Annotated in this window: 30 protein-coding genes and 5 tRNA genes; 20 read left to right on the top strand and 15 right to left on the bottom strand. The window is 61.5% G+C overall.

The window, feature by feature from the left end:
* Positions 1 to 148 precede the first annotated feature (148 nt).
* From ACVOLV_RS13415 to ACVOLV_RS13375, 9 genes are all read left to right on the top strand, one after another.
* Positions 149 to 655 (top strand): DUF1249 domain-containing protein, encoded by a 507-nt coding sequence (locus ACVOLV_RS13415; protein ID WP_481554832.1) that lies wholly within the window; start codon positions 149 to 151, stop codon positions 653 to 655.
* Between the two features lie 55 nt (positions 656 to 710).
* Positions 711 to 1,199, top strand: a complete 489-nt coding sequence (locus ACVOLV_RS13410) for an NUDIX hydrolase (protein ID WP_303746534.1) — start codon at positions 711 to 713, stop codon at positions 1,197 to 1,199.
* Positions 1,200 to 1,396: 197 nt separating this feature from the next.
* Entirely contained in the window at positions 1,397 to 2,011 is a 615-nt protein-coding gene (locus ACVOLV_RS13405; RefSeq protein WP_303746532.1) for a CDP-alcohol phosphatidyltransferase family protein, read from the top strand.
* 54 nt (positions 2,012 to 2,065) lie between these two features.
* Positions 2,066 to 3,208 (top strand): class III poly(R)-hydroxyalkanoic acid synthase subunit PhaE, encoded by a 1,143-nt coding sequence (gene phaE, locus ACVOLV_RS13400; protein WP_481554831.1) that lies wholly within the window; start codon positions 2,066 to 2,068, stop codon positions 3,206 to 3,208.
* Entirely contained in the window at positions 3,205 to 4,272 is a 1,068-nt protein-coding gene (phaC, locus tag ACVOLV_RS13395; protein ID WP_481554830.1) for a class III poly(R)-hydroxyalkanoic acid synthase subunit PhaC, read from the top strand. The genes phaE and phaC overlap by 4 nt, the downstream gene beginning before the upstream one ends.
* Complete coding sequence (locus ACVOLV_RS13390; RefSeq protein ID WP_481554829.1) at positions 4,269 to 4,643, top strand: YfeK family protein; 375 nt, start codon at positions 4,269 to 4,271, stop codon at positions 4,641 to 4,643. Before phaC ends, ACVOLV_RS13390 begins: the two co-directional genes overlap by 4 nt.
* A 45-nt stretch (positions 4,644 to 4,688) precedes the next feature.
* Positions 4,689 to 5,135 (top strand): hypothetical protein, encoded by a 447-nt coding sequence (locus tag ACVOLV_RS13385; RefSeq protein ID WP_481554828.1) that lies wholly within the window; start codon positions 4,689 to 4,691, stop codon positions 5,133 to 5,135.
* A gap of 127 nt (positions 5,136 to 5,262) precedes the next feature.
* On the top strand, positions 5,263 to 5,478 hold the full coding sequence (locus ACVOLV_RS13380; protein ID WP_303746527.1) for a hypothetical protein: 216 nt from the start codon (positions 5,263 to 5,265) through the stop codon (positions 5,476 to 5,478).
* Positions 5,479 to 5,592: 114 nt separating this feature from the next.
* On the top strand, positions 5,593 to 7,968 hold the full coding sequence (locus tag ACVOLV_RS13375; RefSeq protein ID WP_481554833.1) for a Tex family protein: 2,376 nt from the start codon (positions 5,593 to 5,595) through the stop codon (positions 7,966 to 7,968).
* 279 nt (positions 7,969 to 8,247) lie between these two features.
* On the opposite strand, the gene ACVOLV_RS13370 is transcribed toward ACVOLV_RS13375, so the two are convergent.
* Positions 8,248 to 8,334: transfer RNA gene (locus tag ACVOLV_RS13370), tRNA-Leu, on the bottom strand.
* A 122-nt stretch (positions 8,335 to 8,456) separates the two neighbouring features.
* Here ACVOLV_RS13370 and ACVOLV_RS13365 point away from each other — a divergent pair.
* Positions 8,457 to 8,825, top strand: coding sequence for a response regulator (locus ACVOLV_RS13365; RefSeq protein WP_481554827.1), 369 nt, complete (start codon positions 8,457 to 8,459; stop codon positions 8,823 to 8,825).
* A gap of 205 nt (positions 8,826 to 9,030) precedes the next feature.
* Here ACVOLV_RS13365 and ACVOLV_RS13360 read toward each other — a convergent pair whose 3' ends face one another.
* The 5 genes from ACVOLV_RS13360 to ACVOLV_RS13340 all read right to left on the bottom strand — a co-directional run bounded on the left by ACVOLV_RS13360 (position 9,031) and on the right by ACVOLV_RS13340 (position 10,026).
* Positions 9,031 to 9,306, bottom strand: a complete 276-nt coding sequence (locus ACVOLV_RS13360; protein ID WP_481554826.1) for a hypothetical protein — start codon at positions 9,304 to 9,306, stop codon at positions 9,031 to 9,033.
* Positions 9,307 to 9,486: 180 nt separating this feature from the next.
* Positions 9,487 to 9,562: transfer RNA gene (locus ACVOLV_RS13355), tRNA-Glu, on the bottom strand.
* A gap of 51 nt (positions 9,563 to 9,613) precedes the next feature.
* Positions 9,614 to 9,689 (bottom strand) — tRNA-Ala (locus ACVOLV_RS13350).
* A gap of 134 nt (positions 9,690 to 9,823) precedes the next feature.
* Positions 9,824 to 9,899: transfer RNA gene (locus ACVOLV_RS13345), tRNA-Glu, on the bottom strand.
* Positions 9,900 to 9,950: 51 nt separating this feature from the next.
* Positions 9,951 to 10,026 (bottom strand) — tRNA-Ala (locus ACVOLV_RS13340).
* 1,035 nt (positions 10,027 to 11,061) lie between these two features.
* Here ACVOLV_RS13340 and ACVOLV_RS13335 point away from each other — a divergent pair.
* Positions 11,062 to 11,943 carry a hypothetical protein gene (locus tag ACVOLV_RS13335; RefSeq protein WP_481554825.1) on the top strand — a complete coding sequence of 294 codons (882 nt, stop codon included), beginning with the start codon at positions 11,062 to 11,064 and terminating at the stop codon, positions 11,941 to 11,943.
* Between the two features lie 226 nt (positions 11,944 to 12,169).
* On the opposite strand, the gene ACVOLV_RS13330 is transcribed toward ACVOLV_RS13335, so the two are convergent.
* Positions 12,170 to 15,223: an ATP-binding protein gene (locus tag ACVOLV_RS13330; RefSeq protein WP_481554824.1), complete on the bottom strand. Its 3,054-nt coding sequence runs from the start codon at positions 15,221 to 15,223 to the stop codon at positions 12,170 to 12,172.
* Positions 15,224 to 15,415: 192 nt separating this feature from the next.
* Between ACVOLV_RS13330 and ACVOLV_RS13325 the strand changes: the two genes are divergently transcribed.
* From ACVOLV_RS13325 to ACVOLV_RS13315, 3 genes are all read left to right on the top strand, one after another.
* Positions 15,416 to 16,639 carry an EAL domain-containing response regulator gene (locus ACVOLV_RS13325; protein ID WP_481554823.1) on the top strand — a complete coding sequence of 408 codons (1,224 nt, stop codon included), beginning with the start codon at positions 15,416 to 15,418 and terminating at the stop codon, positions 16,637 to 16,639.
* A 795-nt stretch (positions 16,640 to 17,434) separates the two neighbouring features.
* Positions 17,435 to 17,830, top strand: a complete 396-nt coding sequence (locus ACVOLV_RS13320; RefSeq protein WP_481554822.1) for a fimbria/pilus outer membrane usher protein — start codon at positions 17,435 to 17,437, stop codon at positions 17,828 to 17,830.
* A 335-nt stretch (positions 17,831 to 18,165) separates the two neighbouring features.
* Complete coding sequence (locus ACVOLV_RS13315) at positions 18,166 to 18,855, top strand: response regulator (RefSeq protein WP_481554821.1); 690 nt, start codon at positions 18,166 to 18,168, stop codon at positions 18,853 to 18,855.
* Between the two features lie 492 nt (positions 18,856 to 19,347).
* Here the strand turns inward: ACVOLV_RS13315 and ACVOLV_RS13310 are convergent, their stop codons facing one another.
* Complete coding sequence (locus ACVOLV_RS13310; protein WP_481554820.1) at positions 19,348 to 20,025, bottom strand: response regulator; 678 nt, start codon at positions 20,023 to 20,025, stop codon at positions 19,348 to 19,350.
* Positions 20,026 to 20,538: 513 nt separating this feature from the next.
* Between ACVOLV_RS13310 and ACVOLV_RS13305 the strand changes: the two genes are divergently transcribed.
* Positions 20,539 to 20,835 carry a hypothetical protein gene (locus ACVOLV_RS13305; RefSeq protein ID WP_481554819.1) on the top strand — a complete coding sequence of 99 codons (297 nt, stop codon included), beginning with the start codon at positions 20,539 to 20,541 and terminating at the stop codon, positions 20,833 to 20,835.
* Between the two features lie 103 nt (positions 20,836 to 20,938).
* On the opposite strand, the gene ACVOLV_RS13300 is transcribed toward ACVOLV_RS13305, so the two are convergent.
* Positions 20,939 to 21,826: a LysR family transcriptional regulator gene (locus tag ACVOLV_RS13300; protein ID WP_481554818.1), complete on the bottom strand. Its 888-nt coding sequence runs from the start codon at positions 21,824 to 21,826 to the stop codon at positions 20,939 to 20,941.
* Positions 21,827 to 21,950: 124 nt separating this feature from the next.
* Here ACVOLV_RS13300 and ACVOLV_RS13295 point away from each other — a divergent pair, with 124 nt between their 5' ends.
* From ACVOLV_RS13295 to ACVOLV_RS13275, 5 genes are all read left to right on the top strand, one after another.
* On the top strand, positions 21,951 to 23,000 hold the full coding sequence (locus tag ACVOLV_RS13295) for an NAD(P)-dependent alcohol dehydrogenase (protein ID WP_481554817.1): 1,050 nt from the start codon (positions 21,951 to 21,953) through the stop codon (positions 22,998 to 23,000).
* A 246-nt stretch (positions 23,001 to 23,246) separates the two neighbouring features.
* Positions 23,247 to 23,741 carry a (R)-mandelonitrile lyase gene (locus ACVOLV_RS13290; RefSeq protein ID WP_481554816.1) on the top strand — a complete coding sequence of 165 codons (495 nt, stop codon included), beginning with the start codon at positions 23,247 to 23,249 and terminating at the stop codon, positions 23,739 to 23,741.
* Positions 23,742 to 23,980: 239 nt separating this feature from the next.
* On the top strand, positions 23,981 to 25,192 hold the full coding sequence (locus ACVOLV_RS13285; RefSeq protein ID WP_481554815.1) for an MFS transporter: 1,212 nt from the start codon (positions 23,981 to 23,983) through the stop codon (positions 25,190 to 25,192).
* A gap of 903 nt (positions 25,193 to 26,095) precedes the next feature.
* Positions 26,096 to 29,401 (top strand): ESPR-type extended signal peptide-containing protein, encoded by a 3,306-nt coding sequence (locus ACVOLV_RS13280; protein ID WP_481554814.1) that lies wholly within the window; start codon positions 26,096 to 26,098, stop codon positions 29,399 to 29,401.
* 201 nt (positions 29,402 to 29,602) lie between these two features.
* Positions 29,603 to 32,836, top strand: a complete 3,234-nt coding sequence (locus ACVOLV_RS13275; protein WP_481554813.1) for an ESPR-type extended signal peptide-containing protein — start codon at positions 29,603 to 29,605, stop codon at positions 32,834 to 32,836.
* Positions 32,837 to 34,468: 1,632 nt separating this feature from the next.
* Here ACVOLV_RS13275 and ACVOLV_RS13270 read toward each other — a convergent pair.
* The 6 genes from ACVOLV_RS13270 to ACVOLV_RS13245 form a co-directional block, all read right to left on the bottom strand.
* Positions 34,469 to 34,987, bottom strand: a complete 519-nt coding sequence (locus ACVOLV_RS13270) for a fimbrial protein (RefSeq protein ID WP_481554812.1) — start codon at positions 34,985 to 34,987, stop codon at positions 34,469 to 34,471.
* Positions 34,988 to 34,996: 9 nt separating this feature from the next.
* Entirely contained in the window at positions 34,997 to 35,488 is a 492-nt protein-coding gene (locus ACVOLV_RS13265; RefSeq protein ID WP_481554811.1) for a fimbrial protein, read from the bottom strand.
* A 10-nt stretch (positions 35,489 to 35,498) separates the two neighbouring features.
* Complete coding sequence (locus tag ACVOLV_RS13260; protein WP_481554810.1) at positions 35,499 to 36,005, bottom strand: fimbrial protein; 507 nt, start codon at positions 36,003 to 36,005, stop codon at positions 35,499 to 35,501.
* A 14-nt stretch (positions 36,006 to 36,019) separates the two neighbouring features.
* Positions 36,020 to 37,105 (bottom strand): fimbrial protein, encoded by a 1,086-nt coding sequence (locus tag ACVOLV_RS13255; RefSeq protein ID WP_481554809.1) that lies wholly within the window; start codon positions 37,103 to 37,105, stop codon positions 36,020 to 36,022.
* Positions 37,102 to 39,789, bottom strand: coding sequence for a fimbria/pilus outer membrane usher protein (locus ACVOLV_RS13250; protein ID WP_481554808.1), 2,688 nt, complete (start codon positions 39,787 to 39,789; stop codon positions 37,102 to 37,104). Before ACVOLV_RS13250 ends, ACVOLV_RS13255 begins: the two co-directional genes overlap by 4 nt.
* Before the next feature lie 85 nt (positions 39,790 to 39,874).
* Complete coding sequence (locus ACVOLV_RS13245; protein WP_481554807.1) at positions 39,875 to 40,621, bottom strand: fimbrial biogenesis chaperone; 747 nt, start codon at positions 40,619 to 40,621, stop codon at positions 39,875 to 39,877.
* Between the last annotated feature and the right edge of the window lie 147 nt (positions 40,622 to 40,768).

Here is a 40,768-nt window from a genome sequence, read left to right as displayed (position 1 = left end):
AGCCATGCTCGGCAGCGGCGTTACCGGTAGAGCGCCTGCCGAGCATGGCTCGGCACTACAGGTGGGTTCCTGGGTAGAGCCTCTGCCGAGCATGGCTCGGCACTACCGGTGATGCCACTTGCACGCTGCGACGTGTAGGATCGGCTCCATGGCAGGCGCACTCTCCCGCATCGATCGCATTCCCAGGCTCAGCCGGCTCGGCTGGCTGATGGGTTTGTATGCGGAAAACCATGATCATCTGATGCGCCTGTTCGCGCCGGATAGGCTGCATGTTGGCAGTCACCTCTCCAGCATCGGCGATGGTCTGGATGTGCGTCTGGATGTGATCGAATGCCACCGCTATACGGTGGAGCTGCGCCTGACCTACGACCTGCGCGATCCGGTTACCGGCGAGCCGGATCCATCTGCGTTCGTGCGCCTGTACCGCGATGCGTGCCAGGCCGAAACCACGCATTGCTACGTTGGCCGGCGCTGGCAGGACGTCATGGGTATGTATCCGCCGCCGGAAGCGCTGATCAGCCACCGCATGCGCATGAATACCTTCCTTGGGAAATGGCTGGAATATTTGGCCGAACGTGGCCATAGCGTGGCCACGCTGCGCCGTATCGACGACACCGTCGTGCCGATGCGACGCATGGATGTGCTGCCGAGCTGAAGCGCGGCTTGCGCATCGGGCATACTGCACACCCTCTCTGGTTCCGGTTGTCGCTATGCCGTACACCCCGATCATGGCCACGCTCGGCTATGTGCTGTCTGCAGACGGCAGCAAGGCCTTGATGATCCATCGCAATACCCGTCCCGGAGACATGCACCTGGGCAAGTACAACGGGCTGGGCGGCAAGATGGAAGCCGACGAGGACATCCTCGCCTGCATGCACCGTGAGATCCGCGAAGAAGCCGGCATCGAGTGCGGCACGACGCGCTTGCGCGGCAGCATCAGCTGGCCGGGCTTCGGCAAGAACGGCGAGGACTGGTTCGCCTTCATTTTCGTCATCGATGATTTCACCGGCACGCCGATGGAGGTCAACCGCGAAGGCACCCTGGAATGGGTGGCGGTGGACCAACTGGAATCCCTGCCTTTGTGGGAAGGCGATCGCCATTTCCTGCCACTGGTTTTCGATGCGGACCCGCGCCCGTTCCACGGCGTGATGCCTTACCGCGATGGACGCATGCAGTCCTGGAGCTACACCCGCCTGTAATTGCTTGCTGGAGTGGTGTCATGTAGCCCGCTCCGGCGAGCAGCGGTGGCTTCGAGGCCGATGGAGTGATCCGGACGCGAAGGTGTCCGGGTCCAGTGGTGGTGTGTCGCACACCGGGCAAGCTGGCCAGGCGCGGGTACTGTCCACTGTTCAGCTGCTCGCGGTACCCTGTTGCCGTCCATGCACCGCGAGTTCCCATGAAACGCCATTTCTCGATGCTCCGTGAGTTCCAGCTTGCCGATTGGTTCACCCTCGGCAACGCCTTCTGCGGCACCGGTGCGGTGTTCGCGGCCATGCGCTTCCTGCAGGATGGCGAACGCGGCTTCCTGATGTTCGGCATGGCCTTGATCCCGTTGGCCTTCATCTTCGATGCGTTGGATGGGCGCGTTGCCCGTTGGCGGCAGTCCTCGTCCACCTTGGGGCGCGAGCTGGATTCGCTGGCCGACGTCATTTCCTTTGGTGTGGCGCCTGCGGCACTGGCCTATGCCTGCGGCATGCAGGGCGGCTGGGATTGGCTGATCCTGAGCTATTTCGTCTGCTGCGGCGTCAGCCGGCTGGCCCGTTACAACGTCACCGCCGAGGAGATCGCTGGTGAGTCGGACAAAGTGCCGTATTTCGAAGGCACGCCGATCCCCACCAGCCTGGCGCTGGTTATCGTCCTGGCCTTGGCTGCCCACTTCAGTGCGATCGGCCCGGCGCTGTGGGGCGGCAGCTGGCAGCTGGGTCCGTGGCAGCTGCATCCGCTGGTCCTGCTGTTCGCGCTGTCCGGCTCGCTGATGATCAGCAAGACGCTGCGTATTCCCAAGCCCTGACGCCGGTAGGCCGGTCGCGTTGCTATCATCCACGGGCATCCCGGGAGTAAGGCAATGGCGGCGGCAGGCAACAACGACAACACGGATTTCGAGGCCAGCATGCGCGGCTACTGGGACGCTTGGTCACAGGCCATGCAAGGTTCCGGCGCGGCGACGGGCGGCGATTTCCCCTGGCGTGAAAGCATCGCCCAATGGACTCGGTTGGTCAGCACTGACACGCCTCCAGAAGTTCAGGCGCTGGGCGCGCGGTTCCAGCATCAGGCCGGCGATTGGCTGGGCATGATGCAACAGGTGGCCGCGCGCTTCGCCGGCAAAGACACCTCGGCGGCCGAAGTGGCCGGCGCATGGCGCGACGCCGTGCAGGCAGGGCAGGGAGATGACTTGCTGCAGTGGATGCTGGGCGCCGCGCGCGGTGGCAATGCATTGAACGACCAGCCCTGGCTGCGCGAGTTCGCCAAGGCCGCACAAGCTGGCTTTGGCGGTGGCGATTGGTTGAACGCGCCGGCATTTGGCCCGGCCCGCGAGCACCAGGCGCGCTGGCAGGCCTTGTTGAAAATCCAGCAGGAATACCAGACGCGCGCCGAAGCTTACGTGGATACCATTCGCGCCGTTCTGGACGATGCATTCAAGCGTTTCGAGGCCAAGCTGGCCGAGCACGAAGTGCCGGGCAGCCAGCTGACCAGTGCCCGCGCGATGTTCGATCTGTGGATCGATGCCGCCGAGGAAGCCTATGCAAAGGTAGCGCTCTCCGAAGACTTCCAACGCATTTATGGGGAGTTGGCCAACGCCCAGATGCGGCTGCGTGCAGCCTCGCAGAGCGAGCTGGAGCGCGCCTGCGATGCGATGGGCGTGCCGACCCGCACCGAAATGGATGCCGCGCATCGGCGCATCGCCGAGCTTGAGCGGCAGGTACGGCGTTTGATCGCTGCTACTCAGCAGGCGGGCCCGGCAGCGCAGGGCGCAGTAGCGGGCAAGGCGGCAACGCCTTCGCAGTCCAAGCCCGCTGCCAAGCCGGTGAAACCTGAGCCAAAACAGGCAGCGACAAAGGCGTCGAAAGCAGTCGTCAAGAAGTCCGCCGGTTCATCCGCGCAGAAGCCTGCGGCCAAGAAGGTAGTAGCAAAGAAAGTGGTGGCGAAGAAAACCGCTGCCGCCGCCAAGCCGAAAGCAACACCGGCCCGCCGCAGGAGCAGCAAATGAAAGGCCCGCTGGGTTTTGGCAACGACGACCTGCTGCAGGAAACCCTGCAATGGCAGCGCAAGCTGGTCGATGGCTTGAAGCTGCTGCCCGGCGTTGAAGACGTCGACTATGGCGTCACCGAGCGTCAGGAAGTGTGGAGCGACGGCAAGGTCAAGTTGTATCGCTTCGTCAGCGATCAGGCCGATGCCAGCAAGCCACCCTTGTTGATCGTCTACGCCTTGGTCAACCGGCCTTACATGGTTGATCTGCAGGATGGCCGCTCGCTGGTGCAGAAGTTGTTGGCGCTGGGGCAGGACGTGTATGTGCTGGACTGGGGCTATCCGGATCGCTCAGAGCGCTTCCTCACCCTGGAAGACTACCTGCTGCGCTACATCGACGGCGCGGTCGATTACCTGCGTGCGCAGCGTGATGGTGCGCCGGTCAACCTGCTTGGCATCTGCCAGGGCGGTGTTTTTGCGCTGTGCTACAGCGCGTTGCGCCCGCACAAGGTGCAGAACCTGATCAGCATGGTGACGCCGGTGGACTTCCACACTGCAGACAACATGCTCTCGCATTGGGCGCGCCACGTGGACGTGGATCTGTTCGTCGATACCCTCGGCAACATCCCGGCTGACCTGATGAACGCCAGCTACCTGATGCTCAAGCCGTTCCGCTTGAACGTGCAGAAGTACGTGGGATTGATGGATATCCTCGACGACAAGCAAGCGCTCGAGGATTTCCTGCGGATGGAGAAGTGGATCTTCGACTCACCGGATCTGGCGGGCGAAACTTTCCGCGAGTTCGTCAAGCAGTTCTATCAAGGCAATGGCCTGATGAATGGCAGCATCCGCATCGGCGACGAGCTGGTGGATCTGACCAAGGTGCAGATGCCGATCTTGAACATCTATGCCGAGCAGGACCATCTGGTTCCGCCGTCCGCATCCAAGGCGATGCAGGCGCAGGTTGGCAGCACCGATTACACCGAGCTGGGTTTTCGCGGTGGCCACATCGGCATCTATGTGTCGGGGCGCGCCCAGCGCGAAGTACCTGGCGCCATCAATGATTGGTTGGGGGAGCGCGCATGAAGCTGGTTCGCAATTTCCTGATGGCTGCAAGCTTGGCGCTGGCCGCGCTACCAGCAAGTGCCGCTCCCAATGCGGCAACCCAGCGTGAGATCAGCGGGCTGATGCAGGCGCTGGAAACCTCCGGCTGCCGCTTTCAGCGCAATGGCACCTGGTACGACGCAGTGGCAGCGCGCGGCCACCTGCAGCGCAAATACGATTACCTGCTCAAACGCGACATGGTCGACAGCAGCGAGCAGTTCATCGATCGTGCCGCCAGCCGCAGCAGCATGAGTGGCAAGGCGTACAAGGTGTCCTGCAGTGGCGCGCAGGAGCAGGACGCCTCGGCGTGGTTCCTGCAGCAGCTGCGTCGCCTGCGTGCGCCGGCCGGCTGAGATGAGTCGGCCGGTCACCAGAACCAAGCAGCGGAGCTGAGCCTCATGCAGCTCGCGATGGCTCCGATGTGGCTGCGCATTCTGGGTGGAATCTGGACCTCGCCCAACACCTTGATCGGCCTGATCGGCGGCGCACTGGGTGCGCTTGCCGGTGCGCGTCCCTATTGGAGTCGCAAGGAATGCACACTGGTGTTCCGGCGTTGGCCTTGGGGGCCGGGCGGTGCGATCACCTTCGGCATGGTGATCCTGCACACCGGCGATGACCTGGACGGTTTGTGCCTGACCTACGAGCACCGCGCCGGGCGTTGCGTGCAGCCGCGCGTGCGCCTCGGCGATCACGAGCGCGCGCATGTTTTTCAGTACCTGGTATTGGGCCCGTTTTTCCTGCCGGTCTACCTGTTGTGCGGAGGCGTGAGCGTGCGTAACCCATTCGAGCGTGCGGCGGATTATTACGCCATGCACGGCCGTGGTTGGTGGCCTGCGCGGCACTGAAAGCGGCGGTCGTCGATGTTGTTGCAATGAACGCTGACATCAAACGACAACCTTTTATGTACATCTCTGTAACGTATCCCCGCGTATCGTTGCACCTGTTACAGATCCAACAGGAGCACGACCCACCATGGCAATTGTTCTTTATATCGGTGGCAGCAAGGATGGCGATAAGGGTGTGTTGCCCTACGGCTTCAGCAAAACCCGCGCAGATACCGAGCATGGCCCGGAAATTTACGTAGAACGGATGATGCCAGTGACCGGCAGGGGCTCGATGCGCGTAATGGTGCTGGAAGACCTGCGTGACGATGTCGCCAGCCAACGGCTGTACAAGCATCTGGCCTGAGTATTCAGCTACACGCGCCGGGCAACAGGTCCGGCGCGTGCTGTCAACGGCTTTCCCCAGCGCCCGCGCATTGCCAGAATGGCAGCTCCCGTCACCGTGGCTACCGCACCGGCAATGCAAGACATCAAGCTCGCGCAGCAGATCGCGCAGACAATCGCCGACGAGATCGGCGCACAGGCCAGTCAAACCAAGGCAGCCATCGCGCTGTTGGATGAGGGCGCCAGCGTTCCGTTCATTGCCCGCTACCGCAAGGAAGTGACCGGCGGCCTGGATGATACCCAGCTGCGTAATCTTGAAAGTCGGCTTACCTATCTGCGCGAGCTCGAGGATCGCCGCAAGGCCGTCCTGTCCAGCATCGACGAACAGGGCAAGCTCAGTGACGCCTTGCGCGAGCAGATCATGGGCGCGGATACCAAGTCGCGGCTGGAAGACCTGTACCTGCCATACAAGCAGAAGCGTCGTACGCGTGCGCAGATCGCCCGCGAAGCAGGACTGGAGCCGCTGGCCGATGGCCTGCTTGGCGATCCGATGTTGGACCCGCAGGTCTTCGCTGCAGGTTTCATCGACGCCGAAAAGGGCGTTGCAGACACCAAGGCTGCACTCGAGGGCGCGCGCGCCATCCTGATGGAGCGTTGGGGCGAAGACGCTGCGTTGGTTGGTGAGTTGCGCAGCTGGTTGGCTGGCAACGGCATCATCCGTGCGCGGGTAGCCGAAGGCAAGGAAGCCGAGGGCGCCAAGTACCGCGATTACTTCGAGCATGCCGAAGCGTTGGCAAAGATTCCCTCGCACCGCTTGCTGGCCTTGTTTCGCGCGCGTCGCGAGGAGTTCCTGTTCCTTGAGTTGGACCCGGGCAGCGATGCTGAAGCCGGGCACCAGTATGCGGAGGGCCGCGTTGCATTCAACGCAGGCATCGCCAACAAGGAGCGCCCGGCCGATCGTTGGCTGCTGGATGCCTGCCGCCTGACCTGGCGCGCCAAGCTGCATATGCACCTGCTGCTGGACCTGTTCAATCAGGCACGCGAGAAAGCCGAGGCCGAGGCGATCACGGTGTTCGGCGATAACCTGAAAGATCTGATGCTGGCAGCGCCGGCTGGGCCGAAGGCAGTGCTGGGGCTGGATCCGGGCATCCGTACCGGTTGCAAGATCGCCGTGGTCGATGCGACCGGCAAGTTGCTGGCCACCGATACGGTGTATCCGCACGAACCGCGGCGGCAATGGGAGCAGTCGCTGCAGACGATCAAGCAGTTGTGCATCAAGCACAACGTCGAGCTGATCGCGATTGGCAACGGTACCGCGAGCCGTGAGACCGACAAGCTGGCCGGTGAGGCAATCGCTGCCTGCGCCAATTCCAAGCTGCAGAAAGTGGTGGTCAGCGAAGCTGGCGCATCGGTGTATTCGGCGTCTGAGTTTGCTGCCAAGGAATTCCCGGATTTGGATGTGTCGCTGCGCGGGGCGGTCTCGATCGCACGGCGCCTGCAGGATCCCTTGGCCGAACTGGTCAAGATCGAGCCCAAAGCAATTGGCGTGGGCCAATACCAGCATGATGTCGACCAGTTCCGCCTGGCCAAGGCCCTGGATGCGCGCGTTGAAGACTGCGTCAACGCCGTTGGCGTCTTCGTCAACACGGCATCGGCCGCACTGCTGACCCGCGTTTCGGGTCTGTCGGCAACGGTGGCTGAAAACATTGTCCGTCACCGCGACGAGAACGGCCCGTTCAAGCGCCGCAAGGATCTGTTGAAGGTGTCGCGCCTGGGCGACAAGACCTTTGAGCAATGCGCGGGCTTCCTGCGGATTGCCGATGGCGACGAGCCGCTGGACGCCTCCGCGGTTCACCCGGAAGCGTATCCGGTGGTCGAGCGCATCGTCGCTGCTGCTGCAAAGCCGATCAAGGCGTTGTTGGGTGACGGCAGTTACCTGCGTAGTCTGAAGGCCGAGCAGTTCACCGACGACAAGTTCGGTGTGCCTACCGTGCGTGACATCCTCAAGGAAATGGAGAAGCCAGGCCGCGATCCACGCCCCGAGTTCAAGGCCGCGCGTTTTGCCGAGGGCGTTGAGGACATCAAGGATCTGCGCGAAGGCATGATTCTGGAAGGCGTAGTCAGCAACGTTGCCGCGTTTGGTGCCTTCGTCGATATCGGCGTGCACCAGGATGGCCTGATCCACATCTCCGCCTTGTCCGACACCTTCGTCAAAGACCCGCGTGATGTGGTCAAGGCGGGCGACATCGTCAAGGTCAAAGTGCTGGAAGTGGACGTGCCGCGCAAGCGCATCGCGCTGACCCGGCGTCTGGAAGATGCGCCCGCGCCCGCCAGGAAGCCCGAGCGCGATGAGCGCAATGCAGGGCAGGGGCGTGGTCCGGGTGCTGGACGAGATGGTGGTCAGCGCGGTCAGCGCAACCCGGGCAATGGTGGCGGCCGACCGACAGTATCTGCTGCACCGGCGAACAACGCACTGGCCGATGCGTTCGCACGGGCCAAGCGCGGCAGCTGAGTTCGCAGGCGAAGAATCCACTGATCTTGTGGGAGCGGCGTAAGCCGCGAAGCAGATGCATCGCCAGGCAGCCCGAAATCCCGATGCTTCGGCACTGTCAGCTTCGCGGCTTACGCTGCTCCCACAACAAATCGGTGCTATGCCGGGTATCCGGCATCGCTTTTCGGGCGGGTGATCTGTCTTTGTAGTTCAGTTCGCGCAGGGCTTGGAGCATCGCAAGCTGGAAGCATTGGCCAAATTTCAGGCAAAGAAAAAGGCACCTAAGGTGCCTGTTCTCTCTGGTGCCGAAGGGGGGACTCGAACCCCCACGCTTTTAAGGGCGGCGGATTTTGAATCCGCTGCGTCTACCGATTCCGCCACTTCGGCTGGCAGGAGCGGAATTATAGCGAAGCTTTCGCCACTTGGGCAGGCCCAGACCAAAAATATTTCTGTAATACCTGTTTCGGCGACTGGCTATACTTCACCCGATCCGGATACAGGGGCAGGCGATGGGCTCGCTCGAAGGTACGAGAGTGCTGGTCGTGGAGAACGACGAGTTGAATGCCATGCTGCTGCAGATGCAGTTGGAGATGGAAGGCATGCAGGTTGGTGGTGTCGCCGCCTCGGTCAGCGCTGCACTGCAGATGATCGATGAACTGCAGCCACAGCTGGTGTTCCTGGACTATTGGCTGGCATGCAATGAGAACAGCAGCCCGGTTGCCGAATGTCTGCGGCAGCGCGGCATTCCTTTTCTGGTCGCCACGGGAATGGATATCAATCAACTGCCCGAAGTGTTCGATACCGGGGTGAAGCTGTCCAAGCCATACACCGGAAGAGATCTCAGCCAAGCGCTGCAACGCGCGCTAGCGCCAGCCTAAGCTTGGGCAGTGCCAACCTGTAGTGCCGAGTCATGCTTGGCAGGGGCGTTTGCGGCAGTGCTTCGATCTGCGACATCGATGTTGGGGTGGCGTAAGTCGCGAGGCTGACAATATCGGGAACATCCAGGTGTGGCGCTGCCGCCTGCGGGATCTGTGGCTTGGCGGCTTACGCCGCTCCTGCAAAAGCCAGCAACCGCATACGGCTTCAATGCTGTCCGCGGCTTCGCTGCAGGGCGCCGCCCTTGGCGCCTAGCAGGAGCAATAGAATCCCGACGCCGAGAATCGACCAATGCTGCATGCGATCGCCGCTGGTGATGTACACCGTGCGATCCGATCCTTTTACCTTGAACTCAATGACCTCACCTTTGCCGGGGTCGGGTGCTTGCGAGCGTTCGGCAAAGAGATGGTTGGCATGCAGCGTCGTCCCCGCGAACGCTAGAAGTGCCCCGGCCAACAAGATGGCGAGTGCTTTCATGTTCATTGGATAGCTCTTGCCGTTACCAGCCCCAAGTAGCCCCTCAAGTATGCTGGCGCGGGATGCTGGCTGTCGATGAAGGCCTGGCTGGATGTTGGTTGCTTCGTTCGGCCCGGGTGAGCAGGGCGGCATCGCAATAAATCGCAGGCAAGAAAAAAGCCTCGATTGCTCGAAGCTTTTTAGAAGTGGCGTCCCCACGGGGATTCGAACCCCGGTCGCCACCGTGAAAGGGTGATGTCCTAGGCCTCTAGACGATGGGGACGCGTATTCTTCAAAACTCAAATTGTAGATTCAGGCGGCCTAAGGCCTGAATTGGTGGAGCCAAGCGGGATCGAACCGCTGACCTCCTGCATGCCATGCAGGCGCTCTCCCAGCTGAGCTATGGCCCCACGTTGTTGCTAGCCCGCCATTATAACGGGTTTTTATCGAATTGGAAGCTTTTTATTCTTCCGTGCAATCTCTTGGGAAGATTGCTTCGATAAAAAAAGACCCGATACGGCTGGGTCCGTTTGTACCTGATGAATGGCGTCCCCACGGGGATTCGAACCCCGGTCGCCACCGTGAAAGGGTGATGTCCTAGGCCTCTAGACGATGGGGACGCGTTATACTCATCAAATTGTCGACAATCCGAACGGCCTAATGTTCGGATTTGGTGGAGCCAAGCGGGATCGAACCGCTGACCTCCTGCATGCCATGCAGGCGCTCTCCCAGCTGAGCTATGGCCCCGGTGTTACGTTGTTACGTCGTTGCCGAGAACGAAATAATAGCGGGGCTTCATATTTCCCGCAAGCGATTTGTGAAGAAATTTCTTTATCCAATGAGACGGGCCTGAAAAGGCGCGATCTGTCGTCTTGGTGAGTGGGGGGGGGGGCTCGGACTGGTTGCGGCGCCTGATGCAGCACCTGCCCTGGAAGGGGGCTGCAGCATGCAGCGGCGAAGTCCGACGCCAACACGCTCTGATCGCGGACATCCTGCGCTTCAGGCCTTTGGCACCTTATAGGTCATGAAGGTACACAGGGACGCTGCCTTGAGAAGCTTGCTTCTGGTAATGCTGCTGGGGTTGATCAATGCAGACGCGGAGGCGCAGGAGTCGATGGTCTACAAGTGCCTGGAGGGCGAGCGGCATGCCTATCAATCCACACCATGCCTTGGCGTCGAGCTGAGGCACTGGGCCATGCCACCAGAAGTCGTTGATGGCGGATCGATGGATGACCGCGCGTCAATGCGGGCTCAATCACGACAGGGCGATCGATCGCAGAATCCAAAATCGTCGAGCACGCGGCAACGGAACAAAGGCGGTATGACAATCGATGCTTGCACTCAAGCCCGGGCGGGTCGAGATCGGGCATACGCCAAGGCTGGGTTGAAACGTGACTTTGCCATGTCGAGTTACTGGGACAACAAAGTTCACCAGGCATGCTGGTAGGTATCAGGATCCTTTCCTTTGCAACGCAAGCATCAACCGCCGATGTCGCGCGCAGTCTATTGGCGTAACGATGTGCACCTCGGGCTGGTGTCGTTTGAGTTGGTGATGTTGATCATGGGCGCTCACGTGAAAATGGTCTGTGTGCCGGACACCCATGCCGGATCCGGGTGCTGCGACCATCGTTTAGGACTGGGCCAATGGGCCGCAATGCAGCCCATTGGGTTCTCCTCGTAGAGAGACTTCTTTGGGGCTGCACAGGAATGAATTGTCGGCTTTGCTCGCGTGGCTCAGGTTGCGAGCACGCGTACTCAACGCCTGTCGCAGCTCGCAGTCTGATGCAGCTGCGCCACTTCGTAGCGGTATCTGGCAACGACGGCGCCGGCACACTGCTCGCCTTGCTGCAGGCGTGCTCCATCCACGTATTTGCTGCAACAAACCGCTTGAGGGATATCCTCATGAAAAAGACACTTGTCGTTCAGTACCTCACCGCCGGCTTGCTTGCGACGCTGGTGATGTCAGCAGATGCATGGGCTGCAATCATCTGCACAACGAATACAGGCAGTCCTGCGGTTCTGACGCTTGATTCAGTCGCGCCGATGGTCAAGGACGCAGATCTTGCGAATGGAGGTGCCCCTGCAACCTATGATGGGTGGGCGGTGCGCTCGGGCGCAACCAAGGTCAGCTGTGAAGGAGCACCGGTGGAAGGCGTCCTGGCTCATTGGGTGGGCACAACGGGGGCTGAGGTGGATGCCAGTGTCTATGCCACTGGTATCCAGGGAGATGGGCTGCGGATAGCTCTTTCTCAGGCCACGTACCTGCCTTGCGTAGCGGTGTCTCCCAGTAGCATTGCAACGGCCTCAAATGTGCCGCTCAAGCTGGAGATAAATACCGTTGCCATTACACAGCCCGGCACGCTTGATGGGGATATCTCGAAAGCCAGTTTTCCGACTGTGGACGACTTCAAGTGGGCGTTGATTGTACTTGACGGTTCGCTGGAGACCTCCTCGTTGACGCCAGCCTGCAAGGTCGCCACGGCCGTGTTGACAGCCAATCCTGGCAACGTGCAAGCCCGTGAGTTCAACGGCAGTGGCTCTTCGTCAACGCCACGCGAGTTTGATACGGATCTGGACTGCTCCGGGGGCGTGCGGCGGGGGTGGTTGCAGTGGCGGCGACGATTACCGATGCAGGTGACCCTCGAAATATCTCCGACAGGATGACGCAGACAGCTGCATCTCAAGCGATTGGCGTCACGATTCAGGTGCTCAGGGATGGTCAGGTGCTGAAAATCGGACCGGACTCATCGGCGACGGGCACAGCCAAACAGTGGTCGGCGGGTCAAGTGGCGAATGGGCTGTTCGGTAGTGCCGTGGCTGCGCGCTACCTGCAAACGGCGGGGACTGTAACGGCCGGCACTGCCAACGGGCGCGTGACATTTACCACCAGTTACCCCTGATTTTCTTGAGGAGCGGGTTGTCTTCGCCTGCGCTCCAATGCCTCAAGGGCTGCCTGATGGAACTCGGACAAGGCGACCTGCAATTCGTTCAGGTGTTGCTGTTGCAGCAAGTCCTCCATCGCAGCGCACCTCTGCGCAAGAGCTGCTTCGTGGATGAAGGCGAAGGCGCCTCGGAGAGAATGCAGGTGCTTGCCGATGACTTCACTGGTCATGGCAGATGAGTCACCCGGTTGGGCCGGATGCAAGACTCGATTGATGGCGAGCACCGAGTCATCCAGAGATTCCAACAGGGGGATATGCACCTCCGGTGGCAGGGCTCCGCTGGCAATATCCCACTGCTGCGGCACCGACGATGTGGGCGGGGGGTGATTCCCAAGTTGGGCTAGCGTCGTGCGCAGCGCCTTGAGGAGGACTGGTTTGATGAGGATGCTATCGATGCCGGCTTCTTTGCTGCGTGATCTGTCGCGGTCCGAGGCATGTGCGGTAACCGCGATGATGGGGGTGGTGACCCCGCGGTCGCGCAGGCAGCGCGAGAAGGTGAAGCCATCCATGCCCGGCATGTTCAGATCGGTCAGGATCAGCTCGTAATTCTGGCTTTTGAACGAAGCTATCGCAGAGCCGCAGTCTTCAAATGTATTCGCGCTGCATCCCAGTGCCTCCAGCTGCAACTGCAACAGTCTTCTGTTGGCGGGGTGATCGTCAACTACCAGTACGTGCAACGCGGGGCGTTGTTGTATTGCGGCTCGGGCAGCCAACGAGTCTTCTTCGACGGACGTAGCTCCGGCAAGCGGTGGTAGCGGCAAGGTAACGAGGAACGTGCTGCCCTGGCCGGGGCTGCTCTTCACTTCGATACTGCCTTGCATCAGTTCCGCCAGGCGTCTGCAAAGAGCAAGGCCCAGCCCGGTGCCGCCATAGCGTCGGGCGATGGTGGAGTCAGCTTGGGAAAAGGTGTTGAACAACGACGCCTGCTGTGCGGGGCTCATGCCGATGCCGGTGTCGCTCACGCCAAGCACAATGGCCGAGTCGCTGGCCTCGTCATCCTGCAGATAGACCTCGACCAGTACATCGCCTGCTTCGGTGAACTTGATCGCGTTGCTGATGAGGTTGAAGATGATCTGGCGAATACGCGTCGGGTCGCCCAGGTACCGAGAGTGCAGGCCATCATCAATGATGAGGTCAATTGCCAGCCCTTTGGCCTGCGCCATCGGCGAGAACATATCAATGCTTTGCTGTGCTATTTCCTTCAGGTCTACGGGTATCGCCTCAATCGTCATCTGTCCGGACTCGACCTTGGAAAAGTCAAGAATGTCATTGATGATATTCAGCAGGGCAGAGGATGACGAAGTGACCGCATGTAGTCGACTGCTCTGTTCTGCAGTCAACGTAGTGCGTTCCAGTAGCTCAAGATTGCCGAGGATTGCGTTGAGCGGCGTACGAATTTCGTGGCTCATGATTGCCAGGAAAGTCGACTTGGCTTCGTTTGCGGCTTCCGAGGCCATGCGTGCGCTTTCCAGCGCCTGCTCGACTTTCTTGCGCAGGGTGATGTCGGTGAAGTTGCATAGCAATACATCCATTCCCCGGTACTTGGTGGGGACAATGCTTACCAATAGAGCGCAGTCGGCACCTTCAGCTGTCTGGATGTTCAGTTCGACACCCGGCGATGCAATGGCGTCGGCCTGATGTGCGCGGAATGCATCGAGAAAGTCCATATGCAGGGGGTGCGTTGGATCCGCCTTGGCCTGCGCATATGACGCCATGACCGCGTTCTGCAACAGAACTTCGCCGGTAGCAGGCGAAACTAGCGCTTGGCCGAACGGTGCGCTTTCCACCATCGTGCGGTTGAGGTTCTCGCTCTCGACTATCCGCTCCGAGCGCACGTAGCCGGGGCGGAAAACCTTGTGTTCAATCAGCAATAGAACAGCCCAAACAAAACCTATTGCCAGCAACATTGCGCCAATATAGGCCAGCAGAGTTGGCCATAGCGCGGTGATGATAGTCCGCCAAGAGAAGGTGTGAATCAGCTGCCAGCCGGTGTTGGCAGCTGATACGGGGTCTGTGGCGACAAAGCGCCCATCCATCTTTTCGAACCTGCCGCGCTTGTCGGCAGGCGCCCCTGTGGCCCAGCGTTTGACCGGGAACCGCGCAATCTGGCGAGCGTCTGGCTGCTGTAAGCCGAGGAATAGGTCGCCTTGTGGATTGGCGATCATCCAGAACTCGTCGGTCTGCGTTGAGTTCAACGAGGCAGTCACCAGCTCTACGGGGTAGGAGGCGATGAATACCGCAAACGGTTGATCGTCGACGAAGCCATGCTGCCGCAGCAGCATCGAGGGCCGGCCTGTGAGTGGGTCGTTTGCAACGGCCAGCCACATGGGGCCCACGGGCGGAAGGGGACGCTCGCTGTTGGCGGTAGGTGGCTGCCAGTCGGGAGTAAGCCGCTGGATGAGGGCAGGGGTGGATTCGCTGCCATGTGTGGCGAGTAATTGGCTATCCGTTAGCGGGCCTGCTCCCAAGAAGGTGCGGTGTGGGTTGGAGAAGTAGATTGATGCCGTCAAGGCGCGAGCGAATGTCCCTGCCTGATGGCTGACTTCATCTGCCAGCTTGAGGTACGGGGCGAAGCTCTCCAGCGAATGACCCTGGTCGGTGTCGCCAAGAACCAGCACATGCGGCGAGTTGGCGGAGCGCTGGATCGTCATGCGCCCGTTGCTGTCGGCGAATCGCTTGACCAGCTCCGGGTCTGGTTTCTGTCTTGACTCCCATGCGTACTCTTCCTGCGCCGTGGTAATGCGCAAGGCACCTTCGCGCACTGCAAAGAAGGATTGCAGTGCGATGCGGCGACTGGTCTGGTCGGCGTATCTTTCTGCGATGTAGTCCTTGATCTGCGAATGGATGACGACCGCCGTCACTGCACCGAGGATCAGCGTCGTGAGGATGCCGCCCACATAGAGCAGCCGGCGTTGGTGCCTGCTCAGCAGCTTCAAGGCATTTCCACGGGCGGGTGTTTGAGGGCTGGCGGCATCTTCCCAGGGTGCTGTGCCGTAGGCCATTTGGGATTCCACTTGCGGCTGGCAGTTGCCCATTGTTGCAGCAAAAACCCAGGTTTCACGGCATTGTCCGAGCCGTGCAGGGGGAATATTCGGACTTGGCCGATGTAGGCCCGACGGCTGCGCTGGAACAATGACTTCATCGAAAGCCGTCCTTTCCCTGATACCGCCGCTCCTGGCGTGGAGACAGCACCCATGAACGCTCTTGCTCAATTTGTGTCGCCACGACCGGAAGCCCGGATGATCCAGAATGCGCTGCTGGTTGACGGCAATGAACTGCAACATCTTCCGATGGTCAAGATGCTGCGTCAATCAGGGGTGTCTGAAGTGATTTCAGCCCTGGACGGTTGCCGCGCGGTCGCCGCCTTGCGGGAGCGCAGCTGGGATCTGGTCATCCTGGATCTGGACATCACCGACCTGACCGGCTTGCAGGTGATCGACTTGCTGGCCGAGCGCTGCCGGTCGGCTCGGCTGGCGGTCGTCAGCAGCCAGCCGAGTCGTATCCTGAATGCAGCGTCGGCGTATGCAACCCATCGCGGTCTCAGTGTGGTTGCCGCGCTGCGCAAGCCACTGAGGCAGGAGCAGATCCGGGGCATCATCGCCTCGTCGATGGAGTTGGCCGTGCAGGGCGCGGAAGTCGTGAGCCAGCCAGTCGCACAGGAGTTCACCTGCGACGAGCTGCGCGGGGCGTTGCTGGATCAGCAGATCCAAGCCTACTTCCAGCCCCAACATTGCGCCATCACCGGGCAGCTGCGCGGTGCCGAGCTGTTGGCACGCTGGCATCGTGCGGACGGTTCGGTGCTGGCCCCAGCAGCTTTTCTCCCCGCGATCGAGCGCGCAGGTTTGCTGGAGGCATTTACCGATTACATGTTGTCGTGCGCCTTTGATTGCATCGCAGAGGAAGATTCGGCGTCGTCGCTTTTGATGGCGGTCAATGTTCCTGCGCAAGTGGCGACGGGCGTTCATTGGGCGCAGAGCGTTGCCGATCACGCCTATCATGCAGGCGTCGACCCGAGTCGGATGGTGATCGAGGTCACGGAAGATGGCGGCGAGCGGTGCAACCCCGCGTTGGCTGGGGCCGTCACTCAATTACGTTTGCGAGGCTTCAACTGCGCCATCGATGATTTCGGCAGCGGCGACTCGTCGTTGGACAGGCTGTTGCAGGTCCCGTTCAACGAATTGAAGATCAATCGCAACATGTTGGTGGAAGCACGCGATCATGCCCATGCCCGCTGCCTGCTCGCCAGCACGATTGCAATGGCTCGGCAGATGGTTGCCACGGTAGTTGTCGAGGGGGTGGAAACCTATATGGATCTGGACATGGTGCGCAGCTTGGGTTGCCACACGACCCAAGGCTATCTGCATGGGCGTGCAATGACCAAGACGGATTACGTGCACTACATAGCGCAGCTGAGCTGACCATAAGCTGGTCTGGAAGTCGCAGCACCTCATCCCAGGGTTGATGGATGGTCGTTATGCCGCAGGCGCACTGTGCCGTAGTGCGCCCGCGTGTTTCCACGAAGGCGATTAAACTGTGCTCCTCGGGTTGATTCTCAGGCAAGCCTGATAGTCATCGCATCGAAACCGGCAGCCACGACCGGAATGCAGGATTGCCAGACGGCGATCCGTGCCTCTTGATTCACCATCCGCCGGTGTCGCTGATGATGCAGCGACCAGCCCACGATACGTTGGCCAAGCAGGTCAAGGACAAGGCATAAATGCGGCTTGCTCTGCTGTGTCCGGATCTCCGTGATATCGGTGGCCTGCTTGGTCGCCAGTTCCAGCGCAGTGAAGTCAAGTTACAGACACATACGCATGCCGTGGTGTGGCTGCGCAGGTGGCCTGTGCTGGACTCAAGCAAGCGCTACGCAAACTGGAAGCGGTAGCCATCGACTGAGCTGTGCATGCGATCTGCCAGTGACAGCTACCAGTGTCGCGCTCTCAGCCTAGCGCTGCTCCACCTCGGGCTATGTGGGCTTGGATGAAGCCATGCTTGCGAGCGAAGTAGCAGGCCCAGGCGCAGTTGATCAAGTTCAGAGGCAACACAGCCGGGCGTCGCCGACCCTGGGTCTGCGGTTTGGCGGCAGCGGTGAGCGGTTGAGTGCTACTGCAATGGCCGGTAGTTTCGGTGCGCCTGCGGCAGGCTCCCGGGCATCGTTGAGCCCGCGCGGCGCCGTTGCCGGTCATGCCGGTGCTGCCACATTTCCGTAACTCGTGTCCGAAACATTTGGTCTGGTACGGGTGCCTGATGCGCATGGGGCACATGTGCTAAATGCCTCTGGTGTGTGGGTAGACCGGTCTAGCTACGCGGTGACTCCCTACCTGTCTCCGTGTAGGAGCAACAGTATTCGGATCGACCCCAGGGGGCTGTCTACCGGCACAGAACTGAGAGCCAGCAGTCAGCAGGTGATGCCGCGCGCAGGCCTGGTTCCGTTGGTTCGATGTGCCGCGACTTCTGGGCGTTCTGAGCTGCTGCAGTTTGAGATGCCTGGCGGGCGCAAGCTCCCGTTGGGCGCCGGGGGGGCAGGATCAGGCAGAGCTGGAGGCGGGAGAGGTGGGGGCCAGCCGGAAGGGTTCGCGCGCGCGGGCTACAGGAGCAGGGCGGGCTAAATGTGATCTGGGGCGATTACGCCAGCCCCGTCTGCAGGGTCGATTGCCGACTGCCGACTGCCAGTGCGAGGGAGCAATTCACATGTTCCGGCTATCCCCCGACCTGCGAAGAGGCTCCTGTGCGATAGGGCTGTGGTCCCGTGTGGCGTGGCGTGCGGGTGGAGCCGGCCGCCCTTGGGGAGGCCATAGTGGGGTCCGGCTCAAAATTTTCTCATTAATCTTTGTCTTTAAGCGCGATGTGACATAAATTCTGTCCTGACCTGCCTTGCCGGGTAGGGGATGCCTCCCCTGCCTGGACCGGCCAGCTGCCAGCGCATTTCAGGGAGAACCTAACCATGAGTGGTTTCAAGATCCGGGTGATCTTGGCTGACGATCACCCAGGCATGATTGCGGGCGTGAAGTACGAGCTTTCAACGGTATCTACCCTCGACCTTGTCGGGACAGCGGCTGATTCGACCGAATTGATGGCGCTGCTCGGCAGCGTGGCATGCGATGTCGTGGTATCAGACTACGCAATGCCTGCGGGTGACTTTGGCGATGGTATAGCGCTGTTCGGAATGATTGCCAGGCGACACCCGCAGGTGAAGCTGGTCGTGCTTACGATGCTTGATAACCCGGCCGTGTTGCACACTCTGCTCACCCAGGGGGTGATGTGCATTGTCAGCAAGTCGGATGCATTGACGCACCTGGTGCCTGCGGTTCATGCAGCGCAGAGCGGTGGCCGGTACTACTCGCCCACCATCGAGAAGGTGGTGCAGGGAATCGAGCTCAACAGGCGCAGTCGCAATCCTGCAGGCGTGTTGAGCATCCGCGAGTCCGAAGTGGTGCGGCTCTATGCCTCGGGATTGACGGTCAATGAGATTGCCGAACGTCTTCATCGAAGCAAGAAAACCATCAGCACACAAAAAGCCAGCGCGATGGAGAAGCTGTCCATCGAGAAGGATGTCGATCTGCTGCGCTATGCCATGGAGAATGGACTGGTGACATCATCAGGCGGCACCCCGGCTGCATCTGAGGCAAGTTGAAGCAGAGGCAGCGGGCAACTCGCCGATGCACATGTCTGGTTCAACGCGAGTCCGGGTTAATCAACGTCCAGCCCGGTTTTTCCTGACTCCCACTGCAACATTATTTTACGCCTGCGTTGTGGTGAGGCGTACATGAAAAGATTGAGTGTCTCCAGGAATTGATTCTTCTGGAGAGACGATAGTCGGGCGAAGTCGATCAGCAGCCGCCTTACGTCTGCGGTTTTCTTGTCCATCTTTGTATGTTCTCAGCCGCAGCTCAAAAGCAAAGCACGCATGCGAGCGCCACAATGGCGCCGCACAAGGAATTTGCTCATGTTGTGTCAAGCGGTCTGGCGCAGCCATAGGACCTGTCCCAATAGGCCGGAGATATCTTGCCTTTTAGTTGGCCGATGGACTTCGGAATTGGCGGTCAGCAGGACTTCGTTGGCGTGCTTTCAGCCTTGTCAGCATGGACGATGCTGCCTGCGGATGAAGTGCAGCAGATCCGCTGGGCTATGACGCCCGGGCGATGGGAGGCCCCGCTTCGGCGTCGGCCAGGCCGGATTCTATCCCGTACCGCAACAGGTCGACATCGCGCTTCAGGCCGAGCTTCAACATGGCAGCGCCCTTCTGGGTGCTGATGGTCTTCTTGCTGCGGCTCAGGCGTTCGGCGATTTCGTTGACTGTCAGGCCGGAAACAAAGAAGCGGATGACTTCAAGCTCGCGGGTAGTGAGTGTCTGCACACCCGAGCTCCCTGACGTGACGGACCCTGCAATCTCAGTGATGGTCGGTGACAGATAGCGACCGTTGGCGAAAGCACCATGAACGGCTGGCATCAGGTGATTCAGCGAATCAGACTTGCTCAGAATGCACGAGATGCCAAGGGTCAGCAGCGAATGTACGATGCCAGGGTTCTCCAGCATGGTGAGCACAACGATTTTGATCGAGGGATAGCGTTTCTTGACCAGCTTGAAGAGTGCTATGCCATCGCCGTACCGACCACCCGGCATTGAGTAATCAGAAATGAGAACGTCGCAGGGGCTGCGAGCAAGCACATCCATGAGCTCGGTCGAATTGCGTGCCGAGCCTGTAACGGAGATCGTACCGGCCGTTGTGAGCACGTACTGAAGGCCGGCACGCACGGCTGAGTGATCATCCGCGAGGACAACGCGGAGGCTGAGTGGCTTCATGGCGGATCGGCTTCAGTAGTTGAACGGGGAAAAATCTCGACAGAGCAAACTGCTGCACTGTTGGTGAACGACGCATGGCACTGGGGCGAAGAGGTGGTGGCTTGCTATGCGTTTGTTGTTACTTTATTGACGTACCGCGAGCAAAGTAAGCACTACGGGTCCTATTCAATGCGCTGGCATCGTAGGACGAGTCCGATCTCCGTCCAGATTTGCATTCGCAGATGCGTGCGCGAGATCGCTGGGGTCGCGTCTGTATCAGGCCGTTGCGAACAGCTGCTCGCGCGTTGTTTTTGCAGGAGTTCGCGCGGAAGCGAAGGCGTAGTACTGCAACGCAAGGTGCAGGAACCCAGTGGCCGATCGATACGCGCGATTCACTGATTTCATAAAGAAATTGGCGCCATGATCGACCGAATTTTCCCGAACATCGCGCTGTAACTGCCACTCACAAAAGAATAGTGCGCAAAAAGTGATGTATCACTTTATTATTGAGCGCATTCTGGTGGGGAAATGACAATGGTTGATGATCAAGGAGCTGTCGACGAAGTCGCGCCAGCTCCGGCAAAGCGGCGCGGCCGACCGCGGCTCTATGAGACTCCACTATCCCAGGCCGAGCGCGCCAAGCGTTACCGTAAAGCCCGGCAGTGGGACGAAAGCAGTCTGGATGACTGTCGTGATCCGGTGTTGATGGATCGACTGAGCTGGGCGTTGAAGCACAAAGAGACCTCCGAGGATGCGCGCGCCGCCCTGGACATCTATCTTGAGGAGCTGGTCAGGCGGCATCACAGCAAGGGAATGCTCGCTATAAAGTAGGCGCAGGTGACTACGCCGATGCTCAGTGCTGCAAGTTGGTCTGGTGGCTGCCTGGGTGGATGCACGGGGCGGTTATTGGGTTGATGCAGCAGCCCTGAGAACGTCATAGGCGCAATGCATCCACCACCAGCGCGAACGCTGCCGAATGCTGGCGGCGGCTCGGGTAGTACAGGTGGTAGCCGGGGAAGGGTGGGCACCAGTTCTGCAGTACACGGACCAATCTGCCCTGTTCAATGTGGCTGCCGAATTCTTCCTCCGGCAGGAAGGTGATGCCAAGGCCATCCAGTGCCGCCTGCACCATCGGCGGTGAGGTATTGAACACCAACTGGCTCTCCACTCGCACGTTCACCTGCCTGCCGTTGCGCTCGAACTCCCAGACATACAGGCCGCCCGAGGTGGCGAAGCGGATGTTGATGCAGTTGTGGCCGGTGAGGTCGGCGGGGGCTTTGGGAACCGGGTGCTTCTCGAAGTAAGCCGGTGAGGCTGCCGCCGCCATGCGCACCTTTGGGCTGATCGGGAGGGCGATCATGTCCTTGTCGATGCTTTCGCCGAGCCGCACGCCGGCATCGAAGCGATCAGCAACGATGTCGCGCAGGGCGTAACTGACGTCGAACTCGATGCGGATGTCCGGGTAACGGTGCATCAGCGGCAGCAGCTTGGGTAACAGGATGGTCTGCAGCGAATGGTCGCCGCAGGTCAGCCGCAGGGAGCCGGCTGGTTTGTCACGCAGTTCGGTCAATGCGTCGAGTTCGGCCTCGATCTCATCGAAACGGTTGCCGATGGCCAGTAACAGCCGTTCACCTGCTGGCGTGGGCGATACGCTGCGGGTGGTGCGGGTCAACAGACGGATCTGCAGGCGCTCTTCCAGTGCCTTGATGGCCTGGCTGAGTGCGGACTGGGAAACGCCCAGCAGGGCCCCCGCGCGGGTGAAATTTCCTTCACGTGCGACGGTGACAAAGGCCAGTAGATCATTGAGGTTGCGTCGTGCCATGGCGGCAGTGTGGCATGACTGATTGATTAGTTCAGCTAATAGTGGCTAGAAGCATTGATTACCTTATCAGGCGAGTTATCCAGGTGGACAATGGCCACCTTCCCCAATCACCGCCGGAGTTCCCATGTCTGTCAAAGCCTATGGCGCCTATGCCGCCGACAAGCCGCTGGAGTCGATGGATATCAGCCGCCGGGCGCCGGGTGCGCATGATGTGCAGATCGACATCGCCTATTGCGGCATCTGCCACTCCGACCTGCACCAGGTTCGCGCCGAATGGGCGGGCACCCAGTTTCCCTGCGTGCCGGGCCACGAGATCGTAGGCCGCGTTGCCGCAGTTGGCGCGCACGTCAGTGGCTTCAAGCCGGGCGACCTGGTCGGTATCGGCTGTATCGTCGACAGTTGCAAGCATTGCGACGACTGCGAGGCCGGGCTGGAGAACTATTGCGACGGCATGGTCGGCACCTATAACGGCACCACTGCCGATGCGCCGGGCTGGACGCTTGGCGGTTACTCGCAGGAGATCGTCGTCCACGAGCGCTATGTATTGCGCATCGGCCACCCCGAAGAGCAACTCGCCGCGGTAGCCCCCTTGCTGTGCGCCGGTATCACCACGTATTCGCCGCTGAAGCATTGGAATGCCGGCCCCGGCAAGACGGTTGGTGTGGTCGGCATCGGTGGCCTCGGCCATATGGGCATCAAGTTGGCGCATGCGCTGGGCGCGCACGTCATTGCTTTCACCACGTCAGAATCCAAGCGCGAGGCAGCGTTGGCATTGGGGGCGGATGAAGTGGTGGTGTCACGCGACCCCGAGGCAATGGCCGCTCAGGCCAAGCGCTTCGACCTGATCGTCAACACCGTGGCGGCACCGCATGATCTGGATGCTTTCCTGGCGCTGCTCAAGCGTGACGGCGCAATGGTGCTGGTGGGCGCACCGGCAACGCCGCACCCCTCGCCGAATGTGTTCAACATGATTACCAAGCGCCGCACCCTGGCCGGTTCGATGATTGGCGGCATTCCGGAAACCCAGGAAATGCTGGACTTCTGTGCCAAGCACAAGATCGTGTCCGACATCGAGTTGATCCGTGCCGAGGAGATCAACGAAGCCTATGAGCGAATGCTCAAGGGCGATATCAAGTATCGCTTCGTGATCGACAACGCCACCTTGGGCAACTAGGTCCGGCTGGCGTTCAAGCAAGTGCATGGTTGCCCTGGGGCAGCCATGCGGTACCGGCTCCGTGGCTGTTGCGAGTGGTGGTCGCTTCCATTGTCGGGAGCGACGGGTCAGTTACGTCGAACGGCATAGCGTGCTACGCACGCGGCGTTGCCCGCCAAGCCTGCATCCTCATCAACGACCTGCCGATTGACTGTGGAAGTCGTTATTCGCCTGGCGTAGACGCCAGAGCGCCATCAAGGAAGCTATATGCACGATTCACTGAAGAGCCTTGGGCTCGTCGCGGTGGCATTGCCGATGGTTGCGTCCGCGGAATCGCCGCTGCCTGCAGCAGCGCAGGCCCAGCAGGTGGCAAGCGTTGGCAGCCAACCCTCCCTGGAGGGCCCGCCGGAGTATTTCGTTGGCCGCGTGCGGATTGACCCGGTGTGGTCTGCCGATCAGGCGCTGACCGCTTCCGGTGCATGGGTCACCTTCGAGCCGGGCGCGCGTTCGGCGTGGCACACCCATCCAGCAGGGCAGCGCCTGGTGGTGACCTCCGGCGTGGGGCTGACGCAGGAATGGGGCAAACCTGTGCAGGAGATTCACCCTGGCGACGTTGTCACCTGCCCAGCGGGCGTCAAGCACTGGCACGGTGCCAGTGCAACAACCGCGATGACCCACCTGGCGGTCACCGGCGTATTGGACGGCCGGAATGTCGAGTGGATGGAGCAGGTAAGCGACGAGCAGTATCACGCTGCCCGATAGGCTGTCATGCCATTGCCCGTAGCGAGGTGCAGCTTGATCAGGCCTTGGATTGGCATGCCGGACGAAGCCGTCTTCGTGACCAAGCGACAAGCATTAGATTTGTAGCAGGATTGCTTTCCAACAAGCTTTGATCCTACTGGGGTTATTTCCGCCCAGGCTGAGCGCACACGCTCGCTTGGCTTGCGGCGGCGCCAACGTCGCGCTGCCGATCTCAACCAACATCATCAAAGAGGTCTTCCATGTCGACCCCCGTTGTCGGCACGCCGGTGCGTGCCTGTCCGGATCTGGAAAATGCAGCATCACATTGGAGTGGCGTATTTGCCATGACGCTGTGCGTATTCGCCTTGATCGCATCCGAGTTCCTGCCTGTCAGTCTGCTGACACCGATGGCTGCGGACCTGCATGTCAGCGAAGGTCTGGTAGGGCAGGGCATCGCCATCTCAGGCGCGTTCGCAGTGCTGACCAGCCTGTGCATTGCGCGCTTGGCCGGCAATGCGGACCGCAAGGTATTGCTGCTGGTCTTGACTGCCTTGATGGCAGTATCCGGCAGTGTCGTTGCCTTGGCGCCGAACTACCCGGTGTATCTGATCGGTCGCGCGCTTATCGGCATCGTCGTCGGCGGCTTCTGGTCGATGTCCGCAGCCACTGCCATGCGCTTGGTGCCCGCGGTGCAGGTGCCACGCGCCCTGGCGATCTTCAACGGGGGGAATGCGTTGGCGACTGTGATTGCGGCGCCACTGGGCAGCTATCTCGGTGCGGTAATGGGCTGGCGCAGCGCCTTCTTCTGCCTTGTGCCGATAGCGCTGCTTGCGCTGGTCTGGCAGTGGTGCAGCCTGCCGTCGATGAAGGCAGAGCAGCGTACCGATGCCGGTGGTTTGCTGCGCATACTCAAGCGCAGGATTGTTGTACTGGGAATGGTGGCCTGCGCCGCCTTCTTCATGGGGCAGTTCGCGTTGTTTACTTATGTCCGCCCATTCCTGGAGACGGTGACGCATCTCAGCGTTTCTGCACTGTCCTGGGTGCTGCTGGGCATCGGCGCCAGTGGCGTTATCGGCACAGCCGCCATTGGCAGCGTCCTGAAGAGCGGCCTGTACCGGGTGTTGATCATCATTCCGGTAATGATGGCAATGATCGCGCTGGCGTTGACGCTCATCGGTGGCTCAGCCAGTGGCGTAGCGCTTCTTCTCGCCCTTTGGGGGCTGTTTGCAACCGCCGCCCCAGTGGGCTGGTGGAGCTGGATCGCGCAGACCATGCCGGGCGATGCGGAAGCCGGCGGCGGCCTGATGGTGGCGGTGATCCAGTTGGCGATTGCCTTGGGATCCACCATCGGTGGGCTGCTGTTCGACCACTCCGGCTACCAAAGCACCTTCATGATGAGTGCTGTCGTACTTGTCGCTGCCGCCGCACTTGCGGTGGTGACGTCGCGTGCTGGTGCCAGAAGGGAGCTTTGATTTTCGAGCTGCCGCACGACCGCTGGCAAGTAAGTGCCATCCGCGCTACGGCGATTGCTGTGGCGCTGCGATGAAGAACACAGCTGTCCTTTGTGGGAGCGGTGTAAGCCGCGAAACTGATGTTGCTGGAACCCCTGGCGCCTATGTCATCTGATGATCAGTTTGCTTCGCGGCTTACGCCGCTTCCACAAAGCACGATCCTATGCGCGAGGCCCTGCATCGGATGTAGGTGACTCAAGAGCCTGTGTAACAAGTACCACGCCGACGCCGATCTAAGAAGATCGCGCTGTGGCCTCGCGTCATCGACACAGCGGCGTTGACGTTGACGCGCCCGTTGTCACTCAAGCTGAACAGTGTGTTTATTGAACGCCGCGTCCCAACGCAGGTGGCTGATTGTCTGTGCGCGAGCATCCTCCACAGTCAACGTTTTCGTAATTGTTGCATGGGAATGACCTCCAGGTGAGAGCACTGTACAGCCATGGTCATTGAGTGTGCTCCGGTGCCCGCCGGCTTCCCTCGTGAACACGGGGACTGCGCTTGTTCCAACATCTGCAAGTCCTGGCGCTTTCGTATTTGTTGCATGGGAAAGGCTTCTTTGCAGGCGCAGTCTGTAGCTCTGGTCACTGAGCACTCTGCCGGCACAAGCGAAAGTCCCATGAGCAAGATGTTTGCAGTCCGCAATGGGGTTTTCTCCAGCACAGCTGCAGGTCATCGCGCAGGCATCGAGCTACGCAGGGCTGAATCGGCTGAAGCAGAAGTTGACGTTCGCTGTCTGCTGCTCGCGTAGCTGCTGAATGCAGGTCGTGACCATGGTCGCGCGGATGACCAAGCGTACTTACATGGCGGCATGAGCCGCATATCGAAGTCCTCGACCTACACGGCATCTTGCCGACGGAGAAAATCATGAACAGCATTTACCGGATCATCTGGAATGCGGCCATCGGAAAGTGGGTGGTTGCCTCGGAGCTGGCTACTGGCCGTACCAAGAAAGCGCGCACGCGCTGCGCACGGCAAGCAGCAGTTGTCGCTCTGCTGGCGCTGACAACCCCCGCGTGGGCGATGGCCGATACTGCCGATGAGGCATGTCTGCTTGAAGACGGGCAGGCGGGTATCCTCGACAGCGCCGGCAAGTGCGTGAGCAACGCCGACCAGGGTGCTACGCCCGCTGTTTTCGCTACCGGCCGCTCGATCGGCATCCAGGCTGCGGTCGATGATTTGTATGTCAAGGTGAACGGTTCTGGTACCGCGGCCAGCGCTGTGGGCGCGGGCTCGATCGCTATCGGCGACAGCGCACGTGCGCTGGCGGATGCGGATGGTAATGCCGACAACTCGATTGCTATGGGTTACACCGCTAGCACCCAGGGTAGTAACGCTGTGGCCATCGGTTTTGGGGCAAGTGCAACTAGCAAGAACGCACAGGGGGATGCGGGTTCGGTAGCCGTTGGTGCGGCAGCCAACGCCAGTGGTTGGAACAGTGTCGCCCTGGGCTACAACTCTGGGGCGAGCGGGTCCTCGGCAGTTGCCGTGGGCCGCGGTGCGCGCGGTACCTCAATCGAGACCATAGCGATTGGCGACAGCTCTCAGGCGACGGCTGAGGGCAGCGTCGCACTGGGCGGTTCGACCCAGGCAACGGCAGCGGGGGCAGTGGCTATTGGCCGTACTTCGCAGGCCAACCGCGAGAACACTGTTTCGGTGGGCAGCGCGGCACTGCGCCGTCAGGTCGTCAATGTGGCCGCCGGTACCCAGACCAACGACGCGGTGATCGTGCAGCAGTTGCGCAGCGCTGTGCAGGCGCTGGGTGGCGGCGCGGATGTCGCGGCAAATGGTGCGATCACTGCGCCTTCCTACGTGTTGTCGCACGGTGGCACGCATACCAATGTAGGCGATGCGCTGAGCGCGATTGATGACGGGCTGACCGACACCACCACTACTCTGAACGAGCTGCATACGTCGATTGAGAACGGCAGCATCGGCCTGGTGCAGCAGGCGACTGCAGGCGCAGACCTGACTGTGGGTGCCGGCACCGATGGTGCCGCCGTGAACTTCACCGGTACCGCCGGTGCGCGTCGACTGATGGGTGTGGCCGACGCCACCGCCGCTGATGAGGCGGTGAACCTGGGCCAGTTGGGTGCGGCAGGTTCGTCCGTGGCTGATGCTCTGGGTGGCGGCAGCAGCGCCGACGCACAGGGCCGTGTCAGCGCGCCCAGCTACGTCATCGGCGGCACCTCCCATGGCAATGTGGGCGATGCCCTGACCGCTCTGGATGGCCGCGTTGGGGACACCGCCCAGGACTTGGTGAACCTGCGTGATGCGCTGGATGATGCAAGCCGCTACTTCCAGGCCAATGGCAATGGCGTGGCGGATGAGGCCAGCGCCACCGGCACCGGTAGCATCGCCGCAGGTGCCAGCGCGGCGGCCAGCGCCCAGCAGGGTGTGGCGATCGGTTGGGGCGCGCAGGCACGTAGTGGTCAGGGTGCCATCGCGCTGGGTGCAAACGCCGTCGCCAGCGGCGAGAACTCGGTTGCCTTGGGCGCCGATTCGGTTGCGGACCGCGACAACGTGGTCTCCGTGGGTTGGGGGCTGGGTGGCAATGGCACCCGTCAGGTCATCAATGTGGCCAACGGCACCGAAGGCACCGATGCGGTCAACGTGCAGCAGCTGCGTCCGCTGGTTGACGCGTTGGGCGGCGGTGCCGCGCACGACGGAATGAGCGGTGCGGTCCGTGGCCCGAGCTACGCCATCCAGGGCGAGACCTTCGACAACGTCGGTGACGCGCTGGGCAAGGTCGATGGCGGCATGACCATGATTGACGGTCGAGTGACCCGCAACGAAGGCGATATCGTGGATCTGCGCCAGCAGCTGCAGGACCTGGGCAACGGTGACGCAGGCCTGGTGCGCCAGACCTCGGCCGACGCGGCCATTACCATCGCAGCCAGCAGTGGCGGCAGCATCGTGGACCTGCGCGGCACCGATGGTGAGCGCCAACTGAAGGGCGTTGCCGCCGGTGCAGACGCGACCGACGCGGTGAATCTTGGCCAGTTGAACGCTGCGATGGACGGCCTGCGCGCCACCGGCAACCGCTACGTGCGTGTGGACGGTGCAGGCGACGGCAGCGATGACGCGCAGGCTTCTGGTCAGGGCGCGATGGCGGTGGGTGCGGCGGCTCAGGCGCAGGGAGAGCACAGTGTGGCTCTGGGTCAGGGCGCGGTTGCACAGGCTGACAACAGTGTCGCGCTGGGTGCTGGCTCGTTGGCCGACCGTGCAAATTCGGTATCGGTAGGCGCCACTGGCGCCGAGCGCCAGATCACCCATGTTGCCGATGGCAGCGAGGATACCGATGCGGTGAATCTGCGCCAGCTGAAGGCTGCAGGCCTGGTCGGCGACGGTGGCCAGATGCTGGATGCAGTGACCTACGATGCCGGCAGCGACCGTGGTCGGGTCACCTTTGCTGGCGCCAACGGCACCGTGCTGTCCAACGTGGCCGACGGCCGCGTCGGCAGCGGCAGCCGGGAGGCGGTGAACGGCGGCCAGCTGGCCGCTCTGCGCGACCAGTTGCAGGATCGCATCGGCGATCTTGACGGTCGTGTGGGCGCGCTTGAGTCCGGTGATGCCGGTGGCGGCGCTGGCAACCCGCCGTACTACGGCGCCAACCCGCAGCCGGGTGACCAGGAAGGCGACAACCCGGCCCAGGCCGTTGGCCAAGGCAGCGTGGCTGCCGGTGCCGGTGCCGAAGCACAGGCTGACAACAGCGTGGCGCTGGGCGCAGGGTCGTTGGCCGATCGGGACAACACGGTATCGGTCGGCCGGGAAGGCGGCGAACGCCAGATCACCAATGTCGCAGCAGGTACCCAGGCCACCGATGCGGTGAACGTTGCCCAGCTGCAGCAGGGCGTGCAGGACGCCAAGGGCTATGCCGACGAGCGCGTGCTCGACGCCTGGTCGGGCATGGAGCGGCGCTTGGATCAGGTCAACCGTCAGGCCAATCGCGGCATCGCGGCAGCGGCAGCGCTGGCACCGATGACCCCGTACCTGCCGGGCAAGACCACGATCAACGCCAACCTGGCCAACTACCGCAGCGAAACCGCGATGGGTGTGGGTGTGTCGCGCTGGAGCGACAACGGGCGCGTCAATGTCAACGGCGGTGCTTCCGTTGCCCGCGGTGACAAGCCGATCTTCCGCATGGGCATGGGTGTGGTGCTGGGCGACTGAGCCCTGCCCCCAGCGCGGGCCTGAAAGGCTCGCGCCGGCTAACGCAAATCCCTGAATCACTTTGAATTTCACTGGTGTATCTGGACGCGGCGTAAGCCCTGCCCGATACGCCAATGGTGGCTGCTTGCCAATGCTTTACCCACGGCCGGAACCCGGCCGCAGCAACCACCCAGCGGGCGCCCGCGCCCACGGAGAATGACCATGAACTGCATCTATCGCATTGTCTGGAACGCCGCCATCGGCAAGTGGGTGGTTGCCTCGGAACTGGCCAGCGGCCGCCGCCGCCGTTCGCGCCTGCGCGCCAGCGTCGCTGCGGTCGCCTTGGCGCTGGCCAGCCAGGCTGTGTTGGCACAGGAAATCGACGAAGTATTGTGTGAGGCACCCTTGGAACTGCAGGACGTTAGCTGCATGCGTCCGACGGCGCTGGGCGGCATCACGCCGATGGCCGCCACCGACGACAGCTTCTTCGTTGTCAATGCTGGCGCCAACGCGACGGCAGCCAGCATCAATGGCTTGAGAATGATTGCAATCGGCAGCAATGCCATCGCACGCCCCTCCAGCAACGGTGCCAACAATGGTGCGCTGAGTCTTGGTGCGAACGCTGTGGCAGCCGGCAGCTACGCTGTATCGGTCGGCTATGGCGCGGCTTCTGACAGCAACAATGCTGCTGGTACCAGCGGTGCAACTTCGTTGGGTGCGGGTACGCGCAGCACGTGGAACGCGACTGCTGTTGGCTTTCAGGCCAATGGTAGCGGCACGGTGGTTACCGCGCTGGGCGCTGCAGCAGTGGCTACCGGCGAGCGCGGTATCGCCCTGGGCCGTTCCGCCACGGCGACCGGGCAGTACTCCTCGGCCATCGGCGCAGGTGCGCGTGCCACTCATCAGAACAGCGTGGCCATTGGTGCCGGTTCGGTGAGCCGGGCCAATGCCACGTTCGCGGTCGGCTCGACCACGCTGCGTCGCGGTATCGAGAACGTTGCGGCAGGTACCCAGGCCAATGATGTGGTGACGGTTGAACAGCTGCAGGGTCTGTTGCTGGCAAGCGGTGGCAGCATCAATGGCACGGGCACGGTGATTGCACCCAGCTACGATCTCACCAATGGCGGTGTGCAGAGCACGGTCGGCGGCGCGCTGACGGCGCTGGATGGCGGCGTCACCACGCTGACCACCGAGGTAGACCTGCTGGACACGCAGATCCGAGAGGGGCGTATCGGCTTGGTACAGCAGTCTGCGTCGGGCGCCGATCTGACGGTTGGTGCTGACCGCGATGGCGCCGCTGTGCGCTTTGTCGGCAGCAACGGGACTCGCCGTCTGGCAGGTGTGGCCGATGGCCTGGATGCCAGCGACGCCGTCACCAAGGCGCAGCTCGATGTCAGTGCCAGCAGCATCGCTGCCGCGCTGGGCGGCGGTGCCGACGTGGAAGCTGATGGCAGCCTGCGCGCGCCGGTCTACACCGTGGTTGGTACTGACGTGCGCAACGTCGGCGCTGCACTGCACCTGTTGGACACGGCCGATGCGAGTCAACGCGCCGATCTGGTCGACCTCGGCGATGCCGTCGGTCAGGCCCAACGCTATTTCCACGGCACGGCATCGGCCACAGACGCGATGGCCGAGGCCAGCGGTCTGGGCAGCACCGCCATGGGCAGTGACGCGGTAGCCGAAGGGCAGCGCAGCCTGGCCATCGGCGCTGGTGCCCATGCCGCGCAGGTAGATTCCGTTGCCATCGGCGCCGGTGCGCAGGCCAGCGGGATGAACTCGGTGGCGTTGGGTGCGGGCTCCGTTGCCAGCCGCGACCAGGTGCTCGCCATCGGTGGGGGCAGCGTAGGTACTCGCCAGCTTGTCAATGTGACCAGCGGTACGCAGTCGACGGACGTGGTTATCCAGCGCCAGTTGCGCGCGGTGGTTGATGCGCTGGGTGGTGGCGCCATCATCGATGCAGCCACCGGTGAGGTCATCGGTCCGCAATACAGCATCCAGGGCAACAACTACCAGGACGTAGGTGCGGCACTGTCTGCCGTTGATGGCGAGATCTCATCGCTGGACGCACGTAGCACCGTCAATGAGGACGACGTTCAGGACCTGCGCCAGATCGCCGCCGATTGGGCCGGCGGCACCGCCGGTCTGGTACAGCAGGCAAGCCCGACGGCGCAGGTCAGTGTTGGCATGAGCACCGGTGGGACGGTGGTGGATATTGCTGGAATCGATGGTGTGCGCCAGCTGAAGAGCGTGGCTGCGGCCAGCGAAGCCAGCGATGCCATCAACGTCGCGCAGATGCAGGAAAGCCTGGCCGATGCGCAACCGGAGGACAGCCGTTACCTGAAGGTGAACGGGCGCATGGACGGCAGTGACGACGCAGCAGGCACCGGCGTCGGCGCCATTGCGGTGGGTGCATCGGCGCGAGCAGATGGTGCCGGTGCGATGGCCCTGGGTCAGGCTGCGCAGGCGACCGCTGATGGCGCTGTCGCACTCGGAGCAGGCAGTGTGGCCGATCGTGCAAATGTGCTGTCGATCGGCAGTGCCGGCGCCGAGCGCCAGATCACCCATGTGGCCGACGCCAGCGAGGACACGGATGCGATCAACCTGCGCCAGCTGAAGGCTGCAGGCCTTGTCGGCGATGGCGGCGAGGTGATGGAAGCAGTTGGCTACATGGCCGGCAGCGACCATGCCCAGGTTGCGTTTGCTGGGTTCTCCGGCGCGGTCCTGGCCAACGTGGCTGACGGCCGCGTGCAGCTGGGTAGCCGGGACGCGATCAATGGCGGCCAATTGGCAGCCTTCAGTGATGCCCTTGGCAGTCAGCTCGATGGGCTGGCGGGCCGCGTCGGTGCGCTGGAAGGGCAGTCGGGCGGTGGCGCGGGCGATCCGCCGTACTATGACGCCAGCAGCAATGCAGAGTTTGTGGCTGAAGGTGCAGCGGCTGAGGCAAGCGGGCACGGCGCGGTTGCGGCCGGTTCCGGTGCGCAGGCAACGGCAGACAACAGCGTTGCGCTGGGATCGGATGCGGTTGCTGATCGCAACGACAGCGTTTCCCTTGGCCGCGTCGGCGCCGAACGCCAGATCAGCCACGTCGCTGCTGGCAATGCTGATAACGATGCGGTGAACCTGGCCCAACTGCAGGAGCAGATGGCCTCGGTGAACCGCTATACCGACCAGCGGGTGGAGGCGATGGAGCAGGCGATTGGCGCGCAGATGGGCCACATGGCGCGTCAGATCAACCGCGGCATCGCGGCCTCGGCCGCGCTGGTGCAGGTAACCCCAAACCTGCCCGGCAAGGTCACCCTCAATCTGGGTATGGCCACCTATCGAGGCGAATCCGCTTTCTCACTGGGACTGTCGCGCTGGAGCAATAGCGGGCGCTTCAACCTGCACGGCGGTGTGTCGGTGGCGAAGGGCGACCAGCCGCTGTTCAACGTTGGCTTCGGTGTTGCCTTCGATTGACGGAGATGCTGCGAGGAATGGCTTTACCACGCAACAGCGCCTACGGGCGCTGTTGCGCTATCTGCCCTTGTAAGGTGAGTGCCAGCAGGCAGCCAGGCAATGCCAACCAGATAACCCAAAGGCATGCGAACTTGTCGCGGCACCTGCGTTTTTGGCAAGGTCACAGAGCTCATGTCATGTCGGCGCGAGGGCGTCGGCGATCCCGCAGGTGTTGCATGGGAACGATCACGAGACTTCTGTACGTTGCCGGCGGTAGTCGCAAGCGGGAGTGCAAGCTGGCGACGGATAGCCTGGCCGTTTGATGAGCCGGCCAACGTGTGGTGGCCGCTGAGCACCGTGTTTACGATTGCGAGCTGGCATTTCCGCTGGAAGGCTCACCTGCCAAGGACCTGCAAAGGCACAACATTCTGGTCGCAGAGCGACTGTCTGTCCGCTATGTTGGCAGTCAAAGCTTCATCTTTGCTCATCATCCTGGGTCACGGCCCTTGTATATCGCCATGCGCGACGATGGCTAACCCAAGCTGGCCAGGAGTCGTGCTGTCACATGATGTCGGTGAACGATTTGGGCGGCAGTCCAGGGCTTATATCAAGCCAGTTCCCTTAGCCATCGTGGCTTGTGTTCTTTCGTCCGCGTAGCTGCTCGAGCCACGCGATATCTTGCGCACCAATCAGGTGGTCACTGGTGATGCGGAAGGCGAGCGGATCCGGAGGAGACTGTGTTCGATTGAATGGCCGGTGAGGCGCCCGCAGCACGCGTATCGCTGAGCGCCTGAAAGGGAATTGCAGATTGGGAAACTCGTCTGCAATGAGCTTGTGGCGTTGCCGAGGCCATCATTGAGATCAGATGCACTTGCGTTGGTGATGCCTGGTTTGGGCTGGCCGAGCCAACGCTAGCCCAAAGCGCCGCTGGCTCCGCTGACTGGGCATGCCAGGATGGGCGGGGCAAGACTGCTTGTGGGCTGTGTAGCGTACACCGCACATGGCGGCGATGTCGCTCGGCAGGGGAGGTGATCGACCGGGTGTCCCAAGGTTGGCACAACTGAATGACAGCCCTGATCCACTGCGGCACCAATCAGTCTCGAGCCATTGGTATCAAGTAGTCATCGCGCAGCTGAGATGCGGCCATGGAGTTGACGCATGTGAGCACCAAACCGGGATGGCTGCGGACAACCGGAAGTAGGCGACGGCCTCCGTCTCGTGAGGAAGGGGGATGGCCAGCTCTTCAATATCTATATGAGGGGATCAAGGTCGTTGTAAAAAGGCGCTTGGAAGCCGCTACTCGGTACGTGCCTGCCTGGGCTGTGACGAGGGAATGTGTGTGCCGGCACGAAGCGCGAAGAGCGTCACCACTAACGACAAGCCTTGTGGGTGGCCGCCAGTGCTCATACTCAAGTCCAAATGCAGGAACTGCGTGGCGCATCTTATGGTGCCACTTCTATGGAAGCATCACGGTGCCAAAGCGGCGTCGGTTCCTGAGTTTGAGGCCCCATTGTTGACTCACCGCCGCGTCCTTTGCTTCGATCGAGGTGTGCCCATTCTTGGCGAACCAGCCCAACTCAAGCCTGATCTGCACGCGGTCTTGCGCAGAGTTCCAAGTTCAACCGGTTTCCTTGGAAATGATCACCAAGGTGATCATTGATAGGTCAGCACCATTTGCGCAATGGCAATAACGGTGCCGCTACTGGTCTTTTCGCCAGCAAGCCGCCAGTACGCTGCCTGCAGGTCGAGCGTGGCGCTGCCAGCGCTGACCGGAACCATACGCACGGAGTCACTGCCGTCTGCACGTAGCATACGACCATCCATCGATTGCAGTGCAACGGCCATACCCTTGGCGCTGCCGATGTTGCGATAGACGAACGGGTCAGCGGAGTCTGCGTTACCACTGAAGGCGAACTGCACTTGGCTCACGCCGGTCGAGCAGCCGACGAGCACCAGCTGGAACGGCGTGTGTCCGGCCGCTCCGGCGGCAGGCAGATCCTTCATGTCGATGGCGTCCATCTGCACGCTGCGGTCATCGCTACCCACCGCCCAGCTGCAGGTGGGCGGCAGGATGTCGCCGGTCATCTCGAAGCCTACCGATTGTGCATGTGCAAGCGTGGCGCCTAGTAGGCACCACACTCCCAGACAGGTTTTGGACAGAAGACGCAGCATGAGGTTGGCTCAGTTGTAAGTGACCTGGACGGTTACTGCCGAGCGCACGGTGCCCGACGCGACCACGGCTGCGGTCTGGCGGAAGCGCGCGCGCAGCATGTAGTTGGTGGCGCCAGCGACAGCAGTGAAGTTGACGTTGGTGCCGGACGGTTGGATCGCGCCACCGGCGAGGGTCTGCATCTCGATGCCGATGCCCGCGACGCCGCGGAAGTAGGCAGCATTGGCAGCATCGGCCGTGCCGGATACGTTCATGTGAATCGTTGTGATCAGCGGGTCGCAGCCGGTGGAGCTGATCGGTACATTTACCAGCGTCTTGGTCGTGCCAACCGCGGTGAACTCGGTTGCGTAGTAGGTGCCGAGATCAACATCGGCAGCGGTAAAGCGGCAGACGCCAGGCAGGATGTTGCCGGTCAGGTTGAAGTTGACCGTCTGCGCATTGGCAGCGAAAGCGCAGAGCGACAGGCCAGCGATCAACACAAGACTGTTCAATTTACGGTTCATCGTCATTTCCTTAGTTGTAGGTGAAGTTGATGGTGATGGGGGTGCTGACCGTGCCCGAGGTAAGTGTCGGGCGGGTCTGCGCGAAACGTGCCAACAGGTCGTAGCTGACACCAATTGCTGCTCGCGACCAGTCGAAAGTGGTGGCATTTGGGATCACCCGTTGGCCGCTTCCGTTGACCAGCTCGATTGCGACTCCGCTGGCCGTGGTGTTGCGGACCGCGAAGTAGTTGCTGTTGTTGCTATCGGCTACGCCAGTGAAGCGCATGTGGATATTGGTGATGTCCGTTGTGCAGTTGCTGGACGTAATTCGAACGGTCCGCCAAGGCGTGGTCGTGGTTCCCGTAAATGAAGCGGCCTGATAACTGCCAAGATCCACATTAGGTACCGTAAAGCTGCACGTGCCTGGCTGAAACCGGCCAGTGAAGCGCACGGTGAGATCCTGGCTGAGCGCAGGGAGGGCGATACCTCCCAGTAATAGCAGGCAGGCTAGCTTGCCGGCATTCTTTATGACGCGCATCTCGAACTCCTGTTTTACTCGTAGATGAGGGTCACGGTGGCCGCACCATTGGCCTGCCCCGATGTCGGAGTGGTGCCGGTCTGGTAATAGCGCGCAAGCAAGTTGAAGGTGTAGCTTCCGTTGTCGGTTGCGGTTAGCGCCAACCCCGATGTGCGATTGACGCCATATGCAAGCGGAACTCCGAATGGGTCAGCCATCTGGATGCCGATACCCGTAGCAGTCTGGTTGATGCCGTCAGGTTGCAGCGCCATTACCCCGCGCGGCGAATCCACGATCGAGGTCACCGGAGTTACGCGGAAGCGAACTATATTGGCGGTCCGACGCCTCAGCGACACGCCGTCATCGTCGGTCAAGTTGTTGCGGAACGCATCGTGGAAGCCAGGGCAGTTGTTGAGCCGAATCGGCACGTTCACCCAGGTTGTGGTGGTGCCAACGCCGGAGAGCTCGCTCATCTGATGGGTGCCGAGATTGACCGGCACGTCAGGAGTTGAGCATGTGCGCGAGACGATGTTGAGCGTGCCGGTGAAGCTAGCAAGCATCATGCGGAGCGTGTTGTCGCCGGTCTGCACATACTCGAATGTTGGCAGATCCGTGCCACGAATCGTTCCCGCACCAACATCACCGATCTTGATCAGACTGACGTCAAACGCCAGGACTGGCCAGAGATTTGTCTGCACACCGTATGTATCGGTGGCGGTAGTAGGCAGCGGCATTCCACTCATCCAGACCACGGCGCCGATGCCAGGCACCGACGTGCGATAGACCCGATTACCGTATGAGGGGTGCACGTAACCAGAGAGAGGATAGGGATTGGCTATGTATCGACGGGTACGCGTATAAGTGCCCGGCTGGCAGGTGATGTATGGGGCTTGATTGGAGTTGAACGTGGCCCGATAGATCTCCGTTCCGATGGGGGTGTCGCGCCCGACGGTGATCGAACCGGTAACGGTGCTCACTGCTCGAAAGTAGGTAGGGAACTGCGGAACATAGGCGCAGGTACCTGCGCTGGCCGGAGGACTGTGCAGGCACAGGAACCCGAGCAACGTTGCTGCCAACCACACAGATCGGCGGGAAGTCCATTGTTGTAGTCGAAGCATCATGATGATGTCCTTGTGGATGCGCCGCTGGCGTCGCCTTCAGGCAGCACATTGCCGTCCACGGTTACGCATGGCAGATCAAAATTTTCGTATTCCTCTTGCTTGCCTTTTGCCGCAGGCGAAAGCTTGACGTCCAGACGGCAGGACTCCGTATCCGCTTCGCCCCAGCGCACAAGCAACGGACCAGACTCTTTGAGTCCGGTGACAAACAGGCGGCTGGCTTGGCCCGCCACCCCAACCGGGTCGCCCTTGCCATCGAGCACATCTGCGCCAAACGGCACAGGGCGCCCGTCGGGTAGACGGGTCTGGATGATCAAGGCACGGCCGCTTTGGGTGTCGTATCGCAGTACAACCACGGCTCCGGCGCGCGGCGCGACGGTTCGCGTGGTTTCGGCGATCTCGACACCTACACCGGTGCCCTTGGGGTCAAGAGTGATGGTGTTCAACTCGTACGGCATCAGGTAGGGCACCACGGCGTAACCGCGTTGGTCCACCCTTGCACCCTGACCGTTCTCCACATGCGCGCCTGCGGCATCGGGGGCACGGATCAGACCGATGGTTTCGCCCAACGGCGGTGCCAAGGTGACACCGCCTGCGTGGACCACCATGCCGCCGGTAATGCCAGCGCTGAGCTGCCGGTACCCGGACCCGAAGCTGTAGCCGGTGGCGACCTGGGCCAGGCTGCCGTTGTACTGGGCGGTCAAATCGTAGCTGTTGCTGCCATTGCCCTGCCCAAGGGATGCGCCATAAGCGAGGCGATGCTCGGGACCAGCTGCTCCTGCAAGAGACAGTGTGCGGCTGTCGCCACCGTTGCCTGCGCGATTGAACATGCCGGTAGCGGTGGGGGAACCAGCGGTACGTCCCAATGGCACCGACAAAGTGAGCGAAAGACGGGTGTCACGCCGTGGGTAGCCGTCGAACACGAGCGGCCGCGGATCTTCAAACCCCATCGGACGGTTTCCTTGCACTTGCAGCAAACTGTTCCGCGTACGCTGCAGCGATAAGCTGTAGCTCAGGGATTTCCAGCTGTTGTTGTAACCCGCGGAGTACTCGGTTTCGTTGCCTTGATGGCCCCAGAAGTCGCGCACGGAGCCATTGACGAACAGCAGACCGGCGCCCTCGCCAAGCATCTGGTTGACGCTGAGATCCATGCGGCTGCGTTGCCGGCGCAGTCCTTCGACGCCGTCGCCGCGCGCAACTGTCTGGCGTATCAGCGCTGAGTCCTGCAGGCTGACGAAGCCACTGGTGGAATAGCGATAGGCAGCAACCGAGAAGTCGGTGCCGCTGTCTATGAAATTGCGGTTGTAGCCGACCCGGGCGCTGATGCCCTGGGTTGCGGGCAAGCCCGGCGCATGGTTTCGCGCCTGGGTCAGGTCGGCGGACAGGGCGCCACCTGGCGTGTTCCACGCTCCGCCCACCAGCGCGGCGTGATAGCCCTCACTGACGATGCCGCCGCCGTAAGCGGTGGTGGTGTTGCTCAAGCCGCGCTCGTAGGTGCTCTGCAGTATCCATGGACGGACCTGCAGATTGATTTCATCAAATTTGCCCGCAGTGACGCTCCAGCGACTGGTGCCGGGGCGCAGCAACTGCGGTACCGCCGAGAACGGCACGGAGAACTGTTTGACACGACCATCGGCCTCAGTCAACTCGACATCGAGGTCGCCACCGTAGCCGGTGGGGTAGAGGTCATCGATGGCAAACGGCCCCGGCGTTACCGGCACGTCATGGATCACATAACCACGCTGGCGGATGATCAAACGTGCATTGGTTTCGGCGACGCCACGCACGATGGGCGCGTAGCCGCGTCGTGACTGCGGGTCCATGCGTATGTCGCTGCCCAGTGTCAGGCCTTGCACGCGCACGCTGTCAAACAGCTGCCCACCAGTAAAAGTATCGCCCACCACCAACTGCGCTCGGAGTGCGGGGATGTCGTGCTGCAAGATGGTGCGGGTCGCCTGATAGCGGCTGGGGCCGTGCACACTCCAGCTCAGGGAGCCGACGTGCGAGGCGTGCCAGCTGCCCACACTGAAAGTCGACTGCAGGCCAAGATAGCCCACGCTGCCCTGGTATTGTCCGATCGTCCGGTAGAGCTGTGAGCTGTAGCCAATGGTCGCAGCGGTGACGCCGGCATCCCATTGCGAGGGGTCGACATAGCCGCGAGCGTTGCGGTTGGTATACACCTGCGGCACTGAGATGCTCAGCACCTGGGTACCCGTGTCGAAGGACACCGTGGCGCCAGGAATGTAGTCGGCCAGCGGCTCACAAAAACGCTCACTGGGCGGGGTGACACGGGCCGCTGGCGGCTCCTGTTCTAGCTTGCTGGATGCAATCTTGTCCCAGTCCACGCCATAACCGGCGAGCGTCTTGGCATCAAAGCACGCCTGCGGCTGCTCCTGTCCAGCAACGTCCTGGAACACGATATCGGTACGCGTGCGCCACTGACCGTTGAACACCACATCACCGCGATAGGTGCCCGGAGGCACGTAGCCGCTGCGTGCAAAACGCGTCAAGTCCATCTTCGGTGCCGTGCCCGCCGGGAAAAAGTCCATGTCGAAGGTCGCGTCACCGTCGTTGGTTTCGGCCGCATGCGCCTGCAAGCTCAGAACGGAGGCCACCAACAATGGCAGCACTGCCAGTCTGGGCAGGCGGGTGGACGGGCGCATGGAGGGCTGCAACGATGCGGACATGGACGCAGATTCCTGATGTAAAAGCGCACGGGCCTTGGTTGCTGGCATCAGCGAGCAACTTCAGGGAGGAACAAAGGGAGGACGCTCAGCGGGTAAGCGGCGCTGCCAACTGGTTGAGCGCACCGTAATCATTGATGACGGTAAAATCCGCCTGTGCATCCGAGCTGACCTGGCTCACATCCTTGAGCGGAAACAGGGCAGTACCGTTGGGCGCAACCATGCCGCCGCCTTGGCCGCCGATGCTTTGGCCACCTTGCTTCAAGCCCACCTGGGCGAAGCTGACGTGGAACGCAGTCGGGTTGCTGACCTGCAGGGCGTGGCCTTTGCCGTCGGTGCCCGGCACCAGTTTCCAGGTCAAGCGTGATGGTGCAGTTGCTGCATCACCGCTCAGCCCATTGGGGCGGAAGAACAACTTGATGCGGGTGCGGAATGCGAATTGCAACAGGTTGCGGTCATCGCTGTTCTCAGCCTTCGGCGGGACTTCCAACACGTTGATCCAGAACAGCGACTCGCGGTCAGCGGGCAGCGGCTGACGCGTGTACACGATACGCACGGCTTGGCCTTTGTCGGCGTCCATGCGGAAGATTGGGGGGGAGATCGTGAAAGGCACATCGGCGGTGTCCGGCGTGGACTTCTCATCGCCGTCATCCATCCAGACCTGCACCAACGCAGGACGGCTGCCTTCATTGGTCAGTTTTACAGTGATTTCACGATCTTCCGCTGGGTAGACCATGCGGGTACCACCGATGACGACACTTGCCTGGCTGGGTGCACTGGCGAAGAACGACAACGTGGCAACGCCCAACAGCAGACTACGCAGGAAATTGTTCACGACTCACCTCCAGAGCATGCGGCGGCCCAAAGCCGGCGCACACACTGTGAAGCAATGGGTAAGTTGTAGCCCCCGGGATACACGCCCTGGGAGTTTAACAAGCACCGGGGGGAAGGACCCAAACCAAACCGGTAGGTCGGCAGGCAG

This window comes from Stenotrophomonas sp. STEN023 (assembly GCF_056760135.1).
This window is presented reverse-complemented; position numbering and strand designations above follow the sequence as displayed.

What these genes read in the sequence shown, in the direction of transcription:
- ACVOLV_RS13415 (WP_481554832.1), top strand. Translation starts at nt 149, where the DNA reads ATGGCAGGCGCACTCTCCCGCATCGATCGCATTCCCAGGCTCAGCCGG.
- ACVOLV_RS13410 (WP_303746534.1), top strand. Translation starts at nt 711, where the DNA reads ATGCCGTACACCCCGATCATGGCCACGCTCGGCTATGTGCTGTCTGCA.
- ACVOLV_RS13405 (WP_303746532.1), top strand. Translation starts at nt 1,397, where the DNA reads ATGAAACGCCATTTCTCGATGCTCCGTGAGTTCCAGCTTGCCGATTGG.
- phaE (WP_481554831.1), top strand. Translation starts at nt 2,066, where the DNA reads ATGGCGGCGGCAGGCAACAACGACAACACGGATTTCGAGGCCAGCATG.
- phaC (WP_481554830.1), top strand. Translation starts at nt 3,205, where the DNA reads ATGAAAGGCCCGCTGGGTTTTGGCAACGACGACCTGCTGCAGGAAACC.
- ACVOLV_RS13390 (WP_481554829.1), top strand. Translation starts at nt 4,269, where the DNA reads ATGAAGCTGGTTCGCAATTTCCTGATGGCTGCAAGCTTGGCGCTGGCC.
- ACVOLV_RS13385 (WP_481554828.1), top strand. Translation starts at nt 4,689, where the DNA reads ATGCAGCTCGCGATGGCTCCGATGTGGCTGCGCATTCTGGGTGGAATC.
- ACVOLV_RS13380 (WP_303746527.1), top strand. Translation starts at nt 5,263, where the DNA reads ATGGCAATTGTTCTTTATATCGGTGGCAGCAAGGATGGCGATAAGGGT.
- ACVOLV_RS13375 (WP_481554833.1), top strand. Translation starts at nt 5,593, where the DNA reads ATGCAAGACATCAAGCTCGCGCAGCAGATCGCGCAGACAATCGCCGAC.
- ACVOLV_RS13365 (WP_481554827.1), top strand. Translation starts at nt 8,457, where the DNA reads ATGGGCTCGCTCGAAGGTACGAGAGTGCTGGTCGTGGAGAACGACGAG.
- ACVOLV_RS13360 (WP_481554826.1), bottom strand. Translation starts at nt 9,306, where the DNA reads ATGAACATGAAAGCACTCGCCATCTTGTTGGCCGGGGCACTTCTAGCG.
- ACVOLV_RS13335 (WP_481554825.1), top strand. Translation starts at nt 11,062, where the DNA reads ATGCAGCTGCGCCACTTCGTAGCGGTATCTGGCAACGACGGCGCCGGC.
- ACVOLV_RS13330 (WP_481554824.1), bottom strand. Translation starts at nt 15,223, where the DNA reads ATGGCCTACGGCACAGCACCCTGGGAAGATGCCGCCAGCCCTCAAACA.
- ACVOLV_RS13325 (WP_481554823.1), top strand. Translation starts at nt 15,416, where the DNA reads ATGAACGCTCTTGCTCAATTTGTGTCGCCACGACCGGAAGCCCGGATG.
- ACVOLV_RS13315 (WP_481554821.1), top strand. Translation starts at nt 18,166, where the DNA reads ATGAGTGGTTTCAAGATCCGGGTGATCTTGGCTGACGATCACCCAGGC.
- ACVOLV_RS13310 (WP_481554820.1), bottom strand. Translation starts at nt 20,025, where the DNA reads ATGAAGCCACTCAGCCTCCGCGTTGTCCTCGCGGATGATCACTCAGCC.
- ACVOLV_RS13305 (WP_481554819.1), top strand. Translation starts at nt 20,539, where the DNA reads ATGGTTGATGATCAAGGAGCTGTCGACGAAGTCGCGCCAGCTCCGGCA.
- ACVOLV_RS13300 (WP_481554818.1), bottom strand. Translation starts at nt 21,826, where the DNA reads ATGGCACGACGCAACCTCAATGATCTACTGGCCTTTGTCACCGTCGCA.
- ACVOLV_RS13295 (WP_481554817.1), top strand. Translation starts at nt 21,951, where the DNA reads ATGTCTGTCAAAGCCTATGGCGCCTATGCCGCCGACAAGCCGCTGGAG.
- ACVOLV_RS13290 (WP_481554816.1), top strand. Translation starts at nt 23,247, where the DNA reads ATGCACGATTCACTGAAGAGCCTTGGGCTCGTCGCGGTGGCATTGCCG.
- ACVOLV_RS13285 (WP_481554815.1), top strand. Translation starts at nt 23,981, where the DNA reads ATGTCGACCCCCGTTGTCGGCACGCCGGTGCGTGCCTGTCCGGATCTG.
- ACVOLV_RS13280 (WP_481554814.1), top strand. Translation starts at nt 26,096, where the DNA reads ATGAACAGCATTTACCGGATCATCTGGAATGCGGCCATCGGAAAGTGG.
- ACVOLV_RS13275 (WP_481554813.1), top strand. Translation starts at nt 29,603, where the DNA reads ATGAACTGCATCTATCGCATTGTCTGGAACGCCGCCATCGGCAAGTGG.
- ACVOLV_RS13270 (WP_481554812.1), bottom strand. Translation starts at nt 34,987, where the DNA reads ATGCTGCGTCTTCTGTCCAAAACCTGTCTGGGAGTGTGGTGCCTACTA.
- ACVOLV_RS13265 (WP_481554811.1), bottom strand. Translation starts at nt 35,488, where the DNA reads ATGAACCGTAAATTGAACAGTCTTGTGTTGATCGCTGGCCTGTCGCTC.
- ACVOLV_RS13260 (WP_481554810.1), bottom strand. Translation starts at nt 36,005, where the DNA reads ATGCGCGTCATAAAGAATGCCGGCAAGCTAGCCTGCCTGCTATTACTG.
- ACVOLV_RS13255 (WP_481554809.1), bottom strand. Translation starts at nt 37,105, where the DNA reads ATGATGCTTCGACTACAACAATGGACTTCCCGCCGATCTGTGTGGTTG.
- ACVOLV_RS13250 (WP_481554808.1), bottom strand. Translation starts at nt 39,789, where the DNA reads ATGTCCGCATCGTTGCAGCCCTCCATGCGCCCGTCCACCCGCCTGCCC.